The following is a 42633-nucleotide window of genomic DNA, read 5'->3' as shown; positions in this document are numbered from 1 at the left end:
ATCCGCTCGCTCCGGATCGAGTAGAACAGCTGCAGCAGCTGCGCCCGCATCAGTTTCTCCGGCGCGATGGAGGCGCGGCCGGTATCGGCGTACAGCGCCGAAAACAGGCCGCTCATGCGTCTGAGCGCCTCATCGGCCAGCTCCCGAATGGATCGGAGCGGATGGTTCGCCGGGACGAAGTCGGCGAGCTTGGCGACCGTGAACAACGATTCCTGAGTGACGTCTGCACCGCGCATCCCACGCCCTCCACTATGGCTGAGGTCGATATCGCAAACAGAGGGCTTGAAAGCAAGCTCTGGCGCGGGAGAATTTCAACAAGCTGCTAGGTGTGCCTGCCCCGTCCTGTTCAGGCCTGTCTGCGCCCGTTATCGGCAGGCGCGGCGCAATCTGTTGCCAGATTACTGCGCCGGCCCGGCCAGGGAGCGTTGCGCCCGTTCCACATAGTCAGCCAGATACCAGTGGCCATCGAGGCGGACGGCCCGCAGCTCGGCATCCACCGGGGTGCCGGCCAGCAGGTAATGCAGATGGAGTCGGGCCTGATCCCCGGTCTGCTCGACCAGACGGACGTCCAGACCGCGCAGGGTGGCGTCCAGATCCAGCCCGTACTGCTGACGCAGTTGTGCCAGCAGGGTGGCGAAAAAGGGAGAAAGCCGGTTCAGGCTCTGGGTCATGCCGAGGGCGGCCAGCGCTGGCCAGCCGGCCTGGCCATCGAGACCGGTGCGCCGGGCGGCGGCGGTCAGGGCGGTGAAGAACCGGTGGGCGCGGGCGGGGTCGTCCAGTGGCGCCTGGATCGCCCAGCGCCCGAGTGCCTCGATGGCCTGCAGGGTCTGGGCCCGCTCATCCGGGCCGAGTGACGGATCGCGCGCCACATATTCCTCGCCGAACACCACCAGGGTCCGCACGGCCTGGTCGATGTCGCGATCGGCGTGAGCGAACTGGCGGTTGAAGCTGGCCATCAGCGCAGTCTCGGCGTTCGGCGCCTGCAGGGCGGCCAGCATGGCCGGGAGGTGCGCATCCAGGGGCAGCTCGTCCAGCGGCCAGCGGCTGCGGCCCTCGCGCCAGGCCTGACCTAGCTGCGCATGCAGGTCTGGCGGCACGGCCAGCCGGGCAAAGCCGGCGCCGTCGCGGGCGAGCAGGCGGTCGCGCAGCAGATACACCGCATCCACCGGGCGGGTGGCGGCTTCCGCGGGTACGTCCGGGACGCGTTCGCCGGCCGGCTGCTGGCAGGCGGCAAGCCCGAGGCAGGCCAGCAGTGGCCACACGAGGTGACGGCGCACGCGCGCAGCAGGGGTCCGGCGGGTCGGCATGGCCGCAGTGTCGGCAACCACGGGCTGCGGTGCAAGCGCCGCCGGGCGCAGGGGCTCACGTGCGGGCGTCAGTCCTCGGTGCGCAAGGCGTCGCGTTTGGCCTGGCGGCGGCGCTCGGCAGGCTGGGACCAGTCGTTATTGAACAGCGCCGGTTCCCAGCTGCCATAGCTTGGGTTGGGCAGCATGAACCAGCGCACCCCGAACCAGTCGCGGTACTGTTGCACCAGCGCGGCGCGGGCTTCCGGCGTGTTGGCGATGATCTCGGTGAAATCGCCCAGCTGGTCGCCGATCTGCATCAGGATTCGGTAGTGCTGCCCGGCCAGCCGGCGGCGGCAGGATTTTTCGCTGCCGTTCTGCTCGCAGCCCGGCACAAAGGTGCCCAGCCCCATGAAGACGCTGGCGTCCTTGATCGGGAACCCGGCCGCCTTGAGGTTGTCGAGGGTGGCCTGATCCAGATCCACCGCACGGTTGGAGATGTACAGCACGGTGATGCCGCGCGCCGCGGCAGCCTGGGCGAACGCCACCGCACCGGGCACCGGGCGCGCCTTGCGGGCCTTGACCCAGGTGCTCCAGCTCACCTCGTCATACGCCTGGTCGTCGCGGATCAGGCGCGCCTGGTAAGGCGAGTTGTCCAGCACGGTTTCGTCCACGTCCACGATCACCGCCGGCGGCAGGGCCTCGGCCGGGGTCTGGCGGTCTTCCGGGGGCAGGGCGTCCCAGTGCTTGTCGCGCAGGGCCTCGTCCAGCCGGGCTTGGGCGGCGCGGTACACCGTTTCGGTCACCGCGGCATATTCGGCGGCCTGCTGCATCCACACGACGGCGTTGAGGTTGTCGTGCGGCGCCGGGCCGCGGGCAGCGGCCGCGGTGTCGGCAGCGACTGGACGGGTGGCGGGCGCGGCGGCGCGCGGCGCGGTGGTCTGGCAGGCCGACAGGGCCAGTGCCGCCGCCAGCAGCGAGAGGGCGAAGGGACGACGCAGGGGCATGGTGAGGCTCATGGCAGGCAGAGCAGCAAGTGTACCCGGCGAAGATGACGATTTTTGTCCGGCCCAATGCGTTCAGACCGCCTCAGTCCGCCAGCAGCGCCTGGATATCGGCAAAGCTGGCACGCCGGCGCTCGGCACGTTGCGCGGCCTCGGCCTCGGGGTCGGCACCATCGTGGTGCAGATCGGCGTCCGGCAGCTCGTCCAGGAACCGGCTGGGGCGCAGGGCCACCCGTTCGCCCCAGCGTTGTGCCTGCCGCGAATAGGACAGCCACAAACGTTTCCGGGCGCGGGTGATGCCCACGTACAGCAGCCGGCGTTCTTCCTCCAGCCGGCCTTCTTCCAGGCTGGCCTCGTGCGGCAGGTTGCCGTCCTCGACGCCGACGATGAACACATGGTCGAACTCCAACCCTTTGGCCGCATGCAGCGACATCAGCCGAACCTGATTGCCGGGTTCGCCCCGGTCGGCATGGGTCAGCAGTGCCAGTGCCGCGGCCAGATCGCCCGGACCGGACGTTTTCGGGCCGTCGAACCAGTCGGCCAGCTCGTCCAGGTTGCGCCGGCGCGCCTGGAACTGCGCTTCGTCCTTGCAGGCGGCGCGCAGCGCGGCCAGCAGCCCGCTGCGCTCGTTGAGCTGGCGCACCAGCGCCGATGGCGGCAGGGTCTGCGCCGCGGCGCGCAGAGACTCGACCAGCGTGACGAAGCCGTGCAGGGCGTGGGCGCTGCGTGTGGGCAGTTGTTGCAGGACGGTGGTCGAGGCAGCGGCGCGGGCCAGTGACAGGTGGCGAGCCGTGGCCAGCTCGCCCAGCTTGGCCAGCGTCCCGGCGCCGACGCCGCGGTTGGGCGAGGTCACCGCCCGCAGGAAGGCAGCATCGTCGTCGGGATTGGCCAGCAGGCGCAGCCAGGCCAGCGCGTCCTTGACCTCGCCACGGTCAAGAAACGCGGTGCCGCCGGACAGGTGGTAGGGGATGCGCCGCTGCTGCAACGCTTTTTCCAGCGGCCGGCTCTGGTGGTTGCCGCGGAACAGGATGCAGAACTCGCCCCAGCGCGGTGAGTCCGGTGTCTGCGCTCGCGCCAGGTATTGGATTTCGGAGGCGACCCGTTCGGCTTCGTGTTCGGCATCGCGGCATTCCCAGACGCGGATGCGCTCGCCCTCCTCGGCTTCACTCCAGAGCTGCTTGAGATGGATGTGCGGGTTGTGTGCGATCAAGGCGTTGGCGATGCGCAGCACCCGCTTCGAGCAGCGGTAGTTCTGCTCCAGCTTGATCACCCGCAATGTCGGGTAGTCCTGCGCCATGGCCAGCAGGTTGTCGGGATTGGCGCCACGCCAGGCGTAGATGCTCTGATCGTCGTCGCCGACGCAGGTGAACTGACCTGCGGGGCCGGCCAGGGCCTTGAGCAGCCGGTATTGGGCGTCGTTGCTGTCCTGGCATTCGTCCACCAGCAGGTAGCCGATCCGCGCCCGCCAGCCGGCGCAGACCTCGGGGTCGGTTTCCAGTAGGTGCAGTGGCAGGCGGATCAGGTCATCGAAATCCACCGCGTTGAATGCGGCCAGACGTTGCTGGTAGCGCGCATACAGGTCGGCGGCCTCGCGCTCGCGTGGGCTGCGCGCGGCCTGCGCCGCCTGCTCCGGCGACAGCCCGGCGTTTTTGGCGCGGCTGATCAGCTGTTTCATGGCCTCCACTGCATCCGGCTTGCTGCCGGCCGACAGCAGGTCCTTGAGCTGAGCGCTGGTGTCATCAGCATCGAACACGGAAAAGCCACGGCGCAGACCCAGCCGGGCATGTTCGATCTGAAGCAGCTTCAGCCCCAGGGCGTGGAAGGTGCATACCGTCAGGGCGCTGGCGGTGTCGCTGCGCAGCCGCTTGCCCACCCGTTCCCGCATCTCGCGTGCCGCCTTGTTGGTGAAGGTGATGGCGGCGATGCGGTGGGCCGGATAGCGCCCGCTCTGCACCAGATGGGCGATTTTCTCGACGATCACCCGGGTCTTGCCGCTGCCGGCACCAGCCAGCACTAGCAGCGGGCCTTCGGTATGCAGGACGGCGGCGCGTTGCGCGGGATTGAGGCCATGCATGGGCAGGCAACGGAACAGGTGAGGGGACGAAAGAAGGCGGGTATTCTGGCATCGCAGCGGCGGGCGCGCCCGCTTGACGTCATCCGTCTTTTCATCTTCATCGCATGGCCAAGCTCTACTTCTACTACTCCGCAATGAATGCGGGGAAGACCACCACGCTCTTGCAGAGCGCACACAACTACCGTGAACGCGGCATGCGGGTACTGATCCTGACGCCGCAGCTGGACACCCGCGCCGGTGGCGGCGTGGTGGCCTCGCGGATCGGGCTGCGCGCCGAGGGCATCGCGTTCAGGCACGAGGACGATTTGCAGCGCCTGGTCGAAGCCGATATCGCAGCTCAAGGGGCACTGCATTGCGTGCTGGTGGACGAGGCGCAGTTTCTGTCGCGGGCGCAGGTCTGGCAGTTGAGCGAGGTAGTGGATGCGCTACACATTCCGGTGCTGTGTTACGGGCTGCGCACCGATTTCCGCGGCGAGTTGTTCGAAGGTAGCCAGTACCTGCTGGCCTGGGCCGATGAGCTCAGCGAAATCAAGACCATCTGCCACAGCGGCAAGAAAGCGACCATGACCGTCCGGGTGGACGATGCCGGGCGTGCGGTGCAGGCCGGGCCGCAGGTGGAGATTGGCGGCAACGAGCGCTATGTCTCGGTCAGTCGCGCCGAGTTCAAGCGGGTCATGCGTGGGGAAGGCCGGATCGCACCGGTGCAGGTGCCGCTGCCGCTGTGATCACGGTTTGACCGGCGCGCCGCAACGCTGTCGCAGTCGCGCCACCGTGCGCGGCACCACGCCGCCTTCGGGCAAGGCCAGCTGCATCTCGGCCAGGATCGCATCCAGGCTCAGCCGGGCCTGCTGGGGGGTGGTGGTGCAGGCCTGCTCGGCCGCATAGGCGCGGGCCAGCCACGCCGCTTTGCGTTGCTCCAGATTGTCGTCGGCCGGCAGCCCCAGGCGTTGCAGGCGCAGAGGAGCATCCGGCATGCCATTGAGCGCTTGCAGACGGGCCAGGGCGATCTGGGCGCGGCGGGTGTGCGAGTGGCGCGGGCCGTAGCCGGCCTCGGTATTGCGCACGGCAGCGGCCAGCAACGGTGCGGCGGCGTGCGGTTGGTCGAGCCCGGTCAGGATTTCGCCGAGCAGGCGCTGGCTGTCGCCCAGCGGGCTCAGGGCTCCGCGCTGGGATTGGCGCAGCACCAATGCCTGCTGGGCCGGGGCCAGGGCGTCGCGGTCGCGGCCGGCGTCGTGCAGGATCATCGCCAGGTTGAACAGGCCGGCCGCCTGCTGCAGCGGCGTGCCTGTGCGTTGCCAGCCGGCCACGGCCTGACGTTGCAGTTGCAGGGCGCGATCGGTTTCGCCGCGTTCCCAGGCGGCGATGGCCAGACTGTTGTAGGCGCGAGCCAGATCCGGGTGATGCGGATCCAGACGCGCCTGCAGCCAGGCGGTGGCGTTGACGAACAGCTCCTCGGCTTCGCTCAGCCGTCCCTGATCCAGCAGCACCGCCGCCAGCTGGCGTTGGGCGTCGATGCTGGCGCGGTGATTGCTGCCGTGCAGGCGTTGTGCCAGCGCCAGTGCACTGCGGCAGTCACGCAGGGCGGCATCCAGCGCGTCCAGCTGACGTTCCAGGGCGCAACTGCTGCGCAGCAGTTCGATGGCCAGCGGATGCTGTGGGCCGGCCGCCTGACGCAGCCGGGCCAGACCGCGCTGCAGGGTGGCCAGCGCGTCGGCCGTGTGGCCGGTATCGGCCAGCAGGTTGGCCTGGTCGAGGGTGGTTTCCGCCACCCCGGTTTCGTCCTGCTGGCGCTGGCGCAGATCCAGCGCACGGGCATAGAGACGTTGGGCCGTGGTCGTATCGCCGAGCGCGTGGCGGCAGCGGCCCAGTTGGTTGAAAAAAGCCGCCACCGGCAACGGCAGGCGCGGCTCTTCCTGGTGTGCCAGGGCATACCGGGGTTGCATGGTGGCCACGCAGGCGGCGGGATCCCCCAGTTGCTGCTGGGTCTGACCGCGCAAGGTGGCGGCCTGCAACTGCAGTCCGGTCGGCGCATCTGGCAGCGCCGCCAGCAGGCGTGCCTGGCGTTGCAGCAGGTCGGCGGCTTCGCGGTAATCACCCAGGCCCAGACGCAGCTGGGCCACCACGCCGTACAGCTCGGCGCGCGCCAGCGGTTGCCGGGCCAGGCTGTGTTCGCCGCGCACGATGCCCAGCGCCAGCAGGCGACGCAGATCGATCGGCGTCGCCCCGGCGCTGCCGGCATCCTGGAACAGTTCGGCGACATAGCGCTGCATCGCCTGTGCGCGCGCCGCCTCGGCCAGGGCGCGTTGCGCCTGCCAGGTCACGATACCCAGTGCTGCCAGCAGCACCAGCAGCACACTGGCGGTGGCGGCCAGCCCCCAGCGGTGGCGCTGCAGATATTTGCGCAGGCGATAGCCGAAGCGTTCGCCACGGGCCGACACCGGCTGCCCGCGCAGGTAGCGAAGCAGGTCCAGCGACAACGCCTCGACCGAGGAGTAGCGGCTTTCCGGACATTTGGCGATGGCCTTGAGCACGATGTTGTCGAGGTCGCCCGCCAGCGCCCGCGCCAGCCGTGCCGGGGGATAGGGGCGGGTCGTTTCCGGCGCGGCCTGGGCGGCGGCCTGCGAGGGGCGGATCGGTTCGCCGCTGACGATGGCCTCTTCCCATGCCGCATCGGTCTGGCGGTTGAGCCGGTAGGGCTTGCCGCCGGTCAGCAGTTCAAACAGCACCACGCCCAGCGAATAGACGTCGGTCATGGTGGTGACCGGCTCGCCGCGGATCTGTTCCGGCGCTGCATAGTGCAGGGTGAATGCACGCACCCCGGTGCGGGTCTGTTCGGTTCGCGCTGGGGTGGCATCGATCAGCTTGGCGATGCCGAAGTCCAGCAGCCGGACCTGCCCGCTTGACGTCACCAGAATGTTGGATGGCTTGAGGTCGCGGTGCACGATCAGATTGGCGTGCGCATGACTGACGGCATCGCACACCTGCCGGAACAGGTCCAGCCGCGCCGGGATGTCGAGAGAGTGACTTTGGCAGTAGCTGGTGATGGGTTCGCCTTCCACGTATTCCAGCGCCAGATAGGGCTGGTCGTTCTGATCGATGCCGGCATCGAACAGGCGGGCGATGAAGGGGTGTGCCAAGCGGGCCAGGATGGCCCGTTCGCGGTCGAAACGCTGGCGCAGGGTGTGGTCGGCCAGTCCCGGACGCAGTAGTTTCAGTGCAACTCGGCGTTCGTAGAGGCCGTCGGCGCGGGCCGCCAGCCAGACCTGGCCCATGCCGCCTTCGCCCAGCAGGCGTTCCAGCCGGTATGGCCCCAGGCGTGCGCCGGGGATGAGCGAGCCTGCGATCTGCACGATCGGGGTCAGCAAAAACTCGGCCTGGTCGGCATCAAGCGTCAGCAGGCGTTGTAGCTCATCGGCCAGCGCCGGATCTTCCGCGCGCAGCGTCGCCAGGTGCTCGCTGCGGGCAGGTTCCTGCAGCTCCAGCAGGGCGTCGAGCAGTGGCGATAGACGCTGCCAGCGTTGCGCGTCCATGGCGGGGCCGCCTGCCCGACCTTGCGGTCAGGTCGTGGGCGCCTCCTGCAAGATGGCCAGCAGGAACAGCCGTGCTTTCTGCCAGTCGCGGCGGATGCTGCGTTCGGAGCGCTGCAGCAGAGCCGCGATTTCCAGCTCCGACAGACCGGCGAAATAGCGCAGCTCGACCACCTGGGTCAGGCGCGGATCCACCGCAGACAGCTGCTTCAGTGCCTCGTCCAGCGCCACCACGTCCTCGTCCAGGCGAACCCCGCTTTCGAGCTCCTCCGGCAGTTCGGTGACACGGTGCAGATCACCGCCGCGTTTCTGGGCCAGGCGCTGGCGGGCATAGTCCACGATCACCGAACGCATCGCCGAGGCGGCATAGGCGAAGAAATGGCTACGGTCGTCGAAGTGGGCGCCGCCACGGCCGACCAGCTTCAAATAGGCCTCGTGCACCAGGGCGGTGGCATCCAGGGTGTGGCCCTGCTGCTGCCCGGCCAACTGGCGGCGGGCCATGGCGTGCAGTTCTTGATACAGCGTGGCCAGAACCTGATTCATGGCCGTGCGGTCGCCCGTGCGTGCGGCCTCCAGCAAAACGGTGATGTCACCGGGCGCGGTCATTGAACGGATACGGCAGGGTGTCGGGGGACGTTGGCACTATAGCGAATGACGGTCGGGTGTGGAGATTCGGGGGCGACATCCCTGGCCGACGCGAATCGCCGCAGGGTTCGGCGACGTCTTAGCGCTGGCAGTGGCCACACCAGACGGTCGTGCGCTGACCCAGGCTGGCCTGCTTCAGCGGGCGCCCGCAGCGGGTGCAGGGCTGGCCACCGCGCCCATACACCTGCAGCTCCTGTTCGAAATAACCAGGTGCGCCGTCGGGGCTGAGGAAATCGCGCAGGGTGGTGCCGCCGCGGGTGATGGCGTGGCTCAGGATCGCCTTCACGGCCTGTGCCAGCGCGATGTAGCGCGCGTGCGAGACCCGGCCGGCTGCGCGCAGCGGGGAGATCCCAGCCAAAAACAGCGCCTCGGCGGCGTAGATGTTGCCCACACCCACCACCACCGTCTGGTCCATCAGGAATGTCTTGACGGGTGTCTTGCGGCCGCGGCTGAGGTCGAACAGGTAGTCGCCGTCGAACGCCTCCGACAACGGCTCCGGGCCCAGCCCGGCCAGCAGCGGGTGGGTCTGCCCCGGCGCCTGCCAGAGCAGGCAGCCGAACCGGCGCGGGTCGTTGAAGCGCAGCACGCGCTCGCCTTCCAGCCGCATGTCCACATGGTCATGCGCACGCACCGGCGCGTCGGCGGGCAGCACGCGCAGAGTGCCGGACATCCCCAGATGCAGCAGCGCGCTGCCGGCGGCGGTGTCCAGCAGCAGGTATTTGGCGCGGCGGCGGATGGTCGCGATGCGTTGGCCGGGCAGCTGCGTCACGACTTCGCGCGGGATCGGCCAGCGCAGGTCGGGGCGACGCAGCAGTATGCCTTCCACACGCCGACCTTCGACGTGGGGCAGCAGGCCGCGGCGGGTGGTTTCGACTTCGGGCAGTTCGGGCATGCGGTTATTCTGGCAGCTGGCTGCTATCGTGTTTGGCCAGGTCGTGATCAATCTGGGGAAATGTCATGCGTCGCATCTTGCTTGTATTCGCACTGCTTTTCTTGACCCATGTGGCGCATGCCGGCGGGCCGACGATTGGCGAGGTGGCGCCAGTGGCGGTCGGTAAAGGCCGCGATGGCAAGCCGCTGACGCTCGATCAATATCGCGGCAGGATTGTCGTGCTGACCTTCTGGGCGTCGTGGTGTGGATATTGCTTGAAGGAGCTGCCGGTGCTGGATTCCCTGCAGCGACACGCCGGGCAGGTGCTTCAGGTGATTGCGGTGAACGTCCAGGACACGCCGGATGACTATCGCGTGATGATGCGCCAGATGAAGCACTACACCCTTGTCCAGAGTCGGGATTCCGATGGCGGCATTGCCAAGACCTATGACGTGAATAGCTACCCGAACCTATGGATCATCGATCGAGAAGGCAGGGTCGCCGCGCACTACAAGGGCTATGATGAAGACACGTTGGAAAGCATCATCGACGACATCAACGCCCTGCTGCGCGCTACGCCTGCTAGCGCAATGCCACCGGCAGCGGCGGCCAGTGGAGAGGCGGGCTGATATCGGGCGGCAGGGCGGCAGTCAGCTGCGGCATGCCATGATGCAGTCGCGCTGATAGGCGCGATTCTGTCCGAGACTTCCAATGCCCGCGTCCCTGCTCGATTCCTCTTTCCTCGACTTCCTTGCCGGTGGCCTGCTTCAGTTCGGCTGGGGCGAGATGCTGCTGTACCTGCTGGTGGTCACCCAGATCACCATCTTCACCGTCACCTTGTACCTGCACCGCAGTCAGGCCCATCGCGGTGTGGACTTCCACCCGGTGGTCGCGCATTTCTTCCGCTTCTGGTCATGGCTGACCACCTCGATGGTCACCCGCGAGTGGGTGGCGATCCACCGTAAGCACCACGCCAAGTGCGAGACGGAAGAAGATCCTCACAGCCCCATGCACAAGGGCATCGGTACGGTGTTCTGGCGCGGCGCGGATTTGTACCGTCAGGCGCGACTGCGGCGCGAGGACATCGAGCAGTACGGCAAAGGCTGCCCGGACGATTGGATCGAGCGCCATCTCTATACCCGCCACGCCAACCTTGGTGTGGTGCTGTTGCTGGCGGTGAGCTTCGTGCTGTTCGGCTTCAAGGGCGTTGCCGTGTGGGCGATCCAGATGGCGTGGATCCCGTTCTGGGCTGCCGGCGTCATCAACGGCCTCGGCCACTGGTGGGGCTACCGCAACTTCGAAACCACCGACACCGCCACCAACCTGACCCCGTGGGCGGTGTGGGTCGGCGGTGAGGAGCTGCACAACAACCACCACGCGTTCCCGTCGTCGGCCAAGTTCGCGCTGCGCCGATTCGAGTTCGACATTGGCTGGGCGGCCATCAAACTGCTGGAAAAGGTGCGCCTGGCCAAGGTGCTGCGCGTTGCGCCCAAGCTCAACCTGCGCCCCAACATCACGATGCCCGACATGGAGACGGTCAAAGCACTGCTGGCGCTGCGTGTCCAGGCGATGACCGATTACCAGCGCACCGTGCTGACGCCGGCGCTGAAGGAAGAAGCCGCCGCCGCAGGCGCCAATCTGCGCGCACTGCTGCCGCGCCGGCTGCGCAAGGGCATGGCGGATGACGGCCGCTGGCTGACTCCCGAGTCGCGCGCCCATCTGCAGGCGTGGGTGGATGCGCGTCCGCGCATCCGGGCGCTGCTGGAGCACCGCCGCCGCCTGGCCGATGTGCTGGAAAGCCGCGGCCACGATGCCGCCGAGCGTCTGCGCCGTCTGCAGGCCTGGTGCGCCGAGGCTGAGGCCAGCGGTGTGCGGGTGCTGCAGGACTATGCCGCGCGCCTGCGGGGCTATGCATTGGCGGCCGCATGAAGTCGATGCGGATGCAGCGGTGGCGCGCGTTGTTGGCACTGCTGCTGATACCGGCGGCGTCGGCGCAGCAGGTGCAGCGCGCCGGTGATTATCTGGCGCGGATGGATACCGATGGCGACGGTCGTGTGTCGCGATCGGAGTACCTGGACTGGATGGGCTATGCCTTCGATCGCATGGATCGCAACCGCGATGGCGTCCTGAGTGCAGACGAGTTGCCGGGTGGTCGCGGCGCACCGCTCACCCGGCAGGCGCATCGTGATCGCCTGACTGCGCGGTTCCGGTTGCAGGACAGCAATCACGACGGATATCTGGATGCCCGCGAGCTGGCCGCACCGCCGCATTGAGCCGCAGGGATGGCCGGTGCTACGCCGCATTTCTGAACGGCAGCCATTCTTACGTTTGTGTTTTATCGCAAAGCCATGTACCGTGGCCTGGCTGATTGACAAGGGTCACCTTGAATCGTGGCCTGATGTAACAGACACACGTCCTGTTTCGTGACACCCGCTTTTCGAATCTCCTTGGCACCAGCGCAACCGCCGCATCCGCGGCATCACCCGTTCCAAGGAGTATTCAACATGTCCAATACCGAAACCGGTACCGTGAAGTGGTTCAACGACGCCAAGGGCTTTGGCTTCATCACCCAGGATGGCGGCGGTGGCGATCTGTTCGTCCATTTCCGTTCCATCGAGGGCTCGGGCTTTAAGTCCCTGCAGGAAGGCCAGAAGGTCTCCTACGTGGCCGTCAAGGGCCAGAAAGGGATGCAGGCCGAGCAGGTTCGTCCGCTCTAAGCCACGCTCACGCGTGACCCAAAACGCCCGGCCCCGTGCCGGGCGTTTTCGTTTCAATCCCCGTTCGATGCGGGCCCGGACAGCCAGACGCCGGCATGAGGCCGGCGTCCGCGGCAGCGCATCGACCAAGGCGCTTACCAGATCTTCACCCGCGCCTCCGGTGCCAGGTACAGCGACTGTCCAGGCTTGACCGCAAAGGCGGCATACCAGGGGTCGAGGTTGCGCACGGTCAGCGCCCGCCAGGGCCCAGGCGCATGTTCGTTGCCGACCACCTGTGCGCGCAGGGCGGCTTCGCGCTGCTTCTCGCGCCAGGACTGGGCGAAGGCGATGAAGAAACGCTGGTCGCCAGTCAGCCCGTTGATTACCGGCGCCGGTTTGCCGCCCAGCGCCTTGTGGTAGGCCACGTAGGCTGCTTGCAGGCCGGCCAGGTCGGCGATGTTCTCGCCCAGGGTCTGCTGACCGTTGATGTGCAGGCCCGGCAGGACCTCGTAGGCGTCGTACTGCTGCACCAGCTTCTGGGTGGCGGCCTTGAAGTGCGCGGCATCCTCCGGTGTCCACCAGTTGTGCAGGCGGCCGTCGGCATCGAACTCGGCGCCCAGGTTGTCGAAGCCGTGGCTGATTTCGTGGCCGATCACCGCGCCGATCGAGCCATAGTTGGCGGCGGCATCCGCCTTGGGGTCGAAGAACGGCGGCTGGAGGATCGCCGCCGGGAAGTTCATCGCATTCTGCAGCGGCAGGTTCACCGCATTGACCGTCTGCGGCGTCATCCACCATTCGCCGCGATCCGGGGTCTTGCCGAGCTTGCCAAGCTGGTGACGGTATTCGGCCAGTGCGGCGCGGTCGGCATTGCCCAACGCATCGTCTGCCTTCACCACCAGCGTGCTGTAGTCGCGCCAGCTATCCGGATAGCCGACGCCGACCTTCATGGTCTCGGCCTTGCGTTTGGCCATCGCCTTGGTCTGCGGGCTCATCCACGTCAACGTGTCGATGCCATCGCGGAACGCGGCCAGGATATTGGCCACCATCGCCTCCACCTGCGCCTTGTCCGCGGGCGAGAAATACTGCGCGACATAGCGCTGGCCGATCGCGTCACCCAGCGCGGTATTGGTTGCGGCCAGTGCACGCTTCCAGCGATCACGCTGCTGGGTAGTGCCTGACAGCTGGGTGCCGTAGAAACCGAAATGCAGGTCGGCAAACGCCTTGGGCAACAGGCTGGCATGGCTGTTGAGGGCATGGAAGCGCAGGTAGTCCTTCCAGGTCTGCAGCGGCTGGCTGGCGACCAGTGCCGACAACTTTTTGATCGCCTCCGGTTGCCAGACCACCAGCACCGGCTGGGTGTCCAGCTGCGCGGCTTTCAGGAAAGCGGGCCAGTCGATGCCAGGCGCGCGTGTGTTGAACTCGGCGGTCGGCCACGGGTTGTTGGCCTTGTGGATGTTCTGGGTGTCCACCACGCTGGCGTGCGCCTGGGCGATTTTCATCTCCAGATCGAAGATGGCCTGCGCCTTCTTCTCGGCGTCCGTGTCGCCGGCCTGCTTCAGCAGCGCGGCGATATAGGCCTTGTAGGCGTCGCGGGTCTTCGCCATGTCCTTGTCGGCGGACAGGTAGTACTCGCGGTCGGGCATACCCAGGCCGCCCTGCAGCAGATAGCCGACGTTCTTCGACGGGTCTTCCAGGCCTTGCGCCACGAACAGGCCCATCAGGTTCTCGGTGTAGTAGTTGGTGGCGTTGATCGGGTCGACATCGGCACGCAGCGTGCTGCCCAGATAGGCTGACAGCGCCTTGCGGTCATTGATCGCAGCCACCGCATCCAGCGTGGGCTGCAGCGGCGTCAGGCCGCGTGCCTCGATGCCGGCCTCGTCCATGTAGGCGGTGTAGTAGTCGGCGATGCGGCGCGCGTCGGTGCCCGGCGCTGGTTGCTGTTTCTGGAGTGACTGCACCAGGTCGGCCAAGCGCTTCTCGGCCTTCTCGAACACGGTGTAGAACACCCCGGTGCCGGCGCGATCGGGTGGGATTGTCGTCGTCGTTTGCCAGGTGCCGTTGGCATAGGCGTAGAAGTCATCGCCAGGGGCGACATGCGTGTCCATGCCGGCCAGGTCGATACCCGGCGCGGGCGTGGCGGCGGTCGCAGAGGCGGCCGGCGAAGTTGTCGTCGCTGTCGTCTGGCGGGGCGAGCAGGCGGCAAGCGTCAGGCCCGCGAGGGTGCAGAGGGTGGCCAGGGCAAGCGGGGTGCGGCGCAGGGTGGAAAGCATGATCGGCTCCGTGGATGGCAACTGGCGCATCTTGCACGTTTTGTCGTGGCGATCCAGTGCAGGACGTCGCGGTGCGGCGGCCCAGCCCAGCATGGCGGCGGTTGTAAGATGACCGGATGACGCCTGCGATGGTCACTCGGCGGAAGAGCCGCCAGAGCGATCGCGTCGGACAACCTTCTGGCCGGACAGGCGGATGCCTGATGCGGACGGAGCGGATGGACGCGTTCAGACCTTGCCATGGCGTGGCTGTGCCCACCACGGAACCAGAGGAGAGACGGGATGCACCAGCGTGATCGGGTGGAGGCCGCCACCTTTGCGGCGAAGGCCAACATCAACCGCGAGCAGTACGAGCAACTGTGCGCGCAGGCGGTGCAGGATCCGGACGGGTTCTGGGCCGGGCTGGCACAGCGCCTGCACTGGTACCGCTTCCCGACCCGGATCCGGGATGTCAGCTACGACCTGCGTGATTTCCGTATTCGCTGGTATGAGGACGGCGTGCTCAATGCCAGCGTCAACTGCCTGGACCGGCATCTGGACAGCAATGGCGACAAGGTGGCGCTGATCTTCGAGCCGGATGATCCCGACGCGCCGGTGCAGAAGCTCACCTATCGTGAGCTGCATGCGCGGGTGTGTCGGCTTGCCAATGCACTGCGCAACCTCGGCGTGGGCAAGGGCGATCGGGTGACGATCTACCTGCCGATGATCCCGGAGGCGGTGGTGGCGATGCTGGCCTGCGCCCGCATTGGCGCCGTGCACTCGGTGGTGTTTGGTGGCTTTGCCCCGCAATCGGTGGCTGACCGCATCGCCGACTGCGGCAGCAAGCTGGTGATCACTGCCGACGAGGGCCTGCGTGGTGGCCGGCGTATTCCGCTCAAGGCCAACGTCGATGCGGCGCTGAAGCTGCCGGGCACGCATAGCGTGGAAACCGTGCTGGTGGTGCGCCATACCGGCGCTGCGGTGCCGATGCAGATGCCGCGCGACCGCTGGTTCGATGCCGTGGTGGATGGTCAGCCGGACAGTTGCGAGCCTGCTCAGATGAACGCGGAAGACCCGCTCTTCATCCTCTACACCTCCGGCAGCACCGGCAAACCGAAAGGTGTGCTGCACACCACCGGCGGGTATCTGGTCTGGGCCAGCTACACCCATGCGCTGGTGTTCGACCTGAAGCCGGAGGACGTGTTCTGGTGTACCGCCGACATCGGCTGGATCACCGGCCACAGTTACGTGGTCTATGGCCCGCTCGCCAACGGCTGCACCCAGGTGATCTTCGAGGGTGTGCCCAATCACCCGGATGTCTCGCGCTTCTGGCAGGTGGTGGACCGGCACCAGGTCAGCATCTTCTACACCGCGCCTACCGCCATTCGCGCCTTGATGCGCGAGGGGGATGCGCCCGTGCGGGCCACCTCGCGTACGTCGCTGCGCCTGTTGGGCAGCGTGGGCGAGCCGATCAACCCGGAGGCCTGGCGCTGGTATTTCGAGGTGGTCGGTGAGGGGCGCTGCCCGATCGTGGACACCTGGTGGCAGACCGAAACCGGCGGGATCCTGATCAGCCCGATCCCCGGTGCCACCGACCTCAAGCCGGGCTCAGCCACGCGGCCGCTGCCTGGGATCCGGCCCGCGCTGGTGGATGCCACAGGCACCCTCTTGGAGGGCGAGGCCGAGGGCAATCTGGTACTGCTGGACTCCTGGCCGGGCCAGATGCGCACGGTGTACGGCGATCACCAGCGTTTCATCGACACCTACTTCAAGACCTATCCCGGCATGTATTTCACCGGCGATGGCTGTCGCCGCGATGCCGATGGCGACTACTGGATCACCGGCCGCGTCGATGACGTGATCAACGTGTCCGGCCATCGCATCGGCACCGCCGAAGTGGAAAGCGCGCTGGTGGCGCACCCGGCGGTGGCGGAGGCGGCGGTGGTCGGCGTCCCGCATCCGGTCAAGGGGCAGGGCATCTACGCCTATGTGACCCTGGTGGCCGGCGAGCAGGAGACCGAGGAACTGCGGCAGGCGCTGGTGGCACAGGTGCGGCAGATGATCGGCCCGATCGCCACCCCCGACGTGATCCAGTGGGCACCGGCCCTGCCCAAGACCCGCAGCGGCAAGATCATGCGCCGCATCCTGCGCAAGATTGCCGAGGACGCGCCCGAGCAACTGGGCGACACCAGCACGCTGGCCGACCCGTCGGTGGTGGATGCATTGCTGCGTGGCCGCCCGCGCTAAACACGCGGCAACGCAGGCGATGTCAGCCTGCGCCCAGCCCGACACCTGTTCGCGCTGGCGCAGGCGACGCAATCGCGGGAAGGCTTAAGGCAGCACCGCGTCGTGGGTCAGAAGCCATAGCGCAAAAATCCGCCGTCCACGGCGATGCATTCGCCGGTGATGTAGCTGGCGGCGGGCAGGCAGAGGAAGGCGACGGCGGCGGCGACTTCCTCTGGCTCGCCGATCCGGCCCAGCGGGGTGCGCAGCAGCACCTCGTCGAGGTAGTCGGGGTCGGCCAGTTTGGGGCGGGTGCGGCGAGTGCGGATGTACCAGGGCGCCACGGCATTCACCCGGATGCCGTCCTCGGCCCATTCCACCGCCAGATTCTTGGTCATCTGGTGCAGCGCCGCCTTGCTCATCCCGTAGGGCGCGCCGGTGCGCACGTGGGTGAGCCCGGAGACGCTGCCGACATTGACGATCGCCGAGGCTGCGTGTCGGCTCAGTTGCGGGTGCGCCAGCCGGCACAGTTCGAAGGCGGAGAACAGATTGATCTCGAAGATTTCCCGCCACTGGTCTTCGCCGTAATCCAGGGTGGGGCGGGTCAGGTTGCCACCGGCGTTGTTGATCAGGATGTGCAGGCCGCCTTGATCGGCCGCCCAGTCGATGATGTCGGCGCGCTGTTCATCGTCGGTGACATCGGCCGGCAGGGCCAGCACGGCGTCTTCCGGCCCGGGGAATTCCTCTTCGAGCTCGGCGCGGGCCTGCTCCAGTGCATCGGGATCGCGCGCCACCATCAGCACCTGGGCGCCGAAACCCAGCAGCTCGCGGCAGATGGCAAGCCCAATACCGGCGCTGGCACCGGTGACCAGCGCACGTTGTCCGGACAGGCTCCAGCGGGGTGAGTGCATTGGCAATCTCCATGACAGACGACCGGCGTAGCATAGGCCACGGCCCGCCTCGGAGAACGCCATGTCCCGGATCATCACCGTGCTTGCCCTGACTGGCCTGCTGACCGCGTGTGGTGCGCCACCGCCGCCCGATCCCGAGCGGCCACCAGTGCCCAAGGCCGAGTCGCCCATCACTGCGACTGCCAACACCTACAAAGACGCCGCCCGCAGTGCGGTGCAGGCCACCCAGGCCCAGGCCGCCGCGCAGGCCGGCGCGGCCGATGCGGCAAACCGCTGAGGTCTGGGTACGGCGCACTTCACGCCGTGCTGATCCATCCCGGCACGATGTGCGCGCAACCGCGTGCGTGACGGCTGCGCGCATGTCGCTGGGTTCTTGTCAGTGCGGCGCGCAGAAGCAATACGCCAGCGCGGTCACTGGCGGTCGGCCGCGTGCGTGCAGCGCGTTTTCGACGAAACGCAGCGGTGCCGCCTGATCGAGCAGGCGCAGGCGGTGCGCTAGCAGGAGTTGGTCGCCACCGGTCTGGTGCAGCAGGGCTACGCCGACACGGCTTTGCAGCAGATCGCCCAACCACTGCGGGAACGGGGTGGCGGTGGTTTCCAGATAGCGCGTCTGCCAGTGCCCGGCCGCCAGTCCGGCGCGGCGGGCGGCTTCAGCGCTGGCCTCGTCCAGCCCGCCAAACGCATCCACCAGGCCGCGTTGCAGCGCCTGCGCGCCGCTCCAGACCCGGCCCTGCGCCACCGCGTCGATCTGCGCCACGGTCTTGCCGCGCGCCTTGGCCACCTTGCCGGTGAAGTCGCGGTAGCCCTTCTCGATCACCGCCTGCACGGTGGCCGCGACCGCCGGATCCAGCGGGCGGGTGAGGTCGAACGCGCCGGCGTAGCGGGTGGTGCCGACACCGTCGGTGTGCACGCCCAGTTTGCCCAGGGTGCGATCGAACGTCGGCAGCAGGCCGAAGATGCCGATCGAGCCGGTGATCGTGGACGGGTCGGCATAGATGCGGTCGGCATTCATGCTGATCCAGTAGCCGCCGGACGCAGCGACATCGCCCATCGACACCACCACCGGCTTGCCAGCCCTCTTGAGCGCCTCGACCTCACGACGGATCTGCTCGGAGGCAAACACCTCCCCGCCTGGCGAGTTGACCCGCAGCACCACCGCCTTGATGTCGTCATCATCGCGGGCCTGACGCAGCAGATCAGCGGTGGAGTCGCCGCCGATCTTGCCCGGTGGCAGCTGGCCGGCAGCGATCTCGCCCTCGGCGATCACCACCGCCACCTGCGGCCGGCGGTCGGTCTGCGGCAGGGCACGATCCAGGTGTTGCAGGTAGGTGTCCAGGTCCACCTGGCGGAAGCCGCCTTCGGCATCGTCATCCGCCACCCCGCGTTCGCGGAGCAGGCTGTTGACCTCATCGCGGGTCTTCAGCCCGGTCACCAGCTTCTGCTGCAGCGCCAGTTGTGCCAGATCGCCGTGTGCGGCCACCACCTGCTGCGGCAGGGTGTCGGCGTACTGCTGAAGCTGCGCCGGATCCAGCCCGCGCACCTGGCCGATGTCTTGCAGCATGCGCCGCCATAGATCGCCCATCCAGTACAGGTCTGCTTCCTTGGCCGCCGGCGAGGCGGCATCCAGCACATACGGCTCGGCAGCGGACTTGTAGGTGCCCACCTTGAACAGGTGCACGTCCACGCCCAGCTTGTCCTGCAGGGCTTCGCGGAAATACTGGCGATAGTCGGCTAGCCCTTCCAGCATCACCCCGGTGGAGGACATCGGGTCGAGGTAGATCTCGTTGGCCTGCACCGCCAGCAGGTACTGGCCCTGCGCAAAGCCCTCGCCGTGGGCGACGATCTGCTTGCCCGCCTTGCGCAGCGCCGCCAGCCGGGCGGCGACTTCGCGCAGGGAGGCCAGGCCGGACGGTTGCAGGTGGTCCAGCATGAGCGCAACGCGCTCGATCCGGGTGTCGGTGCGAGCAGCATCCAGTGCGCGCAGCAGGTCGCGCAGGCGCACTTCGCGGCAGTCCTCGCTGTGGCTGGCGCGGGCCAGATTGCGGCTGAGCGCATCGCAGCTGTATTGCTCGACCAACCGGCCTTCCGGGGCGATCACCAGGGTAGTGCGGGACTGCAGCGGGGCCAGTTTGCCGCCGCCCAGGAACGCCAGCAGGATCAGCAGCAGCACCAGCAGGAACAGCAGGTTCAGCACCAGCCGGCGCAAGAAGTTGAGCGTCTGCCAGCCACCCACGATCAGGCTGGCGATCGGGCCGCGACGACGCGGTTCGTTCATGGGGAAACTCCAGAAGGCGCCACAGGGCAGGCGCAGAGACGGGGGGAGACGCACATGCTAGCGAGCTGCGCCGGCGGAATCATCCGGCGTTGGTCATGGTCGGCTGCTGTCGGCTGCGCTGCAGAAAGCGCAGGCCAAGCAGCAGCGCCGCCATGCCCAGGCCCGCCGTCAGGCCCAGCCACATGCCAGCGGCGCCCCAACCCAGGCCCAACCCCAGGCCTGCGCCCACGGGCATGCCGATGCCCCAGTAGGCCAACGCCGCCAGCAGCATCGGCACGCGGGTGTCCTGCAAGCCGCGCAGCGCGCCCGCCGACACCACCTGGATGCCATCCGGGAACTGAAACAGCGCAGCCAGCAGCAGCAACCGGCCGGCCAGCTCGATTACCTGTGGATCCTGGCTGTACAGCCCGGCGATGGCATCGTGCCCCAGCAACAGCACCCCGGCCGACAGGCTTTGGGTGAGCAGCGCCAGGGCATACCCCGCCATGGCCGCCCGTCGCACGCCGGCCGCATCGGCACGCCCCAGCGCATGACCGACCCGTACCGTGGTGGCCTCGGCCAGCCCGAACGGCACCATGAAGCACAGCGAGGCGACATTGAGCGCGATCTGGTGCGCTGCCGCCGGCACGTCGCCCAGTCGGCCGATCAGCAGCGCAGTGGCGGCAAACAGGCCGCCTTCCATCGCCACGGTCACGCCGATCGGTAAGCCGGTGCGCAGCAGGGTGGCCAGGGTGGCCGGGTGCGGCGGTTCCCAGTGAGTGAACAGGTGCAGGTGGGCAAACCGGCGCGCCCGCGCCAGGTACAGGGCAAGCCCCAGCGCCTGCAACCAGAACATCAGCGCCGAGGCCAGCCCCACCCCGGCGGCGCCCAACTCGGGCAGGCCGAACAGGCCATTGGTCAGTACGTACCCGGCAGGTGCCAGCAACAGCAGGCCGCCGAAGCCGACCACCATGGTGGGCACCGACCAGTGCAGCCCGTCGCTCAGATAACGCAGCGCCAGATACAGGGTGAAGCCTGGGATGCCCCAGCGGATTGCGTGCAGAAACGCCGTGGCACCCGGCACGATGTCGGGGGCGATGCCCATCGGTCCTAGCAGGTGCGGCAGCAGCGACAGCAGCACGAACATCAGCCCACCCAGCAGCAGGGCCAGCCACAGCGCCTGCCGCAGCAGTGGCCCGATGTCGGCGTGGCGGCCGGCGCCGTCGTGCTGCGACACCATCGGCGGCAGCGCCATCAGCGTGCCCATCGGGATCAGCATCGGCAGCCAGAACAGCGCCGCCCCGACCGAGACCGCCGCCAAGGTCGTGGTGCCGTGATGTCCGGCCACGACCGTATCCACCACCCCCACCAGCCCGTGCGACAGATGTCCGGCCACCAGCGGGGCGGCCAGACGTGCCGTATGCACCGCGTCGCGGTGCAGGAAAGAGCGGTCAGGGGAAGGCATGTGGAAAAAGGCCCGTACGCGGGCGGATGAGCAGCTGCATTTTAGCGATGAGCGCCTCTACAGCCCGCCTGCTTGGCAGGCGCTGGTCGGGTGTCATGCCTCAGCCGTTCAGTTGGGCGGTGAGCCAGGCGTTGCGGCGCTCGGGAGGTAGGGCCCGCAGGGCATCTCGCAGCCGGGCGCGTGCCTGCGGCGGGGTACTTTGCGCCAGCCGAGCCAGCAGCGCCCGCTGTTCGGCATCGGCGTTGCGCAGCATCTGCAGCAGGGCAGGCCGTTCGTCGGCGCGGACGTAGGCGAGAAGCGGCGCGATCTGCGGCCAGTCGCGGCCCAGCCGTGGGCCCAGGTGCCAGCCGCGATGGGCGTCGAAAGGCAATGCGGCATAGCGGCTCAGCAAGGCCTGCTGTTCGGAGTCGGACAGGGCGTCGAAGCGGGCTGCCGCCGCACGCAGGCGCGCACGTTCGTCGTCGGTCAGGGCTTGCCACTCCGCCCAGGCGCCGCGCGCACGGGCGCGCTCAACCGGAGCGAGGCGATCCCAGGCGTGCATACGCTGGCGCAGTCGAGGCGAGTGGATGGGCTCAGGCGGTGCGGCGGGTAACGTCGCGGTCTGCCCCGGCGCGGCCGGCAGGGCCTCGGCGTCCAGCCAGGCCAGCACCGGCAGGCGCCGGGCCAGCGCCAGTTCGCCTGGGGCGGCCAGCAGTGGCAGATCCGGGTGCCCGGCCGGAGTGTCGGGGTCGAACCATGCCCGCGGCGGCGCCGGCGGGGGCAGCGGCTGGCCGTGAATGCGTTGTCGCCAGCCATCCAAGGCTGTGCGGCCGATCGGGGCCAGGAAGGTGGCCGCCAACGCCAGGGCGCACAGCAGCACGCCCAGCCAGAGCCAGCGCAGTCGCCGCTGGCGTGCGGCAGTCGCATCCGCCGGGATGACGGCAGGCGGCGCCGGGGCGGGATCGGGCAGGGTGTCCAATGCGCGCTTCACGGCGGCATGCCAGGCGCGCCAGACATCCAGATCGGGTTGGCCGTGCGGATCTTGCGGCAGGGCCGCACGGATGCGGGCGTGGTAGTCGGTCAGCGCCAGATCGAGCACGGCGGCGCCATCGGTATCGTCCAGACCGGCGACCAGGTGCAGCAAAACCGCGGCACGCTGGGCCGGGGGTAAGCGGGCGATGCCGGGCAAAAGCCCCGCGGCCGGGCGGCGCACGGTGTGCCCCATTGCCGGCGTGGACAGCAGGAGACGCCAGAACACCCGCGGCCACTCGGGCATCGGCCATTGGCTAGCCTCGGTGGCGAAAACCCGGCTGGCGGCGATCACGGCGGTCTGCCCGGCACGGGCGTCGCCGGTCTGAATCTGGGCCAGCAGGCGGGCGCGCCGATCGACGCCGCGCAGAAATGCGGCGACGGCGGAGGGTGGCGATGGCCGGGAGTCCTGGGTCATGGCAGGTGCATGGGCATGCAGCATCTTACGTGACCTGTGCCCAATCAGCGGCCGCCTCGGCATGCCCCGGCATGCCCCGGTAGGTGGGTGGCGGGTGCTTGACAGCAGGGGGGATCGGGGCTCCGCCAGCACTGGCGCGGGCTGTGGACAATCAAGTTGTGCACAGCCGTAAAAAAGCCGTCACAGCCCTGGTTTCACGCCTGAATGTCGCTTCAACAGGTGTTCCGTTCCACGGATAACATCTTGTCTTGTAAAGATTTTTTTGACGTGGCGATTTTTTGACCAGGACGACGCAAGGGCCGCTACACCGGCCCTTGCGCAGGGTGTTCAAGCGGCTGTCAACACAGTTATCCACAGATTGTGTGGATAACGAAACTTCTCGATGGAAAACAACGGTTTGCCGTCAGTTCCTCAGCATTCAGGAAATAGATGCGGGCAACGTGCCGGGCGCACGGGGCGGGCTCGGCGTCCACGCCATCCGTAGGCCAGCCGTGGCCGAGGGGCGTCTCCGGAGTGGTCGGAGATTCCCTAGACTGCCGGCATGACCGACCCCACCGTCCTGCAACTTGCCCTGCCGGTGCCCCTGCCGCAGGTGTTCGACTACCTGCCGCCGGCGGGATGGGCGGCGGAGCAGGTGCAGGTCGGGCAACGGGTGCGGGTGCCGTTCGGCGCGCGCACGCTGTGCGGCATCGTGGTCGGCCACGGCCCGGCGCCGGACGGGGTGACGTTGCGGGCGGTGGAGGCGGTGCTGGACGAGGTGCCCGTGCTGCAGGGGGAGCTGTTGGCCTCGCTGCGTTGGTTGTCTGGCTATCTGCACGCGCCGCTGGGCGAGGTGCTGGCGACCGCGCTGCCGGCAGCACTGCGTCACGGTGAACCGCTGCCCGACATCACCCGCCGTGGCTGGGTGCTGAACGAGGCCGGTCGCACCGCGCTGTCGGCGATGCGCGCGGGCAAGCCGAAGGCATTGGCCAGCCTGTTGGCCGAGGAGGCCCGTGACGAGCGTCAGCTGGATGCCGCGCTGCCGGGCTGGCGCGCGCCGTTGCGCGCGTTGCGCGAGCGTGGGCTGGTCGAGTCGGTGGCGTTGCCGCCGGCCCCGGCCGTTGCCCCGGCGGCGATGACGCTGACGCCCAACCCGGCGCAGCAGGCGGCGATCGAGGCCGTGTGCGCCGCGCGCGGGTTTGCGCCGTTCCTGCTCGACGGGGTGACCGGCAGCGGCAAGACCGAGGTGTACCTGCACGCCATTGCCGATTGCCTGGCGCGTGGTCGGCAGGCGCTGGTGCTGGTGCCAGAGATCGGCCTGACCCCGCAGTTGCTGGCGCGGTTTCGGGCGCGGCTGGGGGTGCCAGTGCATGCGCTGCATTCGGGCCTGAGCGATGGCGAACGGGCGCGGACCTGGCTTGACGCGTTGCACGGACAGGCGCGGGTGGTGGTCGGGACCCGCTCGGCGGTATTCACCCCGTTGCCGCAGGCCGGGCTGATCGTGATCGATGAGGAGCACGACGGCAGCTACAAGCAGTTCGAAGGGGTGCGCTACCACGCCCGCGACTTTGCCCTGGTGCGTGCGCGTGCGCTCGGTGTGCCCATCGTGCTGGGCAGTGCGACGCCGTCGCTGGAGTCGCTGCACAACGCGCGCAGCGGTCGCTACCGGCATCTGAGCCTGCCGCAGCGGGCAGGCCAGGCGCGTCCGCCGCAGGTGCGGGTGATGGATGTGCGCAAGCGGCCGCTGCAGGCCGGTCTGGCCGCAGCGGCGGTGGCGGCCATCGAGTCCGCGCTGCAGGCAGGCGGGCAAGTTCTGGTGTTCCGCAATCGGCGCGGCTACGCCCCGGTGCTGCTGTGCCACGACTGCGGCTGGAGCGCGCACTGCCCGCATTGCAGTACGCCAGAACGGCCGACCGCGATGACCGTCCATGCCCAGGGCCGAATGTTGCAATGCCATCACTGCGGCTACCGGCGACCGGCGCCACCGGCCTGCCCGGACTGTGCCAGCCTGGCGCTGCAGGCGCAGGGCAACGGGACCGAGCGCATCGAGGACGCTTTGCGCGAGCGCTTTCCAGACTGGCCGGTGTTGCGCATCGACCGCGCCAGTACCGGGCATCGCGATGCCGTGCAGAAACATTTCGACACCCTTGGGGCCCGGCCCGGCATCCTGGTCGGCACGCAGATGCTGGCCAAGGGCCACGACCTGCCCGGGTTGACGCTGGTGGTGGTGGTCGGCGTCGATGAGGGGCTGTTCTCGGTAGATTTCCGTAGTGGCGAGAAGCTGGCGCAGCTGCTGGTGCAGGTGGCCGGGCGCGCCGGCCGCGCCGACCGGCCGGGCGAGGTGCTGTTGCAAACCCACCACCCCGACCATCCCTTGCTGCAGACGCTGCTCGTAGGGGGCTATCACGCCTGGGCCGAGGCCGAGCTGGCCCAGCGCCAGGCCGCCGGCCTGCCGCCGTTTGCACATCTGGCCTTGCTGCGGGCGCAGGCGCGGCAGCAGGACCCCGCCCGTGCCTTCCTGCAGCGTGCCAAAGACCTGTTGGCCGCGCATGCCATCGAGGTGGCTGGCCCGCTGCCAGCACCGATGCCGCGGCGTGCCGGGCAGGTGCGCATGCAACTGGTGCTGGTCAGCCCACAGCGGCCGCGACTGCATCGCGCCTTGGCCGCCGTCGTGCCCGCCCTGTACGCCGCGCCCGAGGCGCGGCGGGTGCGCTGGTCGCTGGATGTCGATCCAGCCGACCTGTATTGATCGTCGTATCGGCGACAATGCTTGGTTTCGACACCGCAACGTGCACACCCATGACCACCCCGCTCGACCAGCTACGCCAACTGTCCACCGTGGTCGCCGACACCGGCGACATCGACGCCATCGCCCGGTTCCGGCCGATCGATGCCACCACCAACCCCTCGCTGCTGCTGAAAGCGGCCCGTCTGCCTGCCTACGCCGAGCACGTGGCGGCGGCGCTGGCGGCGGCCGGCGGTGATGATCCGCTGGCCGATGCCTGCGACCGGCTGGCGGTGGCGATCGGCGCTGAGATCCTCAAGCTGATTCCGGGCCGTGTCTCCACCGAGGTCGATGCCCGGCTGAGCTTCGATACCGAGGCCACCGTCGCCAGGGCCCGCCGTCTGGTGCAGCTGTACGCCGATGCCGGTATCGGCAGCGACCGGCTGCTGATCAAGATCGCGGCCACCTGGGAAGGCATCCGCGCCGCCGAGCGGCTGGAGCGTGAGGGCATCCACTGCAACCTCACCCTGCTGTTCTCGTTTGCACAGGCGGTGGCCTGCGCCGATGCCGGCGTGTTTTTGATCTCGCCGTTCGTCGGCCGCATCCTCGACTGGCATCTGGCGCAGGGTCTGCCCGCGCCGGCCACGCCGCAGGAGGATCCGGGCGTGCAGTCGGTCACCCGCATCTGGCACCACTACAAGCGGCACGGCTATGCCACGGTGGTGATGGGCGCCAGCTTCCGTAACACCGGGCAGGTGCTGGCGCTGGCCGGTTGCGACCGGCTGACCATTGCGCCGGAGTTGCTGGCGGCGCTGGCGCAGGGCCAGGACCGGGTCGAGCGCGTGCTGTGCGATGACGGCCAGCGGCTGCCTGCGCCGGCACCGCTGCCGGAACCTGTGTTCCGCTGGCAGCTCAACGAGGATGCGATGGCCACCGAGAAACTGGCCGAAGGCATTCGCAAGTTCGCCGCCGATCAGCGCGCGTTGGAGGCGTTGCTGGCCGCCCAGCGCGGTTGAGCGCGGGCGCGGTGTTTCCCCACAAAACGGCCCGGCCCGGCGGAGTGGGCCGCCGGGCCGGGTGTGTGGTCATTGCGCTGTCGTGGCGACGGTCTTGCGGGCCGCGGCACCGGCCGGCAAGCCCTGCGGCTTATGCCGCCAGCAGTGCCCGCATCTTTTTCAACGCGCTGGCTTCGATCTGGCGGATGCGCTCGGCAGAGACGCCGTATTCGTCGGCCAGTTCCTGCAGGGTGACCTTGCTGTCCGGATCCAGCCAGCGCCGCTTGATGATGTCGCGGGTGCGCGGATCCAGCTTGGCCAGCCCGTCACGCAGGATTTCCAGCTGGTTGGCTTCGGTGCTTTCGGCCTCGTACGCCGCGGCCGGGTCGGCACCTTCGGCCACCAGATAGCTCACCGGCGACGGCGTGGCATGCTCGTCATCGCTGTCCTCGGGCAGGTCGAAGCCGATGTCACGGCCGGACAGACGGGCTTCCATCTCCATCACGTCCTGCTCGCTGACATCGAGATCGCGGGCGATGGCGCGCACTTCCTCGGCATTCATCCAGCCCAAGCGGGTCTTGTTCTTGCGCAGGTTGAAGAACAGCTTGCGCTGGGCCTTGGTGGTGGCGATTTTCACGATCCGCCAGTTGCGGATGATGAAGTCGTGCATCTCGGCGCGGATCCAGTGCACGGCAAACGTCACCAGTCGCACGCCGAGCGACGGGTCGAAACGCTTGACCGCCTTCATCAGGCCGATGTTGCCTTCCTGAATCAGGTCGGCCAGCGGCAGACCGTAGCCGGCATAGCTGCGAGCCACGTGCACCACGAAGCGCAGATGCGACAGGATCAGCTCCTGCGCCGCGGTCAGGTCGTTATGCTCGCGCAGACGCAGCGCCAGGCGGTGTTCTTCCTCGGCGCTGAGCATGGGAATCTGGTTGACCGCACCGATGTACGCCTCCAGCGAACCCATCGCGCTGGGGACGGGAATCGGCAGGTTGTTGGCGACCAAAGCGGTAGTTGTCATGGTGGTTTCCCCTCGTATGCTGCCATCCTAGCAGTCGCCGGGTTGGACTGCTAAAGAAAGAACGAGTTCCTGAGTGTTGCAATACTGCAACGCTGGCCGTTCAGCCGTCGTTTGGCTGCCGATTCTGATGTGAATGGGGGCGCCCTGCCAGGTTGGCAAGGGCCTGCGCCGGCGGCAGCTGCCAGTCGATCGGCGCCTGCCCGGTCCGGGCCAGGTAGGTGTTGGCGGCGGAGAAGTGCCCGCAGCCCAGAAAGCCGCGGTGCGCCGACAGCGGCGAAGGGTGCGGCGCTTTCAGCACCCGGTGGCGGCGCGGGTCGATCACCGCGCCTTTTTTCTGGGCGTAGCTGCCCCACAGCAGGAACACCAGGTGCTCGCGTTCACGGTTGAGCACGTCCACCACGTGGTCGGTAAAGCCTTCCCAGCCCCGGCCCTGATGGCTGCCCGGCCGCCCGGCTTCCACCGTAAGCACGCTGTTGAGCAGCAGCACCCCGCGCTGGGCCCACGGGAGCAGGCAGCCGTGATCGGGGCGGACGAAGCCGGTGTCGCGGGCCAGCTCCTTGTAGATGTTGTCCAGCGACGGCGGTACCGCCACGCCCGGCGGCACGGAAAAACACAGCCCGTGCGCCTGCCCCGGGCCGTGATAGGGGTCCTGGCCGAGAATCACCACCTTCACCGCCTCGAACGGGGTGGCGGCAAAGGCGGCAAAGATCTGCGGGCCGGGCGGATAGATGGTTGCCCCGTCCGCTTTGCGCTGGCGCAGAAACGCCGCCAGCTGGCGCATGTCCTCGCGTTCGAACCAAGCCCCCACGCGGGCCTTCCAGCTCGGTTCCAGGCGGACGTCGGGCGAGGCGGATGCGGTCATCCCGATCAGATCACACCACGCTTCTTTTCAAACAGCAGATAGGCCACGCCGACGGCCGCGCCGATGCCCAGCGCCGCCAGCCAGCCCAGTGGGCTCAGCCATTTCACCAGCCCTGCCACGATCAGGCCCAGGACGACAAACTGCGAATAGCGCCAACGGCTCTCCCGGAACGTCTTCAGTGGCGGCTGTCCGTCCATGGGGTTAGACCTTGTAGCCGGTATGGATGGCGACGATCCCCGCGGTCAGGTTGCGGTAGCTGCAACGGGCCAGCCCGGCGGCTTCCATCATCGCCTTGAGGGTGTCCTGGGGCGGGTGTTTGCGGATGGATTCGGCCAGGTAGCGGTAGCTGTCGGCGTCGTTGGCCAGCAGCCGGCCCAGCCGCGGCAGCACCTGGAACGAGTGCAGGTCGTACAGGGGTTTGAGCCAGTCGGCCGTGACCGTGGAGAACTCCAGTACCCGCGCCTGGCCGCCCGGTTTCAGCACACGCGCGATCTCGCGCAGGGCGGCGTCCTTATCGGTGACGTTGCGCAGCCCAAAGGCCATGGTCACCAGGTCGAAGTTGGCGTCGGGAAATGGCAGCGCCTCGGCATTGCACTGCACGTAGTCGAGCCCACGCACCAGGCCGCGGTCGGTCAGACGATCGCGGCCGACCCGCAGCATGTCGCCGTTGATGTCGCCCAGCACGATGTGGCCGTGGTCGCCCATCCGCTCTTTTAGCAAAGCGGCGATGTCGCCGGTGCCGCCGGCCAGATCCAGCACCCGGTCGCCCTTGCGCAGCTGGCAGGTGGCGACGAAAAAGCGCTTCCACAGCCGGTGGATGCCGAAGCTCATCGCGTCGTTCATCCGGTCGTAGTTGCGGGCGACCGAGGAGAACACCTGGCCGACCAGCTTTTGCTTTTCTGAGACGGGAACTTCGCGGAACCCGAAATGGGTGGTGCCGGTGTCGCCAGGTGAGCTGTTCATGCGGCGATTATCGCACTGCCGTGCACAAACGAAACGCCCGCCTTGCGGCGGGCGTAGGGTGGCTGACGCCAGGAAGGCGGCTTACTTGATCTTGCCTTCCTTGTAGATCACATGCTTGCGAATGACGGGATCGAACTTCTTGATCTCCATCTTGTTCGGCGTGTTCTTCTTGTTCTTGTCGGTGGTGTAGAAGTGGCCGGTGCCAGCCGAGGAGATCAGACGGATCTTGTCGCGCTTGGATGCCATGGTGTGCGCCTCCCTCGTTAGACCTTCAGGCCCTGCTTGCGCAGATCGGCCAGGACGGCATCGATGCCGTTCTTGTCAATGGTGCGCAGCGCGGCGGTGGAAACACGGAGCTTGACCCAACGGTTTTCCGAAGCGACCCAGAAACGGCGCTCGTGGAGGTTGGGCTGGAAGCGACGACGGGTCTTGCGGTTGGAGTGCGAGACGTTGTTGCCGGTCGTCGTGCGCTTGCCGGTGACTTGGCAGACTTTGGACATGGGCACCTCGGAAGTGGTGTTGGGACCTCCCATGGCCCGGGAGGCGGCGGCCCCGGCACAGGGCCGGGCAGCGCTGCTGGACGCAGCGAGCCGCGCATTATGCCCGGCGTCGATGGCGCCTGCAAGCGCGTGTATGAGTCCACCACCTTTGGCACTCGGGGTGTGGGGGCGCAGCGGGCGGGCGAGGCGTCTTACGGTGCAGGGGCGCTGGGTGCGTCAGCCTGGCGGGCGGCGATCCAGGCCCGCACCTGGGCCTGCAGGACGGGCAGCGGCAGGGCGCCCTGGCCGAGCACGACGTCGTGGAAGGTGCGGACGTCGAACCGGGGGCCCAGTGCGGTTTCTGCCTCGTGGCGCAGGTCGCGGATCACCAGTTCCCCGAGTTTGTAGGACAGCGCTTGCCCGGGCCAGCTGATGTAGCGGTCCACTTCGGTGTCCACTTCGTGGGTGGAGAGTGCGGTGTTGTCGCGCAGGTAGGCGATGGCGCGTTCCCGGCTCCACCCGAAATGGTGGATGCCGGTGTCGATCACCAGCCGGCAGGCGCGCCACATGGCATAGGTGAGCCGGCCGAACTCTTCGTACGGGGTTTCGTAGATCCCCATTTCCTTGCCGAGCCATTCGCTGTACAGCGCCCAGCCTTCGCCGTAGGCGCTGATGTAGTCCTTGCGGAAGCCGGGCAGGGCGCCCTGTTCGCGCACCAGTTGCTGTTGCAGCGAGTGGCCGGGTGAAGATTCGTGCAGGGTCAGTGCCGGCAGGTTGTACAGCGGTCGGCTGGGCAGGTCGTAGGTGTTGACCCAGTACACGTCGGCGCCGCCGCGGCCGGCGGTCCAGTAGGGGGCAATCGCGGCGGGCACGGGTTCGATGGTGAAGCGCCCACGCGGCAGGGTGCCGATCAGTTGGCCGATCCGGCCGTCCACGCGTTTGCTGATCCAGGCCGCGCGCTCCAGCAGTTGCTGCGGGGTTTTGGCATAGAACTGCGGGTCGCTGCGAAGAAAGGCGAGGAAATCCTGGAAGCGGGTCTGCGGCGAGCGCCCGGTAAATCCGAGCTGGTCGAGCAGGGCCTCCATCTCGGCACGGGTGGCGGCCACCTCGCGCAGGCCGATGGCATGGATCTGCTCCGGCGACAGGTCCAGGGTGGTGTAGCGGCGGATCTGCTCGCGGTACCACGCCTTCCCGTCTGGCATCGCCTCGGCGGCCAGGGTGGTGCGGGCCTTGGGCAGATATTCCTCGCGGAAAAATGCAAGCAGCCGTCGATAGGCCGGGATCACCGCGTCGCGGATCGCGGCTTCGCCCTCGGCGCGCAGGGTGGCCTGCTGGGCTGGCGGGATCGACGCCGGCATGCGCTGATACGGGGCAAACAGCACGGCCTGCTGTGGATCATCAAGTAAGGCCACGGCGGCGATCGCGGTATCGCGGCCGGTCAGCACGGCGCGCGGCACCGAGAAGCCGCGTCTGAGCCCTGCGCGCATGTTGGCGATCTGCTGCTCGAAATAGCGCGGGATATCGCGCAGGCGGGCGGCATAGGCGCGATAGGCGTCGGCGTCGCGCAGTTCGGCGCGGGCCATGAAGTCCAGATCCGACCAGAACGCGCTGTCGGAGTTGAACGGCATTTCGTATTCGCGGAAACGCAGCGCGGCGATCCGGTGTTCGATCTGTGGCCGATAGACCGCGTAGTTGAGTTGCTCTGCGGGCGACAGTGCCTGCACGTCGATCTGGTCGAGCTGGGCGAGCAACTGTTCCAGGTAGGCCAGCCGTGCGGCCTGCGCTTTGGGGCTGACATCCGGCAGTCGGGTCTGGGCGACACCGGCCTGGGCATCGTTGTCCTCGTCCCAGACGGCGAGCTGCTGCTGTCGCCACTGCCACTCGCTTTCGTAGAGCTGACGCAGCCGCGCGTCCATCTCTGCGGGATGGGGGGAGGTCTGGGCCAAGGCCAGCAACGGCCAGCACAGCAAAATCAGCAGCAGGTGACGCGGCATCGAGGGGCTCCAGAAACGCACGGTTCACTCCGAAGCATCGCCACGACCGGGGAGGCGGCCGTGGCAATGTCTCAGGGTGCTGGCATTGTCATGGATTTGCAGGCGGCGTGGCGTGTGCCTGTGGTACGGCCAGAGTCGTGTGCTGTGCCGATGCGGAGGTTTCCTCGGCGTCGCTGTCATGCCACAGCTCATAGCTATCGATTCGCACGCGCAGTGCGGCATGCAGGGCATCCACCCGCGCCACCCGTTCCTGGGCCCGGCTGGCACGGGCCATGCGTTCGGCCTGTAGCCATTCGGGCAGGCTGGCCTCGCCCAGTTCCCAGGCGCGCCGGGTGCGCGCACTGGCCGCTTCCTGGGCCAACGCGGCGGCCTGCAATGCCTGCCACTGGGCCTGGCGTGCCTCGGCCAGATCAGCAGTGGCCTGGGCGTCACGGACGATTTCCAGCCGCACCATGGCCTCTTCGGCTTCGACCTTGGCGGCATGGGCGGCTTCGCGTTCGGCCACATCACGACGGTAGCGGGTGCCGAGTGGCACCGAGACGACCAGCCCGACCGCACGCTCGGCACCGCCGCGATCATCCAGCACACGCAAGCCGATGCTGGGGTCGGGCAGCCGGTCGGCACGCGCCCGTGCCGCCACGCTCTGCTGGCGCAAGGTGTTTTGGTGGGCGATGCCGATTTCGTGGCTGCGCTGGATGATCAGATCCCGCCAGTAGGCAGCCCCATGCGGCAGTGGCGTCGGTTCTGGAAGTTGCGGTGGTTTGGCGGGTAAGGGCAGTTGCGGATAGGTCGTGGCCAGTGCTTTGCGGGCCGCATCGGCGTCTGCCCGCGCAGACAGTTCGGCGGCACGCAGTTGCGCCAGTTCTGCATCCATCAGGTCGAGATCACGGCGGGCGGCATCGCCAAGTTGAACTCGCCGTGCCAGCAGTTGGCGTGCCTGTTCCATGAGCATGCGCTGCTGCTGGGCGTCATCAGCCAGCGCTTCGGCGCGCAGCCAGGTCATCCAGTCCTGTCCAAGCCGACGCGCGGCCTGATGGGTGGCGTCATCGATGCCGAGTTGCGCTGCGGTCAGCGCATGTTCGCCGATGGCCCGATCCAGTGCGGCTTTTCCGGGCAGACGAATGCGCCGTGACAGTTGGCCTTCAAACTCGCGATAGCGTAGCTGCGGATCCACCGTGCGCCGTTGCGGGATCATGATGGCTTCCCACTCGTAGCTGCCAGCGGCCAGGGCATCGCGTTCGGCAGCAGCGGCCTGGGCCGCTGCCACTGCGGCACGGACATCCGGTTGTGCAGCCAGCGCACGCATGGCCAGCGGTTCCGGCGGCAGGAAATCGCCATCGCCAGCGCGGGTCGTGCCGATGATGGCCAGCGCCAGCAGTGGCAGTAGCAGATGCCGAGTCATGCCAGCCTCCCGCTTTCCAAAACGGCTTCGGTCCACCAGCGCACGTCGTCAGTGGCGATGACGGTGCGAACTGTGTCCAGCACCATGTCCAGTTGTGCCGGTTCGAGCAGGATCCACAGCACTCGCCGCTGCACGCGGCCACGGACCTGCTCGGCGACCGATGCACGCAGGAAATCACGGGTATGCCCCTCGGCGGACAGCAAGGTGAAGCCGGGCAGGCCAGGATGGGCGCTCAAGGCATCGGTGATGGGATCCTCCAGCGAGGGAGGAAAGACCAGAGTGAGGCGAACCAGGGCAGTCATGCGGCGGCTCCGGACGTCATGGCTGGATGACCGAAACGGCGGTACAGCAGCGGCAGCAACAGCAGCGTCAGTGCGGTCGAGCTGACCAGACCACCGATCACCACGATGGCCAGTGGTCGCTGGATTTCGGCCCCAGGCCCGCTGGCCAGCAGCAGCGGCACCAGGCCGAATGCGGTGATGCTGGCGGTCATCAGCACCGGACGCAGGCGACGCATCGCGCCTTCGCGAACGACGCGCTCGATTGGAAGACCCAGTGCGTGCAGTTGGTTGAAGTGGGCAACCAGAACCAATCCGTTGAGCACGGCAATGCCGAGCAGGGCAATGAAGCCGACCGATGCGGGCACCGAGAGGTACTGTCCCGACACCCACAAGGCAAGGATGCCGCCGACCAGGGCGAATGGAATGTTGCCCAGGATCAGCAGTGCCTGTCGTGCCGAGCCGAAGGTCATGAACAGCACCACGAAAATCAGCCCCAGGGCCACCGGCACCACCAGCCCGAGTCGGGCTGCGGCGCGTTGCTGATTTTCGAACTGGCCACCCCAGACCAGCCGGTAACCGGCCGGCAATGGCACCTGACGCGCCACCGCAGCGCGGGCTTCGTCCACGAAGCCAACCAGGTCGCGGCCGCTGACGTTGGCCTGCACCAGAGCAAAGCGGGCGCCGCCTTCGTGGCGCACCGCGACCGGGCCGGTGGCAGGTGTGATCGTCGCCAGTGCGGTCAGCGGGATGTCACCTTGGCCGTCGCCCCGGGCCAGCATGCTGGCAGTAAACCGCTGTGCCGAAGCGCGCAGCGCGGGGGTTCCGCGGATCACGATCGGTGTGCGTTTGTCAGGCTCGATCACGCTGCCGGCGCGCATCCCTTCGATTTGCGCGCGCAGTTCGTCCTGCACTGCGGTGATGCTGAGCCCGGCGCGGGCGGCAGCCTGTGGATCGACCCGCACCTGAAGATACTGCACTTGGTCGGTGGCCTGGGTGAGCACATCCTGAGCACCGCGGATGCCTTCCAGGGTCGTAGCGATCCGTCCGGCCAGGTCATTGATGGTGGCAAGGTCTGGGCCGAACACTTTGATGGCCACGTCACCGCGGCTTCCGGTGAGCATTTCCGAAACCCGCATTTCGATGGGCTGGGTAAACCCGAACTCAAGACCAGGGAAATCGGCCAGAACCTGACGGATACGATCGGCCAGCGCCTCCTTGTCGGCTACTTGCCACTGCTCACGTGGGGCCAGTTGCATGAACATGTCGGTCTCGTTGAGTCCCATCGGGTCAAGACCAAGCTCGTCAGAACCGGCGCGGGCGATGATGTGGCGCACTTCCGGCACCTGCCGCAGGATCGCGCCCGCCACGGCGTTGTCGGTGGCCAGTGAGGCATTGAGGTTGATCGTCGCCGGTTTCTGCAGTTGCAGCAGGATGTCGCCTTCATCCATGACCGGCATGAAGGTTTTTCCAGTTCCCAGCCACGCCAGCACACCCACCAGCAGCCCGGCCCCAGCCAGCCCCAGCGCGGTCTTGGGGTGTTGCAGGGCACGTTCCAGCAGCGGAGCGTACAGGGCATGCAGGCGCTGCATCAGCCAAGGGTCGCCGTGCGTGCGTTCCTTCAGCAGCAGCGAGGCGAGCACTGGCACCAAGGTCAACGAGAGCAGCAGCGAGGAAGCCAGTGCGAACACGATGGTCAGTGCCACCGGAGTGAACAGTTTGCCTTCCAGCCCTTGCAAGGTGAGCAGCGGCATGAAGGTCAGGCAGATGATCAGGATGCCGGAGGCCACCGGCAGCGCTACTTCGCGGGTGGCGGCATACACCCGGTGCAGGCGCGGCAGGAAGGCGCCGGAGCCGTGCGGATCAAGCCTGCTCACCGCGTTTTCCACCACCACCACGGCCGCATCCACCAGCATGCCGATGGCGATGGCCAGCCCGCCCAGACTCATCAGGTTGGCGCTCATGCCGGTCAGACGCATCAGCAGGAATGTCGACAGCGCCGCAAACGGCAGCATCAACGCCACCACCAGGGCGGCACGCAGCTCGCCGAGGAACAACAACAGCAGGATCACCACGAGTACGGTGGCTTCCAGGAGCGCGTGTTCGACCGTTGCGACGGCGCGCTGGATCAGGCTGCTGCGGTCATAGAAAGGCACGATTTTGACGCCGGGCGGCAAGCTGGCTGCCAGCTCGTCCAGACGCTGGCGCACCGCCTTGATCAGCGTCGACGCATCGGCGCCACGCAGTGCCACCACGATGCCCTCCACGGCCTCGCCTTTGCCATCGCGGGTGACGGCGCCGTAGCGAGTCAGAGCGCCGATCTTGACTTCGGCCACATCCCCGACCCGCACCGGGTGCGGTCCATCAAGCACCGGCAGGGCGGCGATATCGGCAGCGTCGCGCAGGGCTCCTTCCACCCGCACCACCAGAGTTTCTTCGCCGACATCGACGCGGCCGGCACCATCATTGCGGTTGTTGCGCTCGATGGTCTGGGCGAGTGCCTCGAAGCTCAGCCCGGCCTGGGCGAGCCGCGCCGGATCGGGCACCACCACGAAGCTGCGGGTTTCACCGCCCAGGGCATTGACGTCGGCCACGCCGGGCAGGGTGCGCAGGGCGGGGCGCAGGGTCCAGTCGAGCAGGGTGCGTCGTTGCGCCAGGCTCAGCCCACCGCCTTCGATGGTGAACATGAAGACATCTGACAGCGGCGTCGAGATCGGTGCCAGCCCGCCTTCGATTCCAGCCGGCAGCGAAGACGCGACCGAGGCATAGCGCTCGGCGACTTGCTGGCGTGCCCAGTAGAGGTCGGTGCCTTCCTCGAAGTCGAGGGTGATGTCGGCGATGGCGTATTTGGCGGTGGAGCGCAGCACCGTGATGCGCGGCGTGCCCAGCAGTTCCATTTCCAGCGGTGCGATGACCCGCGTCTCCACTTCCTCCGGAGTCATGCCGGGCGCCTTCAGAATCAGTTTGACCTGGGTCGGTGAAACATCCGGAAAGGCGTCGATGGGCAGACCGGCGAACGCCCAGATGCCGGCGGCGGCAAGCCCCAGTGCCGCCAGGAGCACCAGCAGGCGTTGCCGCAGTGAGAATTCAGTGAGGCGGCTGAGCATGGACGACCTCAGCGCGAGTCAGGATGTGTGGGGGAAGGCAGGATTGCCTTCAGGGCAACGGTGCCGCGGATCACGACTTCGGCACCGGGCGTCAGTGCTGGCGCCAGAACCACGGCGGTCTCGCCAGTGCTTCCCAGCACGTGCGTGACCTTGACGGCACGGAAGCGACCATCCCGATGCAGGTAGGCCAGATAGCCATCCCCGTCGGGGAGCAGGGCGGCACGCGGAAGCGACAGTGCGCCGGGCGGTGGCGGCAGGTGCAGCGTCACTTCCAGCCGCTCCCCGGCCAGATGTGCGCCAGGGGATTGGAGGCGGGCACGAATCGGCAGCTGCTGGCTGGCCGGATCGAGATCGGCCGCCACGGCCACCACCTCGGCCTGGCTGCCGTCGGCAAGCGTCACACGCAGGCCGGGGCGGATCTGGGCACGATGCATGGCCGGCACGCCAAAGGCGATGTCCAGCCGGTCTGGATCGGCAATCAGCAGGGCAGGCTGTTGGGGCATCAGGCCATCGCCCGGACGCACCAGTCGGCGTAGCACCTGGCCGCTGATCGGCGCCAGCAACTCGACCTCGCCATCGGCCAGCCGGACTCGGGCACCGGCCAGGGACTCGCGGGCGCGGGCAAGCTCAGCCTCGGCGCGCCGGGCCTGCGCCTGTGTCTGTTGGTAACGGGCGGCGGGGATGATGCCTTCGGCCAGCAACTGCGCATCCCGGCTGGCCTGCTGCCGGGCCAGATCGGCTTCACTGCGCGCCTGGGCCAGATCAGCACCGGCGCGCAGCGCTTCGACGCTACGCAACCGCACGACCGGCTGGCCGGCCTGAACGTGCTGGCCTTCTGCGATCAGGACGGCGGTCACCGTCCCGGCCCAGGGGCTTGCCACCTGCTGGCTGGCACCCAGCGGGGCCTGAGTTTCCGCCAGCAGGCCGGGCAGCGGCACGCTGGTGGCGGTCTCGACCTTGCCCAGCGCGATACCAAGGGCCTGCTGCTGCGAGGGGGCCAGCGTCACACTGCCGTCTGGCGAGGCGACCGGTGGGCTGCTGGCAGCGGTGGTGGTGGGTTGGGGGTGATGGAGCAGGCGCCAGGTCAGCAGGCCGATGATACCGACGGCCAGCACGGCGCCAGCATGACGGGTCAGGCGCAGACGCATGGGTGACCTCCAGGCTGCCGGGGGTGGTGAGCAAGGCGCGGCGACGGCACTTGGTCAGGCATGGCGAATCCACAGGCAGGAAAACCTGTGACTAACATGCCGGCCGAGTCTTGGGATTCGCTTAAGGTGCCGTGCCTACAGCGGTGGCAGTGGGCCAAGCTGCACCCGCAGCCGGCCCTCTTCGAGGGTAAAGGCAAGCGGAATCGCGCAGGCATCGGCCAGTGCGCGGCACAGCGCCAGCCCAAGACCGGCATGCTGGCGTGGCGTGGCGGCATCGTGCTTGCGCCAGAAGCGTTGGCCCAGCCAGGTCAGGTCGGCGGGTTCCAGGGTCGGCGCCGGGTTTTCCAGGGTGACGACCGGGCCGTTGGGGCCATGCCACAGATGGCAATGGACGCGGCTGTTGCGTGGTGCGTATTCCAGTGCATTGTCGAGCAGGTTGCTGAGCAGCCGTTCAAGCATGCCGGCATCGCTTCTGCACCAGTCCTCTGGCGGCAGGGTTGCGGTCAGCTGCAGGCCACGTTGGCCGGCACGCGCCTGACCACGGGCGAGCAGCTCGCGCAGCAGGGTGCAGAGGTCGAAGGGGTCGGCGGCGGGCTGCTCCAGACCGGATTCGATCCTGGCCAATGCCAGCAGCGATTCGATGCTGCGCTGCATGCGTTGCCCATCTTCCAGCACGGCGACCAGTGCGGCCCGTGCGGCCGGGTCCTGCACCTGTTCCAGCGCCGATTCTGCGCTGGCGCGGATCTCACTGACCGGTGTGCGCAGTTCGTGGGCCATGTCGTGGGCAAACCGGCGTTCGCGCTGCACGGCTTGCCGCAGTCGTTCCACTCCGGTCTGTAGGGTGTGTACGAATGGAGACAGTTCGCGCGGGAGATCATCCGGCAATTGCACCGGCTGGTCCGGATCGAGGGTCGACAGTTGCCGGCGCACCTGTTCGACGTACCCAAAGCCTCGGCTCACCAGCCACAGGCAGACCAGGATCACCGCGAGCAGGGCGAGTGCGATGCCACCCATAAGCAGCCCATGGACGCGCCGCTCCACCGCATCCCAGTGGGTGCGCTCGGTGCCGACCACCAGGATGCCGGGGTGGGCGGGATCCGTCGGGGTCTGATGCGGCAGCGCCAACAGTCGTCCCGGGTGGCCGTCGGGAAGCGCCGCATCGTAGTAGCGCGGCAAGCGCATTTCCGGAGATGGGCGCGGCAGCGTCAGGCCGTGGCTGTTGGGCGAGGTGGTTTGTACCCGGCCATCGGCGCCGTAGAGCGTGTAGAACTCGGTGTGACTGTCTTCCTGGTATTCACTGAGGGGCAGGTCATCGTGCTCGCGCTGCAGGGTGTGGGCGATCACTTCACCCCGCAGCGCCAACGTCTGATCGAGGTGGGCATAGATCTCACGATCGATCAGCACGTCCAGCAGCACGAACAGCAACGCCAGCACCGCACCAGCGCCAAGTGTCAGTTGCCAGGCCAGCCGCTGGCGCAGCGACCAGGTCGGGTGTGACGCGGGCGTCATGGCCGTGTTCACGGAATGAAGTAGCCAAACCCGCGGCGGGTCTGGATCAGATTGCCGATGCCGACACGGGCCAGTTTTCCGCGCAGCGTGCTCATGATGACCTCGATCACTTTGTCGGACGCCTCGCTGCCATGATCGTACAGACGCTCGAACAGTTGCGTGCGCGACAACACTTGGCCGCGTGCCCGTAGCAACGCCTCCAGGAGGGCGTATTCCTTGGGTGACAGAGGCAGCGACTGCTCACGATAGCGCGCCTGTCGCAGGCGTGGGTCCAGGGTCAAGCCGTCGTGCTGCAGCAGCGCGGGCAGGGCATGCGCCGGCCGGCGCAGTAACGCCCGTAGTCGGGCCAGCAGCTCGTCGAGTGCGAATGGTTTGACCAGATAATCATCGGCGCCGGCATCCAGTGCTTCGACCCGATCGCGGATCTGATCGCGCGCCGACAGTACCAGCACCGGGACGGCATCGCCGCGCGCACGCAGCCACCGCAGGACATCCAATCCATCCAGCTTCGGCAGCATCAAATCCAGCACCACGGCGTCGTAGCGCGGGTCACGCAGGTGGGCCAGCGCCTGCTCGCCATCGCGGGCGAGATCGCAGGCATGGCCATGCCGCTCGAGATGATCGTGCAGGATCTGGCCAAGTATCGGGGAGTCCTCGACCAGCAGTACGCGCATCACGCCCTCCCTGATGGCGGTCTCAATGACTGGCGCGATCCTTGTGCCAGCCGCGATGGCGGATGTCCAGATACAGGCTGTAGCAGGCGGTGAAGGTCGGGAACAGATTCTGCAGGATGCCGACCGCATCGTTCTTGCCGAAGATGAAGTAGCTCAGCGTCATCACGCTGCCAAGGATGCTCATGTACCAGAACAGCCGCGGGATCACCGGCTTGCCGTAGCGCTTGCTGGCGACGAACTGAACCACCCAGCGGCCGCCGAACATCAACGCGCCGGTCAGGCCGATCAGCTTCCACGGGCTCATATGGATGCCGGTCCATAGCAGCCATGGGATCGGCGTGTCCATGACGCCCGCCGGGGCAGCGATCATGGCCGCACTTCCTCGATGGCGGTCCGGCGGCTACGGGCGATCAACCAGGACACGCCCAGCAGGTCACGGATACCGACCAGGGCGCGGCCCAGGTTGGTGTACTTGGACACGCCGGCGCTGCGCGGCCGGTGGTTGACCGGCACGCTGACGGTTTGCCAGCCGGCGCGCTGCATCAGCGCCGGCAGGTAACGGTGCATGTGGTCGAAGTAGGGCAGCTCGAGAAAGGCCTCGCGTTCGAACAGCTTGATGCCGCAGCCGGTGTCGGGCGTGGCATCGCGCAGCAGGCGGCTGCGGATCGCGTTGGCGAACTTCGAGGCCCAGCGCTTGCTGCCGGAGTCCTGACGGTTGACCCGCCAGCCGGCAAACAGCTTGACATCGGCCGGGGCGCGATCGCGTTGCGCCAGCAGGTTGGGGATGTCGGCCGGATCGTTCTGGCCGTCGCCGTCGAGGGTGGCGATCCACGGTGCCCGCGCGGCCTTCACGCCGTTGCGTACCGCGGTGCTTTGACCGGCATTGGTGAGGTGGCGGATCACCCGCAGCTCCGGCGTGACCGCCTGCAACTGGCGCAGGCGTGCCAGCGTGCCGTCGCGCGAGGCATCGTCCACATAGACGATTTCGAAGTCGATCCGTCCGCGCAGGGCGCGCAGGATTTCATCGACCAGTGGCGCGACGTTGTCCTCTTCGTTGTGGACGGGGACGACCACCGAAAGCTGTGGCATTGCAGGGGGTTCCTTGCGATGAAAAACGGTCAGCGCCGGCGCAGGCGTTCCAGCACGCCTTCCAGGGCATCGAGGTTGGCGTAGTGGATCACCAGCCGGCCTTTGTTGCCGCGGCCGTTGAGCACGCTGACCTTGTTGCCGAGCAGTTCGGTCAGCTCGCGCTCCAGCGCGGCGATGTCGGCCTGCGGGGGTTTCCGGGCCGTGGTCTTGCGCGGTGTCACCGGCATCTTGCCGGCAAGCAGTTGCTGCACGTGGTGTTCGACCTGGCGCACCGACCAGCCTTCTGCGGCCGCCTGTTTGGCCACCGATACGGCCATCGGTTCGGCCAGCGGCAGCAGCGCGCGCGCATGGCCCATTTCCAGTTCGCCGGTCTGCACCAGTGCCCGCACCGGTTCGGGCAGCTCCAGCAGGCGCAGCAGGTTGGACACCGCCGCGCGCGAGCGGCCGACGGCTTCTGCCGCGGCAGCATGGGTCAGGTCGAACTCGTCGATCAGCCGTTGCAGCGCTTGCGCTTCTTCCAGCGGATTGAGGTCTTCGCGCTGGATGTTTTCGATCAGCGCCATCGCCACCACGGTGCGGTCGTCCACTTCGCGGATGACCACCGGCACTTCGCTGAGGCCGGCGCGTTGCGAGGCACGCCAGCGGCGCTCGCCGGCGATGATCTCGTAGGTGCGGCCGCTCTTGCCGTCGGGGCTGCGGCGTTCACGCACCACGATCGGCTGGATCACGCCCTGGGCCTTGATCGAGGCCGCCAGCTCGTCCAGCTTGGCATCGTCCATGGTTCGGCGCGGCTGGTAGCGGCCGGGCACCATGGCGTCGATCGGCAGCGTGCGCAGTTCATCGCCTGGCATGGCTTGCTGCAGGGCCGGCGCCTCGGCGGCGGCCTTGGGGCCCAGCAACGCTTCCAGTCCGCGTCCCAGGCCGCGCTTGCGCGCGGCGGGTTTGTTGGCACTGCCTGTGCTCATGCTGCCGTTCCCCCCTGTGCTTGCATCCGTTCACGCTGACGGCGCAGGACTTCGCCGGCCAGCCCCAGATAGGCCACGCTGCCGCGGCTGGCCTTGTCGTAGCCGATGATGCTCTGACCGTGGCTGGGGGCTTCGGCCAGCCGCACGTTGCGCGGAATGATGGTGCGGAACACCAGATCGCCAAAGTGACGGGTCAGTTCTGCCGAAACCGCGTTGGCCAGGTTGTTGCGCACGTCGAACATGGTGCGCAGCACGCCTTCGATCTCCAGCGCCGGGTTGAACCGGCCTTTCAGGCCCTCGATGGTGTCCAGCAATGCCGACAGGCCTTCCAGCGCGTAGTACTCGCACTGCATCGGCACCAGCACCGAGTCGGCGGCGGTCAGCGCGTTGAGGGTCAGCACCGACAGCGAGGGCGGGCAGTCGATCAGGATGAAGTCGTAGCCATCGCGCACCTGTTGCAGTGCGCGCTTGAGGTGGCCTTCGCGTTCGCGGGCATCGAGCAGGCGGATCTCGGCGGCGGTCAGGTCGATATTGCCCGGCAGCAGGTCGTAGCCGTCTTCGCAGCGGACGATGGCGGCATCCGGCGCGGCCTCGCCCAGCAGCACGTCGGTGACCGAGGTGGCCAGCTCGCGCTTGTCGATGCCGCTGCCCATGGTGGCGTTGCCCTGCGGGTCGAGGTCCACCAGCAGCACCCGCACCGGCGTGCGGGCCAGGGCGGCGGCGAGATTGACGGCGGTGGTGGTCTTGCCGACCCCGCCTTTTTGATTGGCGATGGCGATGATCCGGGCCATGCGGCGAGTGGAGTCCCTGCGGCT

38 protein-coding genes are annotated in these 42633 nt (G+C 67.8%); 9 read left to right on the top strand and 29 right to left on the bottom strand.

The window, feature by feature from the left end:
- The 4 genes from BUA29_RS02545 to BUA29_RS02530 all read right to left on the bottom strand — a co-directional run.
- The coding region (locus BUA29_RS02545) for a transposase (RefSeq protein WP_143148776.1) at window positions 1-236 on the bottom strand (236 nt) is incomplete at its 3' end.
- Between the two features lie 162 nt (window positions 237-398).
- Window positions 399-1307, bottom strand: coding sequence for a hypothetical protein (locus BUA29_RS02540; protein ID WP_072755059.1), 909 nt, complete (start codon window positions 1305-1307; stop codon window positions 399-401).
- Window positions 1308-1375: 68 nt separating this feature from the next.
- Window positions 1376-2290: a 5'-nucleotidase, lipoprotein e(P4) family gene (locus BUA29_RS02535; protein WP_072755068.1), complete on the bottom strand. Its 915-nt coding sequence runs from the start codon at window positions 2288-2290 to the stop codon at window positions 1376-1378.
- An 82-nt stretch (window positions 2291-2372) separates the two neighbouring features.
- On the bottom strand, window positions 2373-4361 hold the full coding sequence (locus BUA29_RS02530) for a UvrD-helicase domain-containing protein (protein ID WP_072755058.1): 1989 nt from the start codon (window positions 4359-4361) through the stop codon (window positions 2373-2375).
- Window positions 4362-4465: 104 nt separating this feature from the next.
- Between BUA29_RS02530 and BUA29_RS02525 the strand changes: the two genes are divergently transcribed.
- A complete protein-coding gene (locus BUA29_RS02525; RefSeq protein ID WP_072755057.1) occupies window positions 4466-5086 on the top strand; it encodes a thymidine kinase in 621 nt (206 codons plus the stop codon).
- Here the strand turns inward: BUA29_RS02525 and BUA29_RS02520 are convergent, their stop codons facing one another.
- The 3 genes from BUA29_RS02520 to mutM all read right to left on the bottom strand — a co-directional run bounded on the left by BUA29_RS02520 (window position 5087) and on the right by mutM (window position 9425).
- Window positions 5087-7891, bottom strand: coding sequence for a serine/threonine-protein kinase (locus BUA29_RS02520; RefSeq protein ID WP_072755056.1), 2805 nt, complete (start codon window positions 7889-7891; stop codon window positions 5087-5089).
- Window positions 7892-7918: 27 nt separating this feature from the next.
- Window positions 7919-8494, bottom strand: a complete 576-nt coding sequence (locus BUA29_RS02515) for an ECF-type sigma factor (RefSeq protein ID WP_072755055.1) — start codon at window positions 8492-8494, stop codon at window positions 7919-7921.
- A 118-nt stretch (window positions 8495-8612) separates the two neighbouring features.
- Window positions 8613-9425: a bifunctional DNA-formamidopyrimidine glycosylase/DNA-(apurinic or apyrimidinic site) lyase gene (gene mutM / locus BUA29_RS02510; protein ID WP_072755054.1), complete on the bottom strand. Its 813-nt coding sequence runs from the start codon at window positions 9423-9425 to the stop codon at window positions 8613-8615.
- 65 nt (window positions 9426-9490) lie between these two features.
- Here mutM and BUA29_RS02505 point away from each other — a divergent pair, with 65 nt between their 5' ends.
- From BUA29_RS02505 to BUA29_RS02490, 4 genes are all read left to right on the top strand, one after another.
- Complete coding sequence (locus tag BUA29_RS02505; RefSeq protein WP_072755053.1) at window positions 9491-10033, top strand: TlpA family protein disulfide reductase; 543 nt, start codon at window positions 9491-9493, stop codon at window positions 10031-10033.
- 82 nt (window positions 10034-10115) lie between these two features.
- Window positions 10116-11333: a DesA family fatty acid desaturase gene (locus BUA29_RS02500; RefSeq protein ID WP_072755052.1), complete on the top strand. Its 1218-nt coding sequence runs from the start codon at window positions 10116-10118 to the stop codon at window positions 11331-11333.
- 11 nt (window positions 11334-11344) lie between these two features.
- Entirely contained in the window at window positions 11345-11677 is a 333-nt protein-coding gene (locus BUA29_RS02495) for an EF-hand domain-containing protein (protein ID WP_084602313.1), read from the top strand.
- A gap of 231 nt (window positions 11678-11908) precedes the next feature.
- On the top strand, window positions 11909-12121 hold the full coding sequence (locus tag BUA29_RS02490) for a cold-shock protein (protein ID WP_072755050.1): 213 nt from the start codon (window positions 11909-11911) through the stop codon (window positions 12119-12121).
- Between the two features lie 134 nt (window positions 12122-12255).
- On the opposite strand, the gene BUA29_RS02485 is transcribed toward BUA29_RS02490, so the two are convergent.
- Window positions 12256-14370 (bottom strand): M13 family metallopeptidase, encoded by a 2115-nt coding sequence (locus BUA29_RS02485; RefSeq protein ID WP_084602312.1) that lies wholly within the window; start codon window positions 14368-14370, stop codon window positions 12256-12258.
- 279 nt (window positions 14371-14649) lie between these two features.
- On the opposite strand from BUA29_RS02485, the gene acs reads away from it, so the two are divergent.
- On the top strand, window positions 14650-16593 hold the full coding sequence (acs, locus tag BUA29_RS02480) for an acetate--CoA ligase (RefSeq protein ID WP_072755049.1): 1944 nt from the start codon (window positions 14650-14652) through the stop codon (window positions 16591-16593).
- A 107-nt stretch (window positions 16594-16700) separates the two neighbouring features.
- On the opposite strand, the gene BUA29_RS02475 is transcribed toward acs, so the two are convergent.
- On the bottom strand, window positions 16701-17480 hold the full coding sequence (locus tag BUA29_RS02475) for an SDR family oxidoreductase (RefSeq protein ID WP_072755048.1): 780 nt from the start codon (window positions 17478-17480) through the stop codon (window positions 16701-16703).
- Between the two features lie 61 nt (window positions 17481-17541).
- On the opposite strand from BUA29_RS02475, the gene BUA29_RS02470 reads away from it, so the two are divergent.
- Window positions 17542-17757 (top strand): hypothetical protein, encoded by a 216-nt coding sequence (locus BUA29_RS02470; protein ID WP_072755047.1) that lies wholly within the window; start codon window positions 17542-17544, stop codon window positions 17755-17757.
- Between the two features lie 99 nt (window positions 17758-17856).
- On the opposite strand, the gene sppA is transcribed toward BUA29_RS02470, so the two are convergent.
- From sppA to BUA29_RS11895, 3 genes are all read right to left on the bottom strand, one after another.
- The gene (sppA, locus tag BUA29_RS02465; protein ID WP_072755046.1) at window positions 17857-19755 is read right to left on the bottom strand and encodes a signal peptide peptidase SppA; all 1899 of its coding nucleotides are present in this window, start codon (window positions 19753-19755) and stop codon (window positions 17857-17859) included.
- 79 nt (window positions 19756-19834) lie between these two features.
- Window positions 19835-21199 (bottom strand): MATE family efflux transporter, encoded by a 1365-nt coding sequence (locus tag BUA29_RS02460; protein WP_072755045.1) that lies wholly within the window; start codon window positions 21197-21199, stop codon window positions 19835-19837.
- A 100-nt stretch (window positions 21200-21299) separates the two neighbouring features.
- A complete protein-coding gene (locus BUA29_RS11895; protein WP_143148775.1) occupies window positions 21300-22625 on the bottom strand; it encodes a DUF3106 domain-containing protein in 1326 nt (441 codons plus the stop codon).
- Between the two features lie 541 nt (window positions 22626-23166).
- On the opposite strand from BUA29_RS11895, the gene BUA29_RS02450 reads away from it, so the two are divergent.
- Together BUA29_RS02450 and tal are read left to right on the top strand one after the other, a co-directional pair.
- Window positions 23167-25353, top strand: a complete 2187-nt coding sequence (locus tag BUA29_RS02450; protein ID WP_072755044.1) for a primosomal protein N' — start codon at window positions 23167-23169, stop codon at window positions 25351-25353.
- A gap of 50 nt (window positions 25354-25403) precedes the next feature.
- Complete coding sequence (gene tal / locus BUA29_RS02445; protein WP_072755043.1) at window positions 25404-26345, top strand: transaldolase; 942 nt, start codon at window positions 25404-25406, stop codon at window positions 26343-26345.
- 130 nt (window positions 26346-26475) lie between these two features.
- Here the strand turns inward: tal and rpoH are convergent, their stop codons facing one another.
- The 17 genes from rpoH to BUA29_RS02360 form a co-directional block, all read right to left on the bottom strand.
- Entirely contained in the window at window positions 26476-27348 is an 873-nt protein-coding gene (gene rpoH, locus BUA29_RS02440) for an RNA polymerase sigma factor RpoH (protein WP_072755042.1), read from the bottom strand.
- Between the two features lie 100 nt (window positions 27349-27448).
- Window positions 27449-28210: a uracil-DNA glycosylase gene (gene ung / locus BUA29_RS02435; protein WP_072755041.1), complete on the bottom strand. Its 762-nt coding sequence runs from the start codon at window positions 28208-28210 to the stop codon at window positions 27449-27451.
- A gap of 5 nt (window positions 28211-28215) precedes the next feature.
- Entirely contained in the window at window positions 28216-28407 is a 192-nt protein-coding gene (locus tag BUA29_RS02430) for a hypothetical protein (RefSeq protein WP_072755040.1), read from the bottom strand.
- 4 nt (window positions 28408-28411) lie between these two features.
- Window positions 28412-29173 carry a bifunctional demethylmenaquinone methyltransferase/2-methoxy-6-polyprenyl-1,4-benzoquinol methylase UbiE gene (gene ubiE / locus BUA29_RS02425; protein ID WP_072755039.1) on the bottom strand — a complete coding sequence of 254 codons (762 nt, stop codon included), beginning with the start codon at window positions 29171-29173 and terminating at the stop codon, window positions 28412-28414.
- Window positions 29174-29254: 81 nt separating this feature from the next.
- Window positions 29255-29419, bottom strand: a complete 165-nt coding sequence (gene rpmG, locus BUA29_RS02420) for a 50S ribosomal protein L33 (RefSeq protein WP_072755038.1) — start codon at window positions 29417-29419, stop codon at window positions 29255-29257.
- A 17-nt stretch (window positions 29420-29436) separates the two neighbouring features.
- Complete coding sequence (gene rpmB / locus BUA29_RS02415) at window positions 29437-29673, bottom strand: 50S ribosomal protein L28 (RefSeq protein WP_072755037.1); 237 nt, start codon at window positions 29671-29673, stop codon at window positions 29437-29439.
- A gap of 191 nt (window positions 29674-29864) precedes the next feature.
- The gene (locus tag BUA29_RS02410) at window positions 29865-31646 is read right to left on the bottom strand and encodes a DUF885 domain-containing protein (RefSeq protein WP_072755036.1); all 1782 of its coding nucleotides are present in this window, start codon (window positions 31644-31646) and stop codon (window positions 29865-29867) included.
- An 88-nt stretch (window positions 31647-31734) separates the two neighbouring features.
- Entirely contained in the window at window positions 31735-33048 is a 1314-nt protein-coding gene (locus tag BUA29_RS02405; protein ID WP_072755035.1) for a TolC family protein, read from the bottom strand.
- Complete coding sequence (locus tag BUA29_RS02400) at window positions 33045-33350, bottom strand: DUF3240 family protein (RefSeq protein WP_072755034.1); 306 nt, start codon at window positions 33348-33350, stop codon at window positions 33045-33047. The genes BUA29_RS02405 and BUA29_RS02400 overlap by 4 nt, the downstream gene beginning before the upstream one ends.
- Complete coding sequence (locus BUA29_RS02395; RefSeq protein ID WP_072755033.1) at window positions 33347-36433, bottom strand: efflux RND transporter permease subunit; 3087 nt, start codon at window positions 36431-36433, stop codon at window positions 33347-33349. The genes BUA29_RS02400 and BUA29_RS02395 overlap by 4 nt, the downstream gene beginning before the upstream one ends.
- Window positions 36434-36441: 8 nt before the next feature.
- The gene (locus BUA29_RS02390) at window positions 36442-37581 is read right to left on the bottom strand and encodes an efflux RND transporter periplasmic adaptor subunit (RefSeq protein ID WP_084602310.1); all 1140 of its coding nucleotides are present in this window, start codon (window positions 37579-37581) and stop codon (window positions 36442-36444) included.
- Window positions 37582-37716: 135 nt separating this feature from the next.
- Window positions 37717-39090, bottom strand: a complete 1374-nt coding sequence (locus BUA29_RS02385; protein WP_072755032.1) for a sensor histidine kinase — start codon at window positions 39088-39090, stop codon at window positions 37717-37719.
- Window positions 39091-39098: 8 nt separating this feature from the next.
- Window positions 39099-39764 (bottom strand): response regulator transcription factor, encoded by a 666-nt coding sequence (locus tag BUA29_RS02380; protein ID WP_072755031.1) that lies wholly within the window; start codon window positions 39762-39764, stop codon window positions 39099-39101.
- A 22-nt stretch (window positions 39765-39786) separates the two neighbouring features.
- A complete protein-coding gene (locus BUA29_RS02375) occupies window positions 39787-40134 on the bottom strand; it encodes a lipid-A-disaccharide synthase N-terminal domain-containing protein (protein ID WP_072755030.1) in 348 nt (115 codons plus the stop codon).
- Window positions 40131-40853, bottom strand: coding sequence for a glycosyltransferase family 2 protein (locus BUA29_RS02370; RefSeq protein ID WP_072755029.1), 723 nt, complete (start codon window positions 40851-40853; stop codon window positions 40131-40133). The genes BUA29_RS02375 and BUA29_RS02370 overlap by 4 nt, the downstream gene beginning before the upstream one ends.
- Window positions 40854-40882: 29 nt before the next feature.
- Complete coding sequence (locus BUA29_RS02365; protein ID WP_072755028.1) at window positions 40883-41818, bottom strand: ParB/RepB/Spo0J family partition protein; 936 nt, start codon at window positions 41816-41818, stop codon at window positions 40883-40885.
- Window positions 41815-42609, bottom strand: coding sequence for a ParA family protein (locus BUA29_RS02360; RefSeq protein ID WP_072755027.1), 795 nt, complete (start codon window positions 42607-42609; stop codon window positions 41815-41817). The genes BUA29_RS02365 and BUA29_RS02360 overlap by 4 nt, the downstream gene beginning before the upstream one ends.
- Window positions 42610-42633 lie beyond the last annotated feature (24 nt).

Source organism: Thermomonas hydrothermalis (assembly GCF_900129205.1).
In the GTDB taxonomy this organism is placed as follows: Bacteria; Pseudomonadota; Gammaproteobacteria; order Xanthomonadales; family Xanthomonadaceae; genus Thermomonas; species Thermomonas hydrothermalis.
The sequence above is the reverse complement of the archived record's forward strand: the minus strand, read 5'-3'. Positions and strand labels throughout refer to the sequence as shown.

What these genes read in the sequence shown, in the direction of transcription:
- BUA29_RS02540 (WP_072755059.1), bottom strand. Translation starts at nt 1,307, where the DNA reads ATGCCGACCCGCCGGACCCCTGCTGCGCGCGTGCGCCGTCACCTCGTG.
- BUA29_RS02535 (WP_072755068.1), bottom strand. Translation starts at nt 2,290, where the DNA reads ATGCCCCTGCGTCGTCCCTTCGCCCTCTCGCTGCTGGCGGCGGCACTG.
- BUA29_RS02530 (WP_072755058.1), bottom strand. Translation starts at nt 4,361, where the DNA reads ATGCATGGCCTCAATCCCGCGCAACGCGCCGCCGTCCTGCATACCGAA.
- BUA29_RS02525 (WP_072755057.1), top strand. Translation starts at nt 4,466, where the DNA reads ATGGCCAAGCTCTACTTCTACTACTCCGCAATGAATGCGGGGAAGACC.
- BUA29_RS02520 (WP_072755056.1), bottom strand. Translation starts at nt 7,891, where the DNA reads ATGGACGCGCAACGCTGGCAGCGTCTATCGCCACTGCTCGACGCCCTG.
- BUA29_RS02515 (WP_072755055.1), bottom strand. Translation starts at nt 8,494, where the DNA reads ATGACCGCGCCCGGTGACATCACCGTTTTGCTGGAGGCCGCACGCACG.
- mutM (WP_072755054.1), bottom strand. Translation starts at nt 9,425, where the DNA reads ATGCCCGAACTGCCCGAAGTCGAAACCACCCGCCGCGGCCTGCTGCCC.
- BUA29_RS02505 (WP_072755053.1), top strand. Translation starts at nt 9,491, where the DNA reads ATGCGTCGCATCTTGCTTGTATTCGCACTGCTTTTCTTGACCCATGTG.
- BUA29_RS02500 (WP_072755052.1), top strand. Translation starts at nt 10,116, where the DNA reads ATGCCCGCGTCCCTGCTCGATTCCTCTTTCCTCGACTTCCTTGCCGGT.
- BUA29_RS02495 (WP_084602313.1), top strand. Translation starts at nt 11,345, where the DNA reads ATGCAGCGGTGGCGCGCGTTGTTGGCACTGCTGCTGATACCGGCGGCG.
- BUA29_RS02490 (WP_072755050.1), top strand. Translation starts at nt 11,909, where the DNA reads ATGTCCAATACCGAAACCGGTACCGTGAAGTGGTTCAACGACGCCAAG.
- BUA29_RS02485 (WP_084602312.1), bottom strand. Translation starts at nt 14,370, where the DNA reads ATGCTTTCCACCCTGCGCCGCACCCCGCTTGCCCTGGCCACCCTCTGC.
- acs (WP_072755049.1), top strand. Translation starts at nt 14,650, where the DNA reads ATGCACCAGCGTGATCGGGTGGAGGCCGCCACCTTTGCGGCGAAGGCC.
- BUA29_RS02475 (WP_072755048.1), bottom strand. Translation starts at nt 17,480, where the DNA reads ATGCACTCACCCCGCTGGAGCCTGTCCGGACAACGTGCGCTGGTCACC.
- BUA29_RS02470 (WP_072755047.1), top strand. Translation starts at nt 17,542, where the DNA reads ATGTCCCGGATCATCACCGTGCTTGCCCTGACTGGCCTGCTGACCGCG.
- sppA (WP_072755046.1), bottom strand. Translation starts at nt 19,755, where the DNA reads ATGAACGAACCGCGTCGTCGCGGCCCGATCGCCAGCCTGATCGTGGGT.
- BUA29_RS02460 (WP_072755045.1), bottom strand. Translation starts at nt 21,199, where the DNA reads ATGCCTTCCCCTGACCGCTCTTTCCTGCACCGCGACGCGGTGCATACG.
- BUA29_RS11895 (WP_143148775.1), bottom strand. Translation starts at nt 22,625, where the DNA reads ATGACCCAGGACTCCCGGCCATCGCCACCCTCCGCCGTCGCCGCATTT.
- BUA29_RS02450 (WP_072755044.1), top strand. Translation starts at nt 23,167, where the DNA reads ATGACCGACCCCACCGTCCTGCAACTTGCCCTGCCGGTGCCCCTGCCG.
- tal (WP_072755043.1), top strand. Translation starts at nt 25,404, where the DNA reads ATGACCACCCCGCTCGACCAGCTACGCCAACTGTCCACCGTGGTCGCC.
- rpoH (WP_072755042.1), bottom strand. Translation starts at nt 27,348, where the DNA reads ATGACAACTACCGCTTTGGTCGCCAACAACCTGCCGATTCCCGTCCCC.
- ung (WP_072755041.1), bottom strand. Translation starts at nt 28,210, where the DNA reads ATGACCGCATCCGCCTCGCCCGACGTCCGCCTGGAACCGAGCTGGAAG.
- BUA29_RS02430 (WP_072755040.1), bottom strand. Translation starts at nt 28,407, where the DNA reads ATGGACGGACAGCCGCCACTGAAGACGTTCCGGGAGAGCCGTTGGCGC.
- ubiE (WP_072755039.1), bottom strand. Translation starts at nt 29,173, where the DNA reads ATGAACAGCTCACCTGGCGACACCGGCACCACCCATTTCGGGTTCCGC.
- rpmG (WP_072755038.1), bottom strand. Translation starts at nt 29,419, where the DNA reads ATGGCATCCAAGCGCGACAAGATCCGTCTGATCTCCTCGGCTGGCACC.
- rpmB (WP_072755037.1), bottom strand. Translation starts at nt 29,673, where the DNA reads ATGTCCAAAGTCTGCCAAGTCACCGGCAAGCGCACGACGACCGGCAAC.
- BUA29_RS02410 (WP_072755036.1), bottom strand. Translation starts at nt 31,646, where the DNA reads ATGCCGCGTCACCTGCTGCTGATTTTGCTGTGCTGGCCGTTGCTGGCC.
- BUA29_RS02405 (WP_072755035.1), bottom strand. Translation starts at nt 33,048, where the DNA reads ATGACTCGGCATCTGCTACTGCCACTGCTGGCGCTGGCCATCATCGGC.
- BUA29_RS02400 (WP_072755034.1), bottom strand. Translation starts at nt 33,350, where the DNA reads ATGACTGCCCTGGTTCGCCTCACTCTGGTCTTTCCTCCCTCGCTGGAG.
- BUA29_RS02395 (WP_072755033.1), bottom strand. Translation starts at nt 36,433, where the DNA reads ATGCTCAGCCGCCTCACTGAATTCTCACTGCGGCAACGCCTGCTGGTG.
- BUA29_RS02390 (WP_084602310.1), bottom strand. Translation starts at nt 37,581, where the DNA reads ATGCGTCTGCGCCTGACCCGTCATGCTGGCGCCGTGCTGGCCGTCGGT.
- BUA29_RS02385 (WP_072755032.1), bottom strand. Translation starts at nt 39,090, where the DNA reads ATGACGCCCGCGTCACACCCGACCTGGTCGCTGCGCCAGCGGCTGGCC.
- BUA29_RS02380 (WP_072755031.1), bottom strand. Translation starts at nt 39,764, where the DNA reads ATGCGCGTACTGCTGGTCGAGGACTCCCCGATACTTGGCCAGATCCTG.
- BUA29_RS02375 (WP_072755030.1), bottom strand. Translation starts at nt 40,134, where the DNA reads ATGATCGCTGCCCCGGCGGGCGTCATGGACACGCCGATCCCATGGCTG.
- BUA29_RS02370 (WP_072755029.1), bottom strand. Translation starts at nt 40,853, where the DNA reads ATGCCACAGCTTTCGGTGGTCGTCCCCGTCCACAACGAAGAGGACAAC.
- BUA29_RS02365 (WP_072755028.1), bottom strand. Translation starts at nt 41,818, where the DNA reads ATGAGCACAGGCAGTGCCAACAAACCCGCCGCGCGCAAGCGCGGCCTG.
- BUA29_RS02360 (WP_072755027.1), bottom strand. Translation starts at nt 42,609, where the DNA reads ATGGCCCGGATCATCGCCATCGCCAATCAAAAAGGCGGGGTCGGCAAG.